Annotated in this window: 45 protein-coding genes (1 of these 45 running past the window's edge); 29 read left to right on the forward strand and 16 right to left on the reverse strand. The window is 46.5% G+C overall.

All coding sequences use genetic code 11. From position 1 onward, the window contains the following. Together LRY47_RS02270 and LRY47_RS02275 are read right to left on the reverse strand one after the other, a co-directional pair. A partial coding sequence (locus LRY47_RS02270; RefSeq protein WP_295222198.1) for a carbon starvation CstA family protein occupies positions 1–1,270 on the reverse strand: 1,270 nt, incomplete at its 3' end. Between the two features lie 122 nt (positions 1,271–1,392). Continuing rightward, the gene (locus LRY47_RS02275) at positions 1,393–4,728 is read right to left on the reverse strand and encodes an AAA family ATPase (RefSeq protein WP_295222200.1); all 3,336 of its coding nucleotides are present in this window, start codon (positions 4,726–4,728) and stop codon (positions 1,393–1,395) included. 112 nt (positions 4,729–4,840) lie between these two features. Here LRY47_RS02275 and LRY47_RS02280 point away from each other — a divergent pair, with 112 nt between their 5' ends. Continuing rightward, positions 4,841–5,674, forward strand: coding sequence for a PAS domain-containing protein (locus tag LRY47_RS02280; protein ID WP_295222203.1), 834 nt, complete (start codon positions 4,841–4,843; stop codon positions 5,672–5,674). Further along, the gene (locus LRY47_RS02285; RefSeq protein ID WP_295222207.1) at positions 5,675–7,105 is read left to right on the forward strand and encodes a FapA family protein; all 1,431 of its coding nucleotides are present in this window, start codon (positions 5,675–5,677) and stop codon (positions 7,103–7,105) included. It begins immediately after the preceding gene. On the opposite strand, the gene LRY47_RS02290 is transcribed toward LRY47_RS02285, so the two are convergent. Beyond that, a complete protein-coding gene (locus LRY47_RS02290; RefSeq protein ID WP_295222210.1) occupies positions 7,102–8,115 on the reverse strand; it encodes a Fic family protein in 1,014 nt (337 codons plus the stop codon). The two genes, LRY47_RS02285 and LRY47_RS02290, sit on opposite strands and share 4 nt — an antisense overlap. A 116-nt stretch (positions 8,116–8,231) precedes the next feature. Then, complete coding sequence (gene mazG / locus LRY47_RS02295; RefSeq protein WP_295222212.1) at positions 8,232–9,008, reverse strand: nucleoside triphosphate pyrophosphohydrolase; 777 nt, start codon at positions 9,006–9,008, stop codon at positions 8,232–8,234. A gap of 94 nt (positions 9,009–9,102) precedes the next feature. Here mazG and LRY47_RS02300 point away from each other — a divergent pair, with 94 nt between their 5' ends. The 3 genes from LRY47_RS02300 (at position 9,103) to LRY47_RS02310 (ending at position 13,702) form a co-directional block, all read left to right on the forward strand. After that, entirely contained in the window at positions 9,103–11,394 is a 2,292-nt protein-coding gene (locus LRY47_RS02300; protein WP_295222214.1) for a methyl-accepting chemotaxis protein, read from the forward strand. Positions 11,395–11,465: 71 nt separating this feature from the next. Further along, positions 11,466–12,368 carry a tyrosine recombinase XerC gene (locus LRY47_RS02305; protein ID WP_295222215.1) on the forward strand — a complete coding sequence of 301 codons (903 nt, stop codon included), beginning with the start codon at positions 11,466–11,468 and terminating at the stop codon, positions 12,366–12,368. Between the two features lie 353 nt (positions 12,369–12,721). Next, positions 12,722–13,702 (forward strand): hypothetical protein, encoded by a 981-nt coding sequence (locus LRY47_RS02310; protein ID WP_295222217.1) that lies wholly within the window; start codon positions 12,722–12,724, stop codon positions 13,700–13,702. Between the two features lie 4 nt (positions 13,703–13,706). On the opposite strand, the gene LRY47_RS02315 is transcribed toward LRY47_RS02310, so the two are convergent. Beyond that, complete coding sequence (locus tag LRY47_RS02315) at positions 13,707–14,591, reverse strand: HAMP domain-containing sensor histidine kinase (protein WP_295222219.1); 885 nt, start codon at positions 14,589–14,591, stop codon at positions 13,707–13,709. Between the two features lie 323 nt (positions 14,592–14,914). On the opposite strand from LRY47_RS02315, the gene LRY47_RS02320 reads away from it, so the two are divergent. After that, positions 14,915–15,268 (forward strand): helix-turn-helix transcriptional regulator, encoded by a 354-nt coding sequence (locus tag LRY47_RS02320; protein ID WP_295222221.1) that lies wholly within the window; start codon positions 14,915–14,917, stop codon positions 15,266–15,268. A gap of 14 nt (positions 15,269–15,282) precedes the next feature. Here LRY47_RS02320 and LRY47_RS02325 read toward each other — a convergent pair whose 3' ends face one another. Together LRY47_RS02325 and pckA are read right to left on the reverse strand one after the other, a co-directional pair. Next, on the reverse strand, positions 15,283–15,909 hold the full coding sequence (locus tag LRY47_RS02325) for a carbonic anhydrase (RefSeq protein WP_295222224.1): 627 nt from the start codon (positions 15,907–15,909) through the stop codon (positions 15,283–15,285). Positions 15,910–15,963: 54 nt separating this feature from the next. Continuing rightward, positions 15,964–17,553 (reverse strand): phosphoenolpyruvate carboxykinase (ATP), encoded by a 1,590-nt coding sequence (gene pckA, locus LRY47_RS02330; protein ID WP_295222227.1) that lies wholly within the window; start codon positions 17,551–17,553, stop codon positions 15,964–15,966. Positions 17,554–17,867: 314 nt separating this feature from the next. Here pckA and LRY47_RS02335 point away from each other — a divergent pair, with 314 nt between their 5' ends. From LRY47_RS02335 to LRY47_RS02365, 7 genes are all read left to right on the forward strand, one after another. Further along, the gene (locus LRY47_RS02335) at positions 17,868–18,164 is read left to right on the forward strand and encodes an HNH endonuclease (protein WP_366043091.1); all 297 of its coding nucleotides are present in this window, start codon (positions 17,868–17,870) and stop codon (positions 18,162–18,164) included. A gap of 1 nt (position 18,165) precedes the next feature. Next, positions 18,166–20,793, forward strand: coding sequence for an alanine--tRNA ligase (gene alaS / locus LRY47_RS02340; RefSeq protein WP_295222231.1), 2,628 nt, complete (start codon positions 18,166–18,168; stop codon positions 20,791–20,793). Next, positions 20,786–21,349 (forward strand): CoA pyrophosphatase, encoded by a 564-nt coding sequence (locus LRY47_RS02345; protein ID WP_295222233.1) that lies wholly within the window; start codon positions 20,786–20,788, stop codon positions 21,347–21,349. Before alaS ends, LRY47_RS02345 begins: the two co-directional genes overlap by 8 nt. Before the next feature lie 61 nt (positions 21,350–21,410). Next, complete coding sequence (locus LRY47_RS02350; RefSeq protein ID WP_295222234.1) at positions 21,411–21,878, forward strand: chemotaxis protein CheX; 468 nt, start codon at positions 21,411–21,413, stop codon at positions 21,876–21,878. 63 nt (positions 21,879–21,941) lie between these two features. Beyond that, positions 21,942–26,654, forward strand: coding sequence for an NAD-glutamate dehydrogenase domain-containing protein (locus LRY47_RS02355; RefSeq protein WP_295222235.1), 4,713 nt, complete (start codon positions 21,942–21,944; stop codon positions 26,652–26,654). Positions 26,655–26,716: 62 nt separating this feature from the next. Then, on the forward strand, positions 26,717–27,961 hold the full coding sequence (locus LRY47_RS02360; protein ID WP_295222237.1) for a pitrilysin family protein: 1,245 nt from the start codon (positions 26,717–26,719) through the stop codon (positions 27,959–27,961). Next, positions 27,958–30,594, forward strand: a complete 2,637-nt coding sequence (locus tag LRY47_RS02365; RefSeq protein WP_295222239.1) for a tetratricopeptide repeat protein — start codon at positions 27,958–27,960, stop codon at positions 30,592–30,594. Before LRY47_RS02360 ends, LRY47_RS02365 begins: the two co-directional genes overlap by 4 nt. Before the next feature lie 224 nt (positions 30,595–30,818). On the opposite strand, the gene LRY47_RS02370 is transcribed toward LRY47_RS02365, so the two are convergent. Continuing rightward, a complete protein-coding gene (locus LRY47_RS02370) occupies positions 30,819–31,205 on the reverse strand; it encodes a class II SORL domain-containing protein (RefSeq protein ID WP_295222241.1) in 387 nt (128 codons plus the stop codon). Between the two features lie 119 nt (positions 31,206–31,324). Next, positions 31,325–34,681 carry a homocysteine S-methyltransferase family protein gene (locus LRY47_RS02375; RefSeq protein ID WP_295222244.1) on the reverse strand — a complete coding sequence of 1,119 codons (3,357 nt, stop codon included), beginning with the start codon at positions 34,679–34,681 and terminating at the stop codon, positions 31,325–31,327. 151 nt (positions 34,682–34,832) lie between these two features. On the opposite strand from LRY47_RS02375, the gene LRY47_RS02380 reads away from it, so the two are divergent. After that, positions 34,833–35,849 carry a sulfotransferase gene (locus LRY47_RS02380; RefSeq protein ID WP_295222247.1) on the forward strand — a complete coding sequence of 339 codons (1,017 nt, stop codon included), beginning with the start codon at positions 34,833–34,835 and terminating at the stop codon, positions 35,847–35,849. Between the two features lie 105 nt (positions 35,850–35,954). Here LRY47_RS02380 and LRY47_RS02385 read toward each other — a convergent pair whose 3' ends face one another. Next, complete coding sequence (locus LRY47_RS02385; RefSeq protein WP_295222248.1) at positions 35,955–37,775, reverse strand: M3 family metallopeptidase; 1,821 nt, start codon at positions 37,773–37,775, stop codon at positions 35,955–35,957. Positions 37,776–37,949: 174 nt separating this feature from the next. On the opposite strand from LRY47_RS02385, the gene LRY47_RS02390 reads away from it, so the two are divergent. Beyond that, positions 37,950–38,126: a uracil-DNA glycosylase gene (locus LRY47_RS02390; protein WP_295222251.1), complete on the forward strand. Its 177-nt coding sequence runs from the start codon at positions 37,950–37,952 to the stop codon at positions 38,124–38,126. On the opposite strand, the gene LRY47_RS02395 is transcribed toward LRY47_RS02390, so the two are convergent. Genes LRY47_RS02395 through LRY47_RS02405 form a run of 3 tightly spaced genes read right to left on the reverse strand, consistent with a single transcriptional unit; the run spans position 38,113 to position 41,318 of the window. Further along, positions 38,113–38,778: a Crp/Fnr family transcriptional regulator gene (locus LRY47_RS02395; protein WP_295222252.1), complete on the reverse strand. Its 666-nt coding sequence runs from the start codon at positions 38,776–38,778 to the stop codon at positions 38,113–38,115. The two genes, LRY47_RS02390 and LRY47_RS02395, sit on opposite strands and share 14 nt — an antisense overlap. 57 nt (positions 38,779–38,835) lie before the next feature. Further along, on the reverse strand, positions 38,836–39,894 hold the full coding sequence (gene ispG, locus LRY47_RS02400; protein ID WP_295222254.1) for a flavodoxin-dependent (E)-4-hydroxy-3-methylbut-2-enyl-diphosphate synthase: 1,059 nt from the start codon (positions 39,892–39,894) through the stop codon (positions 38,836–38,838). Then, on the reverse strand, positions 39,891–41,318 hold the full coding sequence (locus tag LRY47_RS02405) for a phosphomannomutase/phosphoglucomutase (RefSeq protein ID WP_295222255.1): 1,428 nt from the start codon (positions 41,316–41,318) through the stop codon (positions 39,891–39,893). The genes ispG and LRY47_RS02405 overlap by 4 nt, the downstream gene beginning before the upstream one ends. 104 nt (positions 41,319–41,422) lie before the next feature. Here LRY47_RS02405 and LRY47_RS02410 point away from each other — a divergent pair, with 104 nt between their 5' ends. After that, positions 41,423–42,169, forward strand: coding sequence for an ATP-binding protein (locus LRY47_RS02410; protein WP_295222256.1), 747 nt, complete (start codon positions 41,423–41,425; stop codon positions 42,167–42,169). Beyond that, positions 42,169–42,978 (forward strand): MBL fold metallo-hydrolase, encoded by an 810-nt coding sequence (locus LRY47_RS02415; protein ID WP_295222258.1) that lies wholly within the window; start codon positions 42,169–42,171, stop codon positions 42,976–42,978. Before LRY47_RS02410 ends, LRY47_RS02415 begins: the two co-directional genes overlap by 1 nt. Before the next feature lie 284 nt (positions 42,979–43,262). Here the strand turns inward: LRY47_RS02415 and LRY47_RS02420 are convergent, their stop codons facing one another. Beyond that, on the reverse strand, positions 43,263–43,757 hold the full coding sequence (locus LRY47_RS02420; protein WP_295222260.1) for a DUF2269 family protein: 495 nt from the start codon (positions 43,755–43,757) through the stop codon (positions 43,263–43,265). 114 nt (positions 43,758–43,871) lie between these two features. On the opposite strand from LRY47_RS02420, the gene LRY47_RS02425 reads away from it, so the two are divergent. Then, positions 43,872–44,279 (forward strand): helix-turn-helix domain-containing protein, encoded by a 408-nt coding sequence (locus LRY47_RS02425; protein ID WP_295222262.1) that lies wholly within the window; start codon positions 43,872–43,874, stop codon positions 44,277–44,279. Here the strand turns inward: LRY47_RS02425 and LRY47_RS02430 are convergent. Further along, the gene (locus LRY47_RS02430; RefSeq protein ID WP_295222264.1) at positions 44,276–45,466 is read right to left on the reverse strand and encodes a GGDEF domain-containing protein; all 1,191 of its coding nucleotides are present in this window, start codon (positions 45,464–45,466) and stop codon (positions 44,276–44,278) included. The genes LRY47_RS02425 and LRY47_RS02430 overlap by 4 nt on opposite strands. 238 nt (positions 45,467–45,704) lie before the next feature. On the opposite strand from LRY47_RS02430, the gene LRY47_RS02435 reads away from it, so the two are divergent. From LRY47_RS02435 to LRY47_RS02475, 9 genes are all read left to right on the forward strand, one after another. Beyond that, on the forward strand, positions 45,705–46,127 hold the full coding sequence (locus LRY47_RS02435; RefSeq protein ID WP_295222266.1) for an ATP synthase F0 subunit B: 423 nt from the start codon (positions 45,705–45,707) through the stop codon (positions 46,125–46,127). 18 nt (positions 46,128–46,145) lie between these two features. Next, positions 46,146–46,718, forward strand: a complete 573-nt coding sequence (locus LRY47_RS02440) for an ATP synthase F0 subunit B (protein WP_295222268.1) — start codon at positions 46,146–46,148, stop codon at positions 46,716–46,718. Beyond that, positions 46,715–47,251 carry an ATP synthase F1 subunit delta gene (gene atpH / locus LRY47_RS02445; RefSeq protein ID WP_295222270.1) on the forward strand — a complete coding sequence of 179 codons (537 nt, stop codon included), beginning with the start codon at positions 46,715–46,717 and terminating at the stop codon, positions 47,249–47,251. Before LRY47_RS02440 ends, atpH begins: the two co-directional genes overlap by 4 nt. 21 nt (positions 47,252–47,272) lie before the next feature. Further along, positions 47,273–48,781 carry a F0F1 ATP synthase subunit alpha gene (gene atpA / locus LRY47_RS02450; protein WP_295222272.1) on the forward strand — a complete coding sequence of 503 codons (1,509 nt, stop codon included), beginning with the start codon at positions 47,273–47,275 and terminating at the stop codon, positions 48,779–48,781. Between the two features lie 10 nt (positions 48,782–48,791). Next, entirely contained in the window at positions 48,792–49,655 is an 864-nt protein-coding gene (gene atpG, locus LRY47_RS02455; protein ID WP_295222274.1) for an ATP synthase F1 subunit gamma, read from the forward strand. A gap of 31 nt (positions 49,656–49,686) precedes the next feature. Then, positions 49,687–51,093, forward strand: a complete 1,407-nt coding sequence (gene atpD / locus LRY47_RS02460) for a F0F1 ATP synthase subunit beta (RefSeq protein WP_295222276.1) — start codon at positions 49,687–49,689, stop codon at positions 51,091–51,093. Continuing rightward, positions 51,093–51,518, forward strand: a complete 426-nt coding sequence (locus LRY47_RS02465) for a F0F1 ATP synthase subunit epsilon (RefSeq protein WP_295222277.1) — start codon at positions 51,093–51,095, stop codon at positions 51,516–51,518. Before atpD ends, LRY47_RS02465 begins: the two co-directional genes overlap by 1 nt. A 247-nt stretch (positions 51,519–51,765) precedes the next feature. After that, the gene (locus tag LRY47_RS02470; RefSeq protein ID WP_295222279.1) at positions 51,766–52,818 is read left to right on the forward strand and encodes a glycosyltransferase family 4 protein; all 1,053 of its coding nucleotides are present in this window, start codon (positions 51,766–51,768) and stop codon (positions 52,816–52,818) included. Beyond that, positions 52,815–53,423, forward strand: coding sequence for a LysE family translocator (locus tag LRY47_RS02475; protein ID WP_295222281.1), 609 nt, complete (start codon positions 52,815–52,817; stop codon positions 53,421–53,423). Before LRY47_RS02470 ends, LRY47_RS02475 begins: the two co-directional genes overlap by 4 nt. On the opposite strand, the gene LRY47_RS02480 is transcribed toward LRY47_RS02475, so the two are convergent. Next, the gene (locus LRY47_RS02480; protein WP_295222282.1) at positions 53,420–55,693 is read right to left on the reverse strand and encodes a methyl-accepting chemotaxis protein; all 2,274 of its coding nucleotides are present in this window, start codon (positions 55,691–55,693) and stop codon (positions 53,420–53,422) included. The two genes, LRY47_RS02475 and LRY47_RS02480, sit on opposite strands and share 4 nt — an antisense overlap. 108 nt (positions 55,694–55,801) lie before the next feature. Between LRY47_RS02480 and LRY47_RS02485 the strand changes: the two genes are divergently transcribed. Both LRY47_RS02485 and LRY47_RS02490 read left to right on the forward strand, forming a co-directional pair. Continuing rightward, positions 55,802–56,518, forward strand: coding sequence for a methyltransferase (locus tag LRY47_RS02485; RefSeq protein WP_295222284.1), 717 nt, complete (start codon positions 55,802–55,804; stop codon positions 56,516–56,518). Next, positions 56,515–57,671 carry the 5' portion of a methyltransferase gene (locus LRY47_RS02490; protein WP_295222286.1) on the forward strand. It continues 7 nt past the right edge of the window, so the window shows 1,157 of its 1,164 coding nt (coding positions 1–1,157); it begins with the start codon at positions 56,515–56,517; its stop codon lies off the right edge, out of view. The genes LRY47_RS02485 and LRY47_RS02490 overlap by 4 nt, the downstream gene beginning before the upstream one ends.

Consider the following 57,671-nt stretch of genomic DNA (forward strand, 5'->3'; position numbering starts at 1 on the left):
TTTTTGTTCGGCTGTAAACTGCCGCCTCGTTCTGCTCATCTGAACCTCCGATTTCTATTAGTATTTCATATCTATATTTACTTAGAAATACTTTTCTGCTGTCTGAAATCTTGGGTCCACTATATCTCCAGATGATGTCAAACTCTGTAAGAGAGATAAGAAAGCCGACGATGAACAGAGGAATCGCGATGACAAGCCTTTTCAGGTATGCTTTCTGTTCCATGTTCAGCATCTCGGCGATTATAAGACGTGCGCTTCTGAACGCAGTGTCGCCTGATGTGATGGGGAGCAGAACAACGCCGAGGATAGCGAGAATACCGCCGAATCCGCCGAGCAGAGTTGTTGAAACCTGATTGACGACGTATGCGGGACCGCCCTGTGCAAGAGCCGCGTTAAGTTCTGCGGAGCCGTGATAAAAGGTCATGCCGAGTGTCGCCCAGATAAGAGCTATAGCGCCTTCACCTATCATTGCGCCGTAGAAAACGGCTTTGCCACGCTTTTCGCTTTTAAGACATCTCGCCATCATGGGCGACTGTGTGGCGTGGAAACCGCTGAGTGCGCCGCAGGCAATTGTGATGAACATCAGAGGCCACATGGGCAGGTCAGTTGGGTGTACGTTCATTATTGTGCGCTGGGGATAGAATTCGTGTCCCTGAGCAATGAGCGCGATCGTAAGCCCCACAGCCATGAACAGCAGAACCGCGCCGAAAACGGGGTAAATTTTGCCGATTATCTGGTTGATGGGCAGGATTGTCGCAAGGAAGTAATACGCGAATATGATACCCACGAGAACAGGAACTGAGAGGTGGGTCATGTTTGTGAGCAGTTTTGCGGGTCCGAGAACGAAAACTATACCCACGAGAAGAAGAAGGATAACAGAGAACCATCTCATGAACTGTTTAAAGAAGTTGCCGAGGTTCTGACCTACGACATCGGGTACGCTGGCTCCGTTATAACGGATGGAGAGCATACCGGAGAAATAGTCGTGGACAGCGCCTGCGAAGATAGAGCCGATAACTATCCAGAGCAGAGCTGCAGGACCGTACAGAGCGCCGAGAATGGGTCCGAATATGGGTCCAAGACCTGCGATGTTAAGAAGCTGAATGAGCCAGATCTTCCATGTGGGCATCTCCACATAGTCCACGCCGTCGTATTTTGTTGAAGCGGGCGTGGGTCTGTTTTCATCGGAACCGAATATTTTGTCAACGATGGTGCCGTAGGTGACATAGCCTACGACAAGCAGAGCAAGACATGCAAAAAATATTAACATGGGAATAACCTCCGTTAAGATTTTCAATAATATTGCATGTCTTTTGCATATTGAACTGCCGGAATAGCGAACGGTTGTATAAATGTCTTAACGGTGGAATATCGGATTAAACGGTTATACTGTTAAAGTATGATGGAGAGTATTCTGGAAACACCAGGCTCCTGCATGGTAACGCCGTATATGGAATCAGCCTCCGCCATGGTCTTCTGGTTGTGGGTGATAATAACGAACTGTGTGTCCGCAGAGAGTGTATGCACCATACGCAGGAAACGGTCTATGTTGTTTTCGTCCAGCGGCGCGTCTATCTCGTCGAGGAAACAGAAGGGAGTCGGACGGTAGAGGAACAGCGCGAAAAGGAGCGTACACGCACCCATCGCTTTTTCGCCCCCTGACATAAGGTTCATGTTTTGAAGTCTTTTGCCGGGGGGTTGTATGAAAATTTCAACTCCGCTGTTCAGAACATCGTCGGGAGTGGTCAGCGTCAGTTCGCAGGTTCCCTGCCCGAAAAGTATTGCGAAGACGCGTTCAAAGTTTTTCTTAACGCCTTCAAAGGTTTCTCTGAATATCTGAGTTGTATTCTCGTCCATTTCACGGATAAGGTTATGGATGCTCGCCACAGCTTCCTCAAGGTCATTCTTCTGGTTGGTCAAAAATTCATTGCGTTCCTGAATCTCGTTATATTCGGCTTCTGCGGTCATGTTGAGGGGACCGAGTTCGTCTATCTCGCGTTCTATGCCCGAAAGGTCGGCTTTTGCCTTCGCCGGCTGAAAATCCTCCATGTCCATCTCAAAATCTTTGACGTTCATCTGGAATTTTTCTTCAAAAGCTTCGCGCAGGTTTGATATATCGGACTCGAAGCGTTCCTTCTTCTTTTCCGCGTCGAAAATATCGTCCTCTATTCCGCGTATCTCAAGGTTGTATTTGTCTATCTGTTTTCCGGTCTCTTCCTGTTGTTTTTCTGTTTCGGCTATTTCTGTGTCGAGACGGAATTTTTCCTCGTTGAGCAGATGGCGTTTTTTAATTATCTCGTGAAACTCGCCGCGCTTTGCTTCAAGTCTGTCTTTCAGGTTCACTATGTCCGATGTAAGAAGCTGCGACAGCCTGTTTTTGGCTGCTGTGAGCTTTATGCCGGATTCGGAGATGTCTTTGTCTATGAAACCGAGTTCGCGCACGAAACCGTTTATGCTCTCCTGCACGCCGCGCAGTTCAACTTTATATGCTGAGTGTTCATCCCGCACGTCCTCGTACATGGCGTCGATATCTTCCAGTTTGCTGTTGAGTTCCTCTTTGCGCTGTTCGGCTTCCGCCATTTGTGCGGAGAACTCTTTGTTCTGGTTGGTGTAAAGCTCTATCTTCTCTTCGCAGCGCTTTATTTCGCTGCCGATGTTGGCTATCTCGCTGTCTATTATGGAAGCGCGCTTCGTCATGCGCTCGTGTTTCTGCTTTATGTCGGCGATACTGCGTTCTTTGTCTTTTATATCAAGAGTGGCTGTCTGCTTCATCTGCTGGATCTCTTCCAGCTTGTCGGATATGGTCTCAAGGCTGTCGGATACGTCGGGTATCTGCTCGGAAATGCCTTCAAGAGCGGTTTCTGCATCCTCAAGTTCTTCGCCGCATTGCTTTATCTCAGCCTGAAGCTTTACGACGGCTTCTCTTTTGTCGTCCGCGCCTGGTTTTCTGTATATAAGCCCGTTGGCTATGACCGCGCCGTATTCTTTAACGGATTGTTCCGCCGAGTTCAGAAGCTCCTGAACGTCTGTGTCGAAAACGAAGCGGACAGTGTGTTTTACCGATGCGACGCCCTCCATCACCTCGTTTTTTCGGGAAGAGGGGAAAACCACCAGATCGCCGTATTCGCGCACCAGTGCCGGACTGAGTTTTTCCAGCAGCAGGTATCCGCCGAACTTCTCCATCAGGGCTGAGTTATCCTGTCCTGATGTTTCGGATTTAAGCCGCGTGTTCAGCATATTGAGCTTGGATTTAGCGGAATTTATCTCAAGTTTCTTTTCATTTGCCTTGTTTTCAAGGATGTTCAGTTCGTCTTTCAGTTCTGAATATTTGTCCTTATAAGTGTCGAGCGTGTCGTCAAGCGCTTCTATTTCGGTTTGCAGGCGTTTTATCTCCTGCTCGGTGACGATGATGTTGTTTTCAGTGAACTGGGTGTCGCGTATGCTCTCCTCTTTTTCCTGAATCAGCTTTTCTCTGTCCTTTTCATATCGGGTGAGCATGGTTTCGTTCTGAAAGACGGCATTTCTGGCTTCTGAGGCTCTGTGCGCTGTTTTCAGATACTCGTCGTCTGCGGTGAACAGTTCCTCTTTTATATCTTCGCGCATAGTTTCGTAATCGCTGATGCGCTCTTCAATTTCGTCTATCTTCTCCTGCATGGAGGCAATCTTCTCTGTCTGGTTCGCTTTGGATTCCAGAATATCAGCTCTGCGGTCTGTGAGTTCCGAGAGTTTCTTTTGCAGGAACTCTATGTCGCTGTGCAGTGTATCTTTGCTTTTTTCAGCCGCCTCTATCTCGTTTTCAAGCAGCCTGATGTCAGCTTCCGCCCTTCCTGATTCCGCTTCTGCCTTTATGATTGCGTCATTTTTTTCATTAAAGCTTCTGCGCAGTTCCGCTGCCTTCTGGCGCATTTCGGTTTCTGCCGCAGTAAGCTTTGTGAACCGCTCCGTGTGACCGGCGAGGTTTATTTTAAGAGTGTTTATAGTGTTAAGAACTTCGGAAAGTTCCTCGAATGTTTTTTTATGTCTGTGGTAGATGATGGATTTTTGCAGTGACGACTGACGCTTTGCAAGGTCGCGGTATCTGCGCACCTTTTCTGCCTGCAGTGTCAGAGTTTCAAGCTGTCCGCGTATCTCCGCAAGGATATCGGTGACGCGGCTGAGGTTGTCTTTTGTCTGGTTCAGTCTGCGTTCGGCGTCCTTTTTCCCCTCTTTAAAGCGCATAACACCTGCCGTTTCTTCAAAGAACGCTCTCAGTTCTTCCGGGTTTGACTGGATTATCTTATCGACTTTACCCTGTTCAATGATTGAGATGGATTTTGTGCCGAGACCGGAATCGTAAAAAATCTCGCGTATATCTTTCAGACGGCATTTTTTGCCGTTTATGAGGTAATCTCTTTCTCCGGTGCGGTAGTGCTTTCTGGTGACGGTTATTTCGCTGAACGAACCCCATTTGGACGTGAGGCTTTCCGGCAGTTCCGACAGAGTGAGCGACACCTCGGCAAAGCCGGATGCCTTTCTGTGCTGTGAACCTGCGAAAATAACGTCGTCCATGTCGGCTCCGCGAAGTTCCTTCGCGCTCTGTTCGCCGAATATCCAGCGTATTGCGTCCAGTATGTTGCTTTTGCCGGATCCGTTGGGACCTATGACACAGGTTATGCCGCCGGGGAACTCTATGACGGTCTTGTCAACGAAAGATTTAAAGCCCTGAACCGTAAGAGATTTGAATTTCATTTAATATTGTTATTTCAAATCAGGCAAAAAACAAGTGAAATTGATTTTACAGATGCCGTATGTCTGTTAAAGTTATATTATAACTTATAACAGACTGAAAAGGTAAAATACAATGAATGATGTTAAGGCAATGATTGAACGTCTGAAAAAAGAACTTGATCTACTTGGCGACAACCCGCAGCAGGAAGATGTCAGCGCTGTGATAACTGAGATATTAGGTTGCAGAGGATGTGACATTTCATGCTTTATGACCGACAGCGATGTTTTTCAAACCATGCTGGATACCATACCGGTTCCCGTTTATTATAAAAATACCACCGGCAGGTACCTTGCCTGCAATAAAGCTCTCTGTGAGGCGTACGGTTTTGCAAGAACGGATATCGTCGGCAAGACGGCTTATGATTTTTTCCCGAAAGATGTTGCAGATTCGTTCGCTGTCGGCGACAAGGCGCTGATACATGACGCTTCCGAAGAGCGTCTTGAACATCGCGGTCGTTTCCCCGGAATGGAAGACAGTTTTCATATCATCCATAAAAGAGCATTCAAACGAAACGGAAATGTTGAAGGAATCATCGGTGTTATTCTGGATATGACAGAGATAAAAAAAGTTGAGGACACCGCATGGGCATCTGAGGCGTTCTTCAAAACTCTTTTTGAAACGGCACCAATGCCGATTGTGATTATAAACGGCTTTAACATGATAATGGATATGAATTCCTCTGCGGCACAGATGTTTGATCCCGTGGCGACTGTCCCCGGACAGGAGATATCGTCTCTGTTCAGATACCATTCGGATTTTGAAAAGGTGATGTCTGCGGATGGCGGAGCCATCAGGGTGGAGATTCTGGGCAGTGCCGGTGTTGAAGAAGTGGTGGCGATGGTAAGTTCAAACGTTCTTAACGGCGAAATTTGTTACGCCTTTGCATTTATAAGGACGGATATCTAAATGAAACAGTCCGATAATTCAAACAGAGGACAGATATTTGAAGAGTTTGTTTATAAACAGAAACCTGAAATAGAAGTATCCCCTGACAAAATGACCGCAACGGTGAAAATCCCCGAAAACCCGCTTTATGCAGACGTATTCGGACTGCTGGCGGACGCGGGCATATATGCGGGCATAGATACCGCCGCAGTGCGCGAGGTGAACAGTCTTCTTCTGCGCGGCGGCAGGATGGAGCGTTCATATACTGTTGCCAGAGGCAGACAGCCCTCAAACGGACAAAACGGCGAACTTATCCTTCGCTCATCCAGACCGCAGGATGTAATACTTTCTTCCGACGAACTTGTCAGTGTAGATTACAGAATATACAAACAGAAACAGCTTGCCCTGGCGGAGAAGGAACAGCCTATTGCAATGATAATCAACCCCACAATGGGGCGCGAAGGCTCCGACATTTTCGGCAGACCTATCCCTGCTAAAGACGGTGAAGAGGTGCAGCTTGAACTGGGTAAGAACGTTTATGTCAGCGGGAAAAAAGTAATAAGCCTTATTGACGGTCTTGTGGAATACGGCAAAGTAAAAGGTCAGATACATCTTGATGTAAGTGAGGTGTATGTTGTTAAAGAGGATGTGGATTTTTCAACCGGAAACATAGATTTCCCCGGCTCTGTCATCGTTAAAGGCAGTATCAAGGCAGGCTTTGAGGTGAGGGCAAAGAACGAAGTTGTTGCCACTACCATCAGGGGACGTGTTGTTGCCGGCGGAGGTGTTACCGCGCGGCAGGGGATTATTGGCGGGCAGGAAGCAGCAGATATCTATGCGGAAGGTTCTGTATACGCAAAATTTGTTCATAAGGCAAAAATAATCACCAACGAAGGCGTTTATATCAAAAAATCCATCATGAGTTCTGAAATTTACGCGGAAAAAGAGGTTATTGTAGATGGTGTTCCGGGAAGTATAATCGGAGGAAAAGTTTTTTCAGTTGAAGGAATTTCGGCGAGGATATACGGTTCTGAAGCATACATAAAGACCGATGTTGCCATATTCACATCAGTCAAAGATGTGATGGATATGAAAAGAATGATGGCGCAGCGGTATGAAACATCGAAAATGCTTACCAAGCTTGAAACCTATCTTGGCAACAATAAGGAAATACTTATGCGTCAGGGGGAAGACAAGCGGGTCATGATAGATAAACTGCTGATAAAAAGGGAGCAGATGAGAAAAGAGGTAGCTTTTTTTGACAGCATGATAAAAGAGGTTCAGGCGAAGCTGGTGCTAAAGAATGATAGCCGTATCTTTGTGGGCAGGCATGCTTATCCGGAGGTCAAGTTCATGATAGGAGGACGTTTTGCCCTGACCAAGGATAAAACAACAAAAGGATACTACTATTTTGATACCAAATCGGAGGAGGTTGAGTTCGGATACGGTTAAATGCTCAGAAATTTTGAGTTAAAAGCATACCCGTCGGCAGATTCACTTAACAGACCCATATCGATGAATTTTTTAATATCCCTTGCGGCTGTTGTGCGGCTGACCTTGCCGTAATAGTTTGTGAACGGCTTTTTCAGAAGCATATCCTCATAGCGGAACACGTTTCCTGTTCTGTAAAGCATCAGAAGAAAATCGTGCTGGCGTTTTATGAGTTCCTTTTCATCCAGAAGAACAGCGAGATATTTTTCCACGCTGTTGTGGCGTATGGTGGCAAGACTTGTACGGATTCCGTCTTTCATCATCATGATCAGTCTGCGCGCGGTGAAGTCTGCAAAGCCTGATATGTCGGAAGTTCTGTAAAATTCAGAAACATTTTTAAGATATTCTTCCCTGTTGCTGGCGAACACTTCCTGCATAAGGTACGGCAAATCGTTCAGCCCCAGCTTTCTCATTAAGAAAATACTTGTGATAGCAGCTGTTTTGCCGTTGGCAGTTGAAAACGGCTGGATCTTTTTCAGATGCAGATGAAGAAGAAGTCCTTTCAGGAATGGGCTGACCTTCGCGGTCTCATCACATGTTAGCCATTCTGTCAGGTGTTTCATAAGAAAATTGATATCCAGTGCCGAGGCTGGCGGAGTCCATCCGGTTTCGCCGTCTTCACAATGTGCCGCCGTCTTTCTGTAGGTTCCTGCATCCGCAACGTTCATGCTGCGTGTAAGCTCCGCATGAACCGACGCTGCAAATTCCGGCGTAAGTGGGTCGGTGAGACTGTTTTCGGCATGTTTCAGCGCGTAGAAGACGTTGATAGTGCTTACAGACTGCATGTCTTGTGTGAAATTGCTGCGGTCGTGGGTTATTATACGGCAGACCTGATCGAATGTGACGTCGCTGTCGTCCATGCTGATCAGACTGTAGACTGATCTTGCCGTAAGATTGTCCGTGAGATATGAAAAGGCGCCCGGGCGCGAGGGTATGTTGAGCAGCATCTCAATGGAAGATACCACGGGCATTACTTCTGCCGAAAGCCCGGAATTGAAGAAATAACTGCTTGAATGGAATGTTTTGACTGTTCGCACCGCTCACCATATTGATTAAAATTTAATCAATACTATTACGGGTCAGCGGATTATTCAAGTCCTTTCGCCTGAATCCACAGATTTTCCATTTCATCAAGTGCTGCTTCCTCACATGAACGTCCGTTCTTTTTGAGCTCTTTCTCTATATGTTTGAAACGTTTGATAAATCTATCGTTTGCTTTTCTGAGGGCTTCGTCAGGATTCACTTTGCAGAAACGGGACATATTTATGATTGAAAAGAGAACATCGCCTATTTCGTGTTCCATCTTTTCTCTGTCGCCCTCATCGAAAGCCTCTTTAAACTCGTCAATCTCTTCGTCCAGCTTTGCCATGCAGTCTTCGGGTTTTTCCCAGTCAAAACCGACCTTGCGCACTTTTTCCTGAATTTTCAGCGCGCGCATGACTGACGGGTATGCGGCGGGAATATCGCTGAGTATTGATTCAGCCTGTTTTGCTTTTTTCTCTTCCTTTTTGATCTCGTCCCAGTTTGCTATGACTTCGTCCGAGTCAGAAACGGATAGCGTTCCGAAAACGTGCGGGTGTCTGCGCACCAGTTTTGCGGAGACCTCGGAAAGAACCTCGTCAATGTTAAAGCGTTTTTCATCCTCTGCCATAACGCTGTGAAACACAGTGTGAAACAATACATCGCCCAGTTCTTCGCGTATGTTTGGGATATCTTTTCTGTCAAGGGCATCCAGAAGCTCAAAAGCTTCTTCTATAAAGAGGTTTTTTATTGAGAAGAGATTTTGCTCTCTGTCCCACGGACAGCCGTTTTCGCTGCGTAACGTTTTGACAATGTTTACCAGTTTTTCAAATTCTTCACTCATTTAATTGATTTCCTATCCGATAAATTATACAATATTACGTTGATTCAAACATAAAAGTTACGGGGAGTTATTTAACTCAATTTTGAGGTGAAGTATGCGCTTTATTAAATTAAGTATCAAGCAGTATGTTTCAATAGGGGTGTACATAGGGATACTGCTTATAACGGTGATACTTTCAGGATACGACTATCTTTCGCTCCGCGGAACTATGATAAAAGATGCCGCATCCGATATGTCCTCCATGTCTGATATTATTAACGAAAGGCTCAATGAAAAGCTGGGTGATATCTCCCTGACCGTCAAGTCCATTGCCGATGATCAGGAAACAGCCGGTATGCTTGCCGCAGGAGACCGCGAAGGGCTTATCGGAAAATATAAGAAATATTACGAGTCAGTTAAAGATTCAGGCGTTGTTCAGTTTCAGTTCCACACGCCTCCTGCAACCAGCTTCCTTCGTCTGCACAAGATAGATAAGTTCGGTGACGATCTTTCTGCGTTCAGAGGAACCGTTATTCAGGCGAATAAAACGCTTAAACCTGTTATCGGTCTTGAGGTGGGAAAGGGCGGTCCCGGACTTCGCTCTGTTTTTCCCGTAGTGTATCAGGGACAGCACGTCGGTTCTGTTGAATTCGGAGGTTCCATTGACCCCCTTGTGGACTATATGAGCAAATCATTTGATGTATCATTTGCCGTTGGCATAAAAGAGGACGTCATAGCTAAATCCGAAGGAATGGACAGGCAGTCTTCTGATGTTGATAAAGACGGAATAAGGTATTACAGGAACAACCTTGAACATGCAGAAGAATTCGTAAACGCATATAAAGGCGACGGCATCTCTGAAATAGACGGACACAGTATTTATATCTACAACTTTGCACTTAAAGACTATAAAGGCGACGACATCGGAAATATCCTGTTCTTTAAGGATATGACCCCTCAGCTTAAAAGCGCTCTGCTTGCAGCAATCAAAAAGTTCATAATCGGTTTTGTTATGGCATCCATATTTGCCGTAATACTGTACTACACTCTGCAATACTATCTGAAACTCATAGACAAGCTGGGACAGATCGCCGACGCTGTTACAACCGGCAACGGCGACCTTTCAAGACGTCTGCCCGTTAAGAAAGAGGGCAACGAGCTTGAGACAGTTTCATTTAAAATGAACAATTTCCTCGGCACTCTTGATAAAAACCTGACAAAGACCATACATACTCTGGGCGACCTGCTCTCAGGCGTTATGCCCATTTACTACGCTTTGGTGGACGTGCGCAAAGCGGCGAACCAGAACGTTGACCTCTCCGCAACCGTAGCGGCGGCTGGAGAGGAGATGAGCGTTACAGTTGAGGAGATATCACGCAACACAGCCGAAGTGGCGGAAAAGGGCGAAAGAACCCTTGTGATGGCACAGGAAGGCTCCGCCATAGTTCAGGAAGCAACCGAGAAAGCGGAACACGTTAAGGAAGTTGTTGCGTCGCTGGCAACAGACATCAGCTCGCTGACTGAAAATGCCACTACAATCGGTTCGGTTGTTAACGTTATTAACGACATATCGGAACAGACAAACATGCTGGCTCTTAACGCCGCCATCGAAGCGGCAAGAGCTGGTGAAGCGGGCAGAGGTTTCGCAGTTGTTGCGGACGAGGTTCGCAAACTGGCGGAAAAGACACTTGCCTCCACAAACGAGATAGAGAAGATTGTCAAAGTGATTCAGGAGAACGTTAAGAAAGCAAACGGAAACGCAAAACTTGTTGAAGAGAACATCATTGAGCAGGTTCAGGCAACTGAAAAAGCCAACGAACGCTTTAACGAGATACTCCACTCCGTTATGGATCTGAACGCTCTGCTTCTGAACACATCCACAGCATCCGAAGAGCAGGCGAGTGCCACTGCGGACGTTGCAGGCAATATTGAAAAAGTTGCTGAATCTTCAAAAGAATCCAGAGACAGGGTCGAAAGCCTTATGGATGAGATCGACACGCTCATGGATGCACTGAGCAATATAGAAAAAGACCTTATTCAATATGAACTTTCCTGCAGTTCGCTCCTGTTTGTCAAAGCGAAAATGGCTCACGTTAAATATCTTAAAAATGTGTATAATTCCTTTATGAAAGGCGTTGCGCCCACCAACCTGAAAGACCATGCAAGCTGCGATTTCGGCAAAATGTATTACAGCAAACAGTCTCAGGCGATTTTCGGCAGCGACCCTGATTATAAGGCTATTGAGAAACCGCATATGGAAGTACATAAGCTTTCCCACCAGATCGCCGACCTTCTGCAGAAGGGCGAACGTGAAAAAGCGCAGGATGTTCTTTATGTCATGCGTCAGAATGTGGAACACCTTATCGGGCTTCTGGATAAAATGTTTGAAAAGGCGAAATGCCTGTAAGATATACGAAGGCGCACTTAACGGTGCGCCTTTTTTCTTGATTTATCTGTAAAACGTGCGATTCTATTGATATGAATATCGACGAAGCATCAGCAATTTATCTTGACTTCATGCAGAACGAGAAGGGCGCCTCCCGCCATACAATCGTGAACTATTCAAAAGACCTTGCAGACCTCTGCACATATCTGGAAGAGGCAGGCATAAACACTGTTGAAGAAGCGGATTTTTTCATGCTCCGCGGGTTTGTCGCCATGCTGTATGAAAAAGGATTCTCCAAGTCCACCGTTGAACGTAAGATAGCCTGTCTGAAATCTTTCTTTAACTTTTTGCAGAAGAAGAACAAATCAGAAGATAACCCCGCGCGGATGCTCAAATTTCCGAAAAAAGAGAAAAAAGCGTTCGACGTGTTCAATATCGACAGCATCATGACTTTGCTTGAATTGCCTGACAAATCAGCTCCTTTCGGACTGCGCGACGCGCTTTTGCTTGAGATGATGTACGGAACCGGTGTGCGCGTCAGCGAGCTTGTTGGGCTTGGCATAAACGATATCGACTTCGGCGGTCTGCGTATCCGTGTCAAAGGAAAGGGCAAAAAGGAGCGCATCGTGCCGCTGGCTGATATGCATATCGAGATGATAAAAGAATATCTGGACAGACGTGCGGACGATTGCGGCGGATATGTCAAAGACGGCGAAGCGCTGTTCATAAATAAGCTGGGAACGCGTCTCACGGACAGGTCGGTCAGACGCATAGTAGAGAAATACCTTCTGCTCGCCGGACTGCCGTTGGACTATTCTCCTCACTCGTTTCGTCACACCTACGCAACGCATCTGCTCGAAGGCGGCGCAGACCTGCGCACCATACAAACCCTTCTTGGACACGAATCTCTGTCTACAACGCAGAAATATACCCACCTTAACCTCTCAGAACTTCTGAAAGTGTATGACAAGACACATCCCAAAGCCAAAAAATAGTGGTTGCTGTTGATATGCATCGCATTACGGCGTCAGCTCTTCCTCGGAACTGCTCACATACAAACAAGTATGCTCGCAGCCCGCTCGGAGCATCTTCCTTGTACTGCTCGCATCTGAACAGCAACCGTTGTCGTTGATATGCATCGCATTACGGCGTCAGCTTTTTAATTTTTCGGGTCATGTACTTCTATGTACATTCCCCTTCAAAATCAAAAACCTTCCTTGTACTGCTCGCATCTGAACAGCAACCGTAGCTGTTGATGAACGTCGTCATTTTTCAACTCCATCTTATCTACACAAAAACTTCTTAATTTTTCCTTAATATGTACGAATATATTGAACAGAGGTTATATATGGAAGATTTTCGTATAACAATGCCGGATATGGAATTTGGTCAGTACAATACCGCTTCATTTCGTGGGGTCAGTCTGTCGAGTCTTCATCAGCAGAATTCTGAAATGGATAAAACTGACATTTCGTCTATAGCTGAAAGGCTCAAGTTTCAGGCTGAAGCCATGCTCGAATCAAGTGTAGAAGATTCAGGTAAACCGATCGTAAACGGCATTGATGCTGACTATATAAATACAATTATTGAACTTGGAAAGGCAATGCCGAAGGGTGATGTGGACATCGACGATCTCTCGTGGGGATTAATAGTTAAAATGGGCATGGAAATGGGCATTGAGGATGCGGATGTTCTGAAAGAGCTGAAAATTTCGGATGTTGACACCTATTTCTACGAAGCTGTTTATAAAGAAGCGGCAATTAACGCAGGCATGAGTCGTTTTGATGAAAACGGTCAGGCTGTGGCATACAATAGGGCGTCTGATATCTGGAAAGATATGTTTCTGACAGACGACGAAGGCAACTTCTTAAAAGATGAAAATGGCAAACCCGTTAGGAATGAAAATTTCGTCCAATACCGTATCCAGACCAAAGGTGCAAAAGTTACCGGTTACAGCACGGATGCACCGGTATGGAATTTTAAAAATTATGAAGGGAAACTCACAGGTCTGCAAGGAGGCTTTTTACAAAACCTGCTTCTTGCTGTAGACAGCGAAGACCCGTACATGTACCGATACGTTCGCGAACAGGTGACAAGCAGAATGCCGACATGGTCAGCGGAGACAACTGCTAAGATGAGTGAAAGTGAAAAAACAGATTTCTATATCAGACAGCTTACATATTCATACAAACTGCTTAAGTCGTCAATGATCAGCTCTATGACGATAAAACAGCAGCTCGATGAACTGAAAGCCATGTATTCAGATGGGAAATGGGAAAAGGTCAAACCGGGCGGCGGTATGACAGGTTATCTTATCGGCAGCAGGTAGTCAGTCAGTCGCTGCTGCAAAGAGCGTCGCTGTGGTCGTTTTCTAAGAGGATAGTAAACTCCACTCCGTCGGAACAGTTATGGAATTCAAGCTGTCCGTGCAGAAAATTCGTCATGACCGTTTTTGCTGTATAAAGCCCCAGTCCGGTTCCGTTTCCTGTGTTTTTCGTGGTGAAATAGGGCATGAATATCTTGTCTTTTATTTTTTCGTCAATGGGTTCGCCGTTATTTTTTATACAGATGGAGATCAGGCTTGGGCTGACCACAACACTGACATTTATAAATCCTTTTGAGATTACTTTCTTTTTGAGTGCTTCGCAGACGGCTTCTTTCGCATTATCTATTATGTTTGTGAATACATGGTTAAATTTCATGACGTCAATCATGTTTGAAGCTAAATCGTACGAGCATGCTGGGTAAGTTTCAAATGAATCGAAAATTTCAGTTTTGTTTTGGCATGTGCAGCTGAAGTGAAGGTCTGTATTGTTGAACTCAATTTCAGGCTGGTATAATTTCAGAAGATCAAATATATGATGAACAATGTTTTTTCTTGTTTCAACCCTTTCGCAGTTCAGAGATGAGATGAACTTGTCAATAACTGCTGACATGTCCTGAATTGTTCCCATTGCTCTTTTTCCAAACTCTTTGATATCACCGTTGCTCAATTTGTTCAAATCGTGAAGTTCGCACAGGTCCTGCACCGAAAGAGCAAGAACGTTCAACGGCTGACGCCAGTGGTGTGATATGGTCGTCAGCAGCTTATTTACGTCGTTTTCGCGTTCTTTGAGAAATAGATTGTATTCTTTGCAGCATCCATCGTCAGAATTTGCCTTGGATTCAGTGGAAAATGATATTTTTTCCGCTGAATCACATACAACGGAGTGTTTCATGACTTCCCCCTCATTCTCTGCAGCAAATCTATTGAGCTCATGTGTGGATGACGATGGTATTTTAACTATAAAATAACTGTAATCAGCCATATGTCACCTTATAACTGTACAATAAGACCAGCAATCTGGTACCATGGAATCGTCGTGACCATGCAGGAGGCATTGTTGAGTTATGTAAAGATACCAATATATTACATGATTTCATTTATGACATTAATCACACGGTCTGAATATAATTGTATATTATATAGTCAAGATTCGTCAACAATATTATTTCGGTATATTCTATTCATTTGTGTTTATACTTAGAATATTGTCTAGTTATGTGTAATAAAAATCATCATTTAGTTGAAATTGGAAAGCGTATTAAAGACGCCAGAAAAGCGAAAGGCTGGTCGCAGGAAACACTTGCGGAACATGTCAATATTCATGCTACTTATATGTCACAAATTGAAACAGGAAAGGTGAACCTTACTGTTAATATACTGAAATCCATTGCGGACAATCTTGAGATATCCATGAAGGATCTGGTTTCCGAATACCATGATGAAAACGAACTTCCTGAGTTCCTGAGAGAGGTAAGGGCTGGATATTTCAAGGCAAAAGAGACCGAGCGCGGTTCATATATTAAAGCCGTGCGCGGAATAATCTATGCCTTCACATCCAGACGCAAATAATCCCGCACTGCCTGTTATTCCTTTATAAGTTCAAATTCCTGTGTTTCCTTGTTATAGTTATAAACCTCACCTGTGGCTATCACATAATACCAGCCGTAAATATTAAGTTTTCCTGCTTTATATCTGTCGGCGATAAGCGGATATGAAAGGATGTTTTTCATCTGTTCAACGATATTTACCTGCTCTGTTATCCACTCCCGCTCTTCTTCGGTGGCGCCGGGGTAGTTTTCCTCCACCTGTTTGCGTATGTCGCCAGCCTGTTCCAGCCAGTGTTCAACGTTCGGGATATCTTTGAAGTATTCTTCGTCTTTGAACAGTGCATGGCAGCCCCCGCAGTTGGAGTGTCCGCATATTACTATATTTTCAACGCCGAGGGTCATTACTGCAAATTCGATTGCGGCAGTGGTCGCGGCATATTCTTTTGATATACGGTATTTAGGTACGATGTTTGCGATGTTGCGCACGACGAAAAGTTCGCCGGGCATCGCTTTTGTGATAAGTTCCGGGACAACTCTGGAATCTGAACAGCCGATAAACAGGGTATGCGGTTTTTGTCCATGTCCGAGGTTACGGAAGAATTCTTTATGTTTTTCAAAGCTGCGTTCGCGGAAGCGCACAGCTCCTTTAAAAAGATTGTCCATGCGGTCTCCTGAAAAAAAGGGTCTGTACCTTTTGGCACAGACCCTGACAAATTATCAGATAACGGGTCCGCCCGCAATGATTTCTGCGGAAGTGACCGCTTCGTATTTCTTAAAGTTTTCTTTGAAGCCGCTTGCGAGAGCTTTAAGTTTTTCCATGTATTCGTCTTTGTCCTTCCAGCTTTCGATGGGTTGAAGAACGTCTGTGGGGATATCGCCAAGTGTTTTGGGGATACCGAATCCGAATACTGGATCAGCCATGAATTCAGATTTGTTGATTTCGCCTGAAAGGATGGCTTTTATGATTTTACGGGTATATTTGATTTCAAATCTTTTGCCTACTCCGTAGGGTCCGCCTGTGAGACCGGTGTTTACAAGGTAGCAGCTTGCGCCGTGTTTAACTATCTTGTCGCCGAGCAGCTTGGCGTAAACGGAGGGGTGCCATACCATAAAGGGTTCGCCGAAACATGTGGAGAACACTGCTTTGGGTTCTGTAACGCCTTTTTCGGTACCCGCAACTCTGGCTGTGTAGCCGGAGATGAAGTGGTACATTGCCTGGGGAACAGTCAGTTTGGATACGGGAGGAAGAACACCGAAAGCATCGTATGTAAGGAAGATAACCACATTGGGGTGTCCGCCTTTTCCTGATTCAACAATGTTGGGGAGTGAATCTATGGGATAAGACGCTCTTGTGTTCTCTGTATATTTTTCATCGTCAAGGTCGATTTTTCTGTTTTCGTCCATCACAACGTTTTCAAGGATGGTTCCGAATTTCTGCGTACAAGCGTAGATATCGGGTTCCTGAACGGGAGAAAGCTTGATGACCTTTGCGTAGCATCCGCCTTCAATGTTGAAAACGCCTTCGTCGCTCCAGCCGTGTTCGTCGTCACCGATAAGGTGTCTTTCGGGGTCAGTGGAAAGGGTTGTTTTTCCTGTTCCTGACAGACCGAAGAAAAGAGCTGTGTCGCCGCCTTCGCCGATGTTGGCGGAGCAGTGCATGGACATGATGCCTTTTTTGGGAAGGACATAGTTCATAACTGTGAAGATGGATTTTTTGATTTCGCCGGCATAGCTTGTTCCGCCGATGATAACCAGTTTCTTTTTAAAGTTGAGCAGTATGAAAGCTTCGCTGTTTGTTCCGTCTTCTTCCGGGTCAGCGTGGAAACCGGGGCAGCCGATAACAGTGAAGTCAGCTGCGAAATCCTGAAGATTGCGCTCGTCGTTCTCAGAGATGAACATGTTGCGCGCGAAAAGGTTCTGCCATGCGGAGTCGTTTATAACGCGGACTTTAAGTCTGCTGTTTTCATCAGCTCCGGCATAACATTCCTGAACGTAGATGTCTCTGCCCTGCATGTATGCTTTAAGCTTTCCGAAAAGTCTTTCAAATTTTTCTTCAGAGATGGCAACGTTACCTTTTCCCCAGTTAACGTCAGCCTTTGTGGTTTCTTCTTCAACGATGAATTTGTCGTTGGGGGAGCGGCCTGTGCATCTGCCTGTGAGGCATACCACAGCGCCTTTATCAGCGATTTTTCCTTCGCCGTTTTTAACAATTTCTTCATACAGTTCTGCGGCTGTCAGGTTTCTTTTTATTTCACCGAGGTTGGTGAAGCAGTATCCGTCGAGCACACATATTTCTGCTTTACTCACATTGTCCTCCTGATGGGATGAAAATAGTATGGGGTTTTGCAAACGCGGCATTCTACACGATTGTCAGAAGGTGTTCAAGCTATATTTGACATTTTTTTTTATGTGGTTTTTTTGCACCAAAGTGCTTCATTATTAGTGATTTAAGTTCCAAATACGCTTATTTGGTTTTTCAATATCAATAAATGGTGACAGTAAGTTTCCTAATAAGAGAGTGCTTTACGGTGAAATTTGTCCGAAATGGTTTTTATGCTGTTTTGTGATTTTTTCATCAATTCTTGCATTTCGCTGAACACATCTATATAATCCCTGCTGAAATGGAAATGTTCTTCATTCCTGCCGACGACAGGCACATAAAAAAAGAGAAAGAGAAGGCGAGAGAACTGCGCCGCACGCAATGGTGGAAAAACAAAGTTGCGGAAGGCGTATGTTATTATTGCGGCGAAAAATTTCCGCCTGCTGAGCTTACAATGGACCACATTGTGCCTGTGGCTCGCGGCGGTATGTCCACCAAAGGGAATGTCGTTCCCGCATGCAAAGAATGTAACAACAAGAAAAAATATCTATTACCCATAGAGTGGGAAGAGTACCTTAATACTCTCAAACGGAGTTGATATGACTGGTCATGAGATACGAAAAAAGTTTCTGGAATATTTTAAGCAGCACGGACACGTTGTGGTCGGTTCATCGTCACTTGTGCCAGCGGACGACCCCACGCTGCTTTTCACAAACGCTGGAATGAACCAGTTCAAGGATACATTCCTCGGACGTGAAACCAGAAGCTATACCAGAGCCGCCACATGCCAGAAGGTTGTGCGGGCGGGCGGAAAACACAACGACCTTGAAAACGTGGGCGTAACCTCACGTCACCATACATTTTTTGAAATGCTCGGAAACTTCTCTTTCGGCGATTACTTCAAAGAGGATGCAATAAAATTCGGATGGGAGTTCCTTACCAAAGAGATGGGACTGCCCGCCGACAAGATGTTTGTCTCTGTATATAATGATGACGACGAAGCGTTCGCCATCTGGCGCGACGTTATCGGTCTCGATGAAAAAGACATCGAACGCCGCGGCGAAAAGGATAACTTCTGGTCAATGGGCGACACGGGACCCTGCGGTCCCTGTTCGGAGATACACATTGATCAGGGCGAAGGCACCGGCTGCGGACGACCCGAATGTGACCGCAACTGCGACTGCGACAGACACCTTGAGCTGTGGAACCTCGTTTTTATGCAGTTCGACCGCTCCGCAGACGGCAAACTGACACCTCTTCCCAAGCCCAGCATCGACACCGGAATGGGACTTGAGCGTGTTACATCCGTTGTTCAGGGTGTAACAAGCAACTACGAAACCGATCTTTTCAAACCCATACTTGAATATATCTCGGAACTTGCAGGGCATAAATACGGCACAGATACTAAAAAGGATATCTCTGTCAGGGTCATAGCCGACCACAGCCGTTCCACCACTTTCCTTGTTGGTGACGGTGTGCTTCCGGCAAACGACGGACGCGGTTACGTTCTTCGCCGTATAATGCGCCGCGCTATGCGTCACGGTAAAATGCTCGGATTCGAGGGGACGTTCTTCTATAAGGTATGCGAATTCGTAGTGGACTTCATGAAAGGTCACTACATTGAACTTGCAGACAAAAAGCCTTTTATATCTAAGGTTGTCACAAACGAAGAGCAATCTTTCAGCAGAACTCTTGGAATAGGGCTTAAAATAATAGACGAACTTCTCGAAAAGCATAAAGAATACAAGGTCATCAGCGGCGAGGACATCTTCCGTCTGTACGACACATACGGTTTCCCCGTCGACCTGCTCACAGATATTGCCGAGGATGCGGGATACGCACTCGACACGGCAGGATTTGAGCAGGAGATGCAGGCACAGCAGGAACGCGCTAAAAAATCATGGGCGGGAAGCGGCGAAAACAGAGTTGCGGATATCTATATCCAGCTTGCAAGCCGTCTGCATACCGAGTTCACAGGCTATGACAGCCTGAAAGAATCCACTACCGTTCTTTCTATAATTAAGGACGGAGCTGAGGTCAGCAAGACCGAAGGCGAGTGCGACATAGTGCTTGCGAAATCACCCTTCTATGCAGAGGGCGGCGGTCAGACTGGCGACTGCGGATATATCAAAACGGATTCCGCAGTATTCAAAGTGACTAAAACGTCAAAATACGGCGACGGCATGATAGCAATGCACGGTGTTGCTGAACTCGGCGCTATCATAAAAGGTGAAAACGTTACTGCGGAGGTTGACAGACCCTCCAGAAAGGCGACTGAAAAGAACCACACTGCGACCCACCTTCTTCACAAGGCTTTGCAGGAAGTTCTCGGAGATCACGTCCGTCAGGCAGGCTCAATGGTCACGCCGGACAGACTGCGCTTTGACTTTAACCACTATGCACCCGTTTCCCACGAGGAGATTGAGCGCATAGAGGAGAGAGTGAACGCTGTCATTCAGGAAAACGACGAAGTATCAAAAACATATATGAGCAGGGACGAAGCTGTTCATGCCGGTGCGATGGCGCTTTTCGGCGAGAAATACGGCGAAAGGGTGCGCGTTGTCCGTGTTGAGGATTTCAGCATGGAACTTTGCGGCGGATGCCACGTTGACAGAACGGGTGACATCGGCTTCTTTAAGATTGCAAGCGAAGCTTCAGTGGCTTCCGGCGTGCGCAGGATAGAGGCTGTTACGGGAATGAACGCGGTCTCATACGCTCAGAAAACCGACAGCACAGTCAAAGAAGCTGCAAAACTGCTGAAAGCGGCTCCCGACAACGTACTTTCCAGAATAGAAGAGACAATGGACGCTCTGAAAGAGCGCGAGCGCGAGCTTAAAAAACTTGGCGACAAGATAGCTTCCGCTCAGTCAGAGGAACTTCTTGATAATATCATCGACGTTAAAGGCGTGAAACTGCTTGCAGTCACACTTGAGAACGCCGACACAGAGGCGCTGCGCAAGTTCGTGGACACAGCCCGCGACCGTATGAAAAGCGGCGTTGTAGTGGTAGGTTCTGTGAACGATGGAAAAGTGATGTTCGCATGCGGCGTCACAAAAGATACAATGGACAGGGTTAAGGCGGGCGACGTTGTCCGCGAAGTGGCTAAGATTGCTGAAGGTTCAGGCGGCGGAAGACCCGACATGGCGATGGCGGGCGGAAAAAATCCGGCGAAGCTGGGCGAGGCGATTGCCGCTGTACCTGCTGTCGTGGAAAAGCTGATTGGCTGAAATTTGCGAAATATCAGAAATTCAAAAAAAGATATCATCATATAAACGCAGAACTCTGGCGGCGACACCCCGTGTTGCCGCTGTTCTGCTTCTTCTGGTGCCGGAAGGCACACAGTACAATGTAATTCTGACAAAACGGATGCGCAGTCTGGAACACCACGGCGGAGAGGTTTCTTTTCCCGGCGGAAGTGTGGAAAACGGCGAAAGCCTGTGCAGTGCTGCACTGCGTGAAACCTGCGAAGAGATAGGTATCTGCGGTGAATCGGTAAAACTGCTCGGCGCGCTGGACGACGAGATGTCCCGCTGGGGACACAGGGTAACGCCCTTCGTAGGTGTCGGAGGCGGCACGGATTTCAGGATACAGCAGACAGAGGTTGACAGGATATACAACGTACCGCTGACACATTTTGCTTTCAGACAGACCTACTGGACGGAAAAATGGTTTCGCGGACGGGAATCCCGCACTGTTCACTTTTTCCGCTGGCAGAACGATATAGTTTGGGGGCTTACGGCTCTTATACTTGATAAATTTGTACATATTTTATCACAAGAATAATGTTGGCAAAGAGATTGATTCGGTCTATTATGTTAAATACAGCGGAACACGGGAGGAAAGTGTGAAAGCAGAATACATAAATCCCTTCATAGCATGTACCATCAACGTATTTGAAACCATGACAGGACTTAAGCCGGTCAAGGGCGACCTATACATTAAATCTGATGAGAACCTGCATTATGACGTTTCCGCCGTTATCGGTATTGTCGGCGACGTAGTGGGATATGTTTCGGTCAGTATGCCCGAGGCGCTGGCAACGAAGGTTGCATCCATCTTCCTGATGGAAGAGAAAGAAGAGGTGGACACGGACGTAGGCGACGCCATCGGCGAGCTTATCAACATGATAGCCGGCAGTACGAAAAAAATGTTCACCGATAAAGGTCACAGATTCAGCATTTCCGTTCCGAACGTTGTTGTGGGCAAGGGTCACACTATACAAAGACCTGCGCACATCATCTGCGTCGGTGTCAAATTTAAACTGGAAAATACCACTTTTGTCATTGAGATAGCACTTAAAGACAAAAACTGATATCATTCAGTACCAAATTATTTCTTTTAAAAGGGTTGACTGCGCAGAAAACAGGAGGAATCCATGATCAATCCGTCTTTATTCAACTGCGTAACAAGAACAGATTTTGGTCAGAACCGCTTATCAATGCTGACAAAAAGACACGAAAACATTTTTTCAAAGTACAAAAACGACAACATCCTCTTTTACAATTTTGCCGGACTGATGATAAACCATATGCCGGCTAATTTCCTCAGTTTCCTCTCCGACGAAGACCTCGACGGTTTTTTTCTTTATCTTTTTAAGATTTTCGACGGACGGAAAAAGAAAAAACTTTCCGTTGTAGCAGAGGCTCTTGAGACAAAGCCATTTTTCGTGGGAAATTTCAGTCTCGTTTCGATAATAACCGACGACAGACCCTTCCTTTACGACAGTGTCTGGGCATATTTTCAGGAGAACGAGACCAAAGAACTTTTTATACTCCATCCTATTTTCAGCACAGAAAGGGACAAACAGGGCAATCTGACAAAAGTTTCCGAGACTGCCATCGGCTCTAAGAACGAGTCGTTCTTTCTGATATTCCTTGAGCATATGGAAGTGCCGCAGCTTAAGAACATAACGAAGAATCTCTCGTCCGTTTATGAGTGTGTGATGGCGGCTGTGGACGATTTCCACCGCATGACGGAGCTTATGCACAACCTCGCCAGCGAACTGCGCGAGAGCGAACCGGAGGTTTCAAGGTTCATACACTGGCTTTTACAGGATAATTTCATCTGGCAGGGCGCCAGGGTTATAAACATAAAGACCGAAGACGCGTCTATGACGAACACTGATATCGGTATATGCACTCTGTCGGCAGAACAGCCCGATGCGAAAGCTCTTTTGTCTGTCATTGAAGGTGGAAAGCTGAACTATGTGGACGGGCATCCCGTTGTGGTTGACATCTCACTTGAAAGATCGAAGGTGAAGACACGCGGATATCTGAACAGGCTGATGTTTGTTGACAGACACGAGAAGTTCGTGCGTGTGGTCGAGGTGTTCGGAAAGTTCACATACAAAGGGCGCAGATGCCCTCCTCATGAGATACCCATCGTACGCGACAAGATAAAACAGGCTCTTGACCATTTCAATTTCGTTCACGGTTCCCACGATTACAAATGGGTTCGCTCCCTCATCGACGATTTCCCTAAGATAGAGCTTTTCAATTTCAACACCAGACTTACCATAGAGACCCTTGAGCTTATCCTCACCATGCAGGGTTCGGAACAGATACGTATATGTTACAGGGATTTCAGACCTCTGAACAATTTATTCTTTTTCATCGCTCTGCCTTTTGAAAAATATTCGACGGAACTTGTCGCAGATCTGCGTGAGTTTCTGGCGGAATTTTTCGATGCGGAGCTTCTGGACACAAGCGTGCGAGAAGACGAGCATAAACGCTATTACATGCATTTCCATCTGTTTCTGCGCGATACGGAAACCCTCATAAAGATTGACGACAACCTGCTTAAGAACAGAATACTCTCCATGCTGCGAACATGGGATGCCAACCTCTACGACCTTCTGCACGACAGGCTGGATTCGCCGGATATAGACAGGGTCTACGCCAGATACGTCAGTGCGTTCAATGATGTCTACAGATCGCGAAACAGTCCGGAGGCGGGCTTCGCGGATATTATGTCACTTGAGAGGCTGGAAGGCGTCAAGGCACGCATCTATGCCGAGAATGGACGGGCGATTCTAAAGATATATGCGCAGTCAAGGTTCCTTCTGACCCAGCTCATGCCGGTTCTGGACAACATCGGGCTTAAGGTTTACGAGGAGGACACTTTCAGGCTTCAGCTTGAGGACGGCGAGCGCTACATAAACGCGGTGTATCTTGCGGATATCGAATATCCGGAAGAGTTCTGCGATATGTATAAGGAAAATGTGCCTCAGCTTATGGTTCATGTGTTAAGCGGCACGGCGGAGAACGACAGGCTGAACGGGCTTGCCGTCACGTCTTCACTGAAATACCGCCAGATAGCGGTTCTGCGTGCGCTTCGCAACTTTATCAGACAGATTGATACCAGCTTCACGCTGATAACCCTTACAAACGCTTTTACAAACAATCCCGACATTGCCGGACTTATCGTGCGGCTGTTCGAGGCGAAATTTGATCCTTCGGTAAAAAAGGCGGACATTGACGGCATCATACAGATGATAATGCCCATGATAGACAGGGTTGTTTCCGCAGCGGAGGACAAGGCTCTGAGGGACTGTGTTCAGGTTCTGGGCGGCATGGTGCGCACGAACTATTATTGTGCGCCGGAACGTCCGTATATTTCGTTCAAGGTCAGAAGCCGCGAACTGGATATCATACCCGAACCGCGTCCGCTGTTCGAGATTTTCGTACACTCTGCACAGATGGACGGAATACATCTGCGCGGCGGAAAGGTTGCCCGCGGCGGTCTGCGTTTTTCCGACAGACCGGATGATTACCGCACGGAGATTCTGGGACTGGTCAAGACCCAGATGGTTAAGAACGCTGTAATCGTCCCCGTCGGGTCGAAGGGCGGCTTTATCGTCAAGACCAGATACAAAGATAAAACTCAGGATAAAGATAACGTAATTGCTCAATATAAAAACTATATACGCGCTCTGCTGGATGTTACGGACAACATAAAAAACGGCAAGGTCGTTCATCCCGACAATGTTAAGATATATGACGAGAAAGACCCGTATCTCGTTGTTGCGGCAGATAAAGGAACGGCTGCGTTCAGCGATATCGCGAACTCCGTTTCGGTTGAGCGCGGATTCTGGCTGGGCGACGCTTTCGCGTCGGGCGGCAGTGTCGGCTATGACCACAAAAAAGTGGGTATCACAGCCAAGGGCGCATGGGAATGTGTAAAACGTCACTTCCGCGAGACGGGCAAGGACATACAGAAAGAGGAATTCACCGTATTCGGTATAGGTGATATGGGCGGCGACGTGTTTGGTAACGGTATGCTTCTGTCAAAGAAGATACTTTTACAGGCGGCGTTCAATCATATGCATATCTTCCTCGACCCCGCACCTGATGCGGAGAAGAGTTTTGCCGAACGCAAAAGACTGTTCGCCGTAGGACCTGCGGGTTCGTGGGCGGACTATGACAGAACGATAATTTCAGAAGGCGGCGGCATCTTTGAACGCTCCGCCAAAAAGATAGAGCTTTCACAGCAGGTGCGCGCGATGCTGGACACCGATAAGCAGTACCTTTCAGGCGAAGAGCTTATCGGATTTATCCTGCGGATGCGTGCGGAACTGATGTGGAACGGCGGCATAGGCACCTATGTCAGAGCCACTTCCGAGACCAACGCGCAGGTCGGCGACCCTGCGAACGATTCGGTGAGGATAACATCACACGAGCTCCGCGCGGTAGTTGTCGGCGAGGGCGGAAACCTCGGGTTCACGCAGAAGGCGCGCATTGAGTATGCAGAAAACGGCGGAAAGATAAACACCGATGCGCTGGACAACTCCGCAGGCGTGGATATGTCCGACCACGAGGTAAACCTCAAAATAATGTTCTCCAAACTGATGAAAGACGGGGACATGAAGGATTTTGCCGAGCGCAACAGATACATCAAAAAGCTCACCTCACAGGTTGAGGCGCTGGTTCTGCGGGACAACTACCTGCAATCGGGCTGTATCAGCATGGCACAGCGCGGGTACGAATCCAGCCCTGTTATTTACAGGGAGTTCGCCAAACACTTAAGAGATAGGAAGCTTCTGGATTTCAACATTGAGAAGATAGAGTTTGTCGATGGCGACAAAGCTCCCACAAGACCGGAACTGTGCGTTCTGCTCGCCTATTCAAAAATATTCCTTTACGGCGAGATAGAGCAGGGGCTTGACGTTAACGACGAGCTGGTAAAACGCGAATATATGAGCTATTACCCGGCGGACATGCAGGCGCAGTACGGCGAAAAGCTGTACGACCATATTCTGCGCCGTGAGATAGCCGCGACAGTTATCATAAACAGGCTCATAAACCGCACGGGTCCCGTGTTCTTCTATGAACTGTACAAGAACAACAATATAGATTTCAGCCGCCTTGTAAATGCGTACATGCTGGCGGAGGACGCTCTTGAGCTTAAGAGCATCCGCCTTGAGCTTGAATCTTTTGACGGCAAAGCGGAAACCGAATCTGTTTATACTGCCATGAGCGAACTTGAAAAGACGATGAAGGTTGCAACCGTCTGGATAGCCGACGAAGCCAGAGCGCAGAGAGTCAGGGAGCGCAGAGAAGAATTCGGCGAGATAGTGAGGCTTATCCCAAGACATCTTTCCGCAGGACTGAAAGAGAACCACGACGCAATGTGTGCGGAACTGATTGAAGGCGGCATACCCTCGTCACTCGCAAAACGCATTGCGGCGGTTCGCTATGCAAAGGCGGCGTTCGATATTTTCGACATCCATGTGAAGACCGGGCGAGCCGTAAGAGATATACTTTCCGCATATTACGAAGCGGATTCAGTTTTTTCAATTACGGAACTGACAAGCGGAATAAAATCGGTTAAGATACGAACCGAATGGGAGCGGGTGAACATGGAAAGCCTTGTGAACCGCCTCAAACAGATACAGAAAATGACAGCCGTTTTTCTCTGTGACAAGGGAAGGGCGGGGCTGAACGGGCTTAAAGCTTCCGAAAGGACGTTCTTTGAGAACTATAATGCATTTCTGATGTCTGTGAGAAGCAGGGACATAGACAGCCTTGTTCCGTACAACGTTGTTGCGGATATGTTCTCACGCCTTGCGGAGAAGTTCGGAGAAAACTGATGATAAACAAAAAACTGATTTGTACGATTATACTTTTTATATTCTGTTTCGGAGGTTATGCTTTGGCGAATGAAACAGCAAAGCTGGATAATAACTTAACGCTTATTTACAAGTACATCCCGGGGGTTAAGGTCGTTTCGGTGCAGACATGGATGAGAACCGGATCTGTTAACGAAACTGCCGAAGAGAGCGGGATTTCACATTTTCTTGAGCATATGGTGTTCAAAGGAACGAAAAAATATAAACCGGGTGAGATAGACACAGTTGTCGAGGGCAAGGGCGGTGTTATGAATGCCGCCACCAGCAAGGATTATACCTTCTATTACATCAACATCCCCTCATATAACGCGGAAGTAGCTTTTGACACCATAAGCGAAATGGTGTTCCGCGCATCGTTCATTCCCGACGAGATAGAAAAGGAAAAACCTGTCGTGGTTCAGGAAATAAAGATGGGCAAAGATCGTCCCACATCCGGTATGTGGGAGGAGTTTTCAAAGGTAATGTTTCAGGACACTCCCTATGAAAGGGAGATAATCGGAACGGAAGACACCGTAAATTCCTTTACCCATGATATGCTTTTGGATTACTACAACAGATACTATCACCCCGACAATATGACCCTCGTTGTTGTCGGTGATATCTCATATGACGAAGTGCTGAAACTCGCAAAAAAATACTACAGCGATAAGCGCAGTGTCAAAGCGGGCAAAAGATATGACAAGGACGGGCTTACAAAGATAGCCAAGCCTGTTGAGCTGTCAGTTAAAAAGGATATCAATCAGGAATACGGAATCTTAGCTTATCCCGCAGAGGGCATATCCCGGATAGATATATTTGCGATGGAGGTTCTGGGCGAGATACTTTCCGGCGGCGAATTCTCTGTTCTGAACCAGAAATTCAGATATGACAACGATCTGGCTAACAGCATAAATGGCGGTTATTACGGTTTGAAACACAGAGGCACCTTCCTTTTCACATACAACTGTCAGATAGGGAAGGGCGACGCTGTTAAAGCTGAAATAATTAAAACTGTCAAAGATATAGATAAGTATATCACCGAAGAGAATATTGAAAAGGCAAAGAACAGACTGAAAAGCCAGACTATGTTCCAGCGGGAGAAAACGTCAAGCGAGGCAAACGACATCGGATATTCATATACAGTGGAAAAACCTTCATATTATGATAATTTTGTTGAAAATATTAATAAAACAGATAAGCTTAGTATTGAGAAAGCCATTAAAACTATTTTTAAGTCGGAGTATGTTTGGGTCAGAACCATGCCCGACGGAAGAAGTGAGCAGCCATGAATATTTCCGACCTAATACCTGTCAAACGGGGCGGGTTTCCGGAAACCGTGTGCGAGGCACTGGAATCCGGTTTATCAGACAGTTACCGTATATTTAACCTCTACGGACACAAGGGAACCGGCAGAACTTATTTCGCCGATTTTCTTAAAAACGAACTTAATCATGAAACCTATCTGGTCATGTATATGGACGCGCAGAAGAGTTGCGCCTGCTATCCTGAGCAGGGGCTTATAGAACTCAGAGACTGCGTTGCCGGAGAAACTGCGGATTTTTTCGCGGTATTCGACATATCCGTACTCGTGCGCAGTGAGAAGATAAACGGAAAGCTGAAGACAGAAGCGGAGTGCTTTTTTCAGAACAACTCTCCCATGATGTCAGAGGTGATCTCTAAGGCTCCTTCAAAGTATAACTTCACAAGAAGCATGTATGACGAAGTAGGTAAAAGCTTTTCCGATGAATGGTTTAACAATGAGGTTCGCCCGAACGTCATAAACATGTTCAAAGAGGCGAACCACATGAACTGGCAGATATGTCTGGACTGTTTTGCGGCTTGCCTTAAAAAGATAAAAGAAAAAGCGGGGCTTCTCCCCGTGATCATCATAGACAATGCAGAAAACCTTTACCCCGCCTTCGACGGCGGAATGAGCTGGGTTACCAAGCTTGTTGAAAAGGCGGACTGTTCAACTATCATCTATATCTCCGAAGAACCGCTTCCGCAGGAGCGCTACGGTTATATTTCGCAGGAAATTCAGGCAGAACCTTTCACGCGCATGGAATCAGACGAATTCTGTAAAAAGAACGGACTGGAAAGGGAATCCATGTCGGAACTCATATTTGAGAATACCGACGGACACCCGGCGCTGACAGCTTTCAGTCTTGAAACGTATAAGCTGATAAAGACCAACGAAGGACACGAACCGGGACCGGAGGTTTTTGAAAGCGATCCGCAGAGCATCGTTCACATGAATCTCAGCAGTCTGAAAACCGATGAGTCAACCATGGCAAAGCTTTTAGGCTGTTGCCGCCTCTTCGATGAAGGACTTTTCAAGGCCGTTGCAGGCGAATTCACATCGGTGGCTGACAAACATGATCTGTTCAGTGCTTTCATCTCCCGCAGTTTTGTTAGCAGTATTGGCGGCGGGTTTTACTGTCTCCATCCTCTCTTCTCCATGCACAGCCACTCGGTTCTGGATTCAGACCTGATAGAGAACGTCAACTACTCAATCTACCGCTATCACATCGGTGCGGCTGAGAGCAATTGCGATTATAAAGATTTGACATATCACATAAAAGAATCTGTTTATCACGCCATGAACGTTATGGAGATCGACGGTTTTGTCGAATGGTTTTCGTCCCTTGAAAAGAAATTTTTCAGTGTCGAGTTTTTTAACTTCTGGCTTGATATGCTGGAAATGGCGAAACAGCACATAGCCGGCATCCTTGGGGATACGCACCCGCAGATAGCCGTTTATTTTGATAAGCTGGCGTTCATGTATCTGAAATCCGGCAGGCAGCTTTCCGCCGAAAAGGTACTTCAGGAAAGACTCTCTGCAGCAGAGGAAAAATCCGGCAAAAACTCTGCCGATGTAGTACCTTACATGAATAAGCTTGCAAACTTCTACATAGACACCGGCGACTTTTCAGCCGCTGAAGCCATAATGAAGAAAGGACTTGAGATCCGCGAGAAGTTCCACGGCAAAAAAAGCCCTGATTATGCGGACAGTATGCTGAAACTGGGCAAGCTGTACCATATTGCCGGAGACAGGGAAAACGCCCTGAAGAACCTGAACGAAGCGGAAGAAATATACGATAAAACTATGGATGTCAAAGACATTGCACGCCTTGAGGCGGACGAGGTCATGGCATCAATTTACAGCGCTGCAGGGCAGATAGCCAAAGCCGCGCTGATATACCATAAGCTGACGACTGTCAGAAATGAAAAGATGGGACCAACGAGCAAAGAGGCAGTGAAGAGCCTTGGCGACTATGCCCAGATTGTTTTCAAAAACGGCAACTCCCGCAAGGCAGTCAAACTTTATGAAGACCTTATAACCAAGACCAAAAAGATATACGGCGAAAACAGCCGCATGGCAGCCGCCGTCGCAAACGACCTTGCCGTTGCATACCAGAAGGTCAAAGACTATGAAAAATCCGAGAGTATGCACACGGAAGCTCTGAACATCAAACACAGCATATACGGCGCAAACCACCCCAGCACCGCAGTTTCATATACGAACTTCGGTCAGCTTAAATATGCCATGGGCGATCTGCGCAACGCGGAACCTTACTATTTCAAAGCTCTCCAGATATACGAAACAGTGTTCGGCACGCACCACGAAAAAACAGCCGTGGGGCTTAACAACATGGGGTTCATAACATCCCGTATGGGGCAGTTCGAGCGTGCGCAGGAATACTATGAAAAGGCGCTTGAAATCAAAAAAGAGATAGGCGGCGAAAGGAGTATCTCCGCAGCCGCAGCAATGAATAACCTCGGTGAATTGCTCTACAGAATTGGTAAGAAAGAGGAAGCAAAAGAGTTCCTTTCAAGCGCATATGAGATTTATAAAGAGATAATGGGCGAGGAACACGAATACACCAAGCTGGTGGCAAAGAACCTAGCCGCCGTAAGCTAATTGCTGCTTATATGCAGCACATTACTGTGTCAGGTTTTCCTCGGAACTGCTCACATAGTTGTTCGTATGCTCGCAGGCCCTCTCCTGCAAAATCTTCCTTGTACTGTTTGCATCTAAACAGCAAGTCTGAAACCAGTCTTCTTTCCAGACTATGAATGCATTTATTAACAACAAAAAACCCGCTCGGCTGAGCGGGTTTTATTATTTGCGGTTTTAAGCAGTTATCAGAACTTAACGTCTGTTTCGCTTTCCCAGAGACCGTGGATATTGCAGTATGATGTTGCAATAAGTTTGCCGGGCTGGGTAAGTTTCAGCTTGAAAGTTGAGCAGGGGTCAGCGTGTGCGGGTCCCTGATTTGCGCCTGCAACAGCTTCACCGTGCGCCATGTATTCAAACCTTGCAACGTTGATAAGGTTGCCTGTTTCCGGTTTGAAGTAAACTGATATCCAGTTGATAAAGTGCTCTGTTGTGTTGGGGTGGGCGATCTCCTTACCCACGGAAACTTCAACTGTGAAAGCTTCGCCTGAAACTATTTTTTCGGGCAGAACAATAACAGGAACGTGCTTTTCTGATTTGTAATCTGCTGATTTAACAAGTTCTCCGATAGCCATTTCGTCCTCCTGATTGCTTTTGTTTGATCTGATACTTAGTGTATAACACAAGTTTCATATTAAATCAAACTAAAAAAGTCTGATTCAAAATATTTTTTGCTAAAAATTATCTATAAGCTCTAAACGGTGAAATACTCCGCAGATGCATTATGTATAATTATAGCACATGTTGAGTATTCCGGTACCATTTCATAATTTTCTGTAAGTTTGACGTCAATATCTTTGAATCCCAGAAAGCCGTCAAGCTGGGCGTTCTGCGCAAGATCGGGACATGCGGGGTAGCCGAAGCTATATCTGCGCCCCTGATATTTAAGCGAGATCACGCCGTGTGCTGATTTCGCATCCTGCCCGTCTATGCCAAGCTCCGCGCGTATCTGTTTGTGGAAATATTCTGCCAGTGCCTCGGTCAGTTCCGTGAAGAACCCGTGATACTGGTAGTATTCCTTATATTCGTGTGAGTTGAAAAGCTCTTTACAGAGGTGTTCAGCCTTCTGTCCTGCTGTGACGATGTGGAAAGCGACCACATCCTTCTTACCGGAAGTTACCGGAAGGAAATAGTCGGACAGGCATACGCCGTTCTCTATGTTTTGTCTGGGGAACTCGAAAACGGAGAGTATTTCGTCCGTATCACCTTTGTAAACTATGAGTTTTTCACCGTCGCTGTTACAGTTATAGAACCCGCAGATTGCTGAAAGTTCAGCAAGTTTTTCAGCTTTGACCCTTGCGACAGTCTTTTCATATTCGGGATAAACAGTCTCTTTCAGCATAGCGGAATATTCATCCTCCGCCATGTTTTTGCGGCTGTAGCCCCATCTGTGGTTGAAGAGCGCAAGTTTGTTCATATACTCAAGCACTGTGTCTATGTCGATGTTCTTAAACACTTTTGTGCCGATGAAAGGAGCCTGCGGAATATTATCGGTTATTTCAGGTTTTTTAATTTTAACAGCTTTCGGCTTTGCTTCTTTCATGGGTTTGTTGGGAGCTTTTGCGTCGCTTTCGCCACCGCCCAGTACCTTGAGTGCGTCAAAGGCATCGCGGCAGTAATGCACATGTCCGGGCATGATGGGTTTGCAGTCCTGCTCAACGAATTTTTCCGTGAGTGCCGCGCCGCCAAGAAGCACCTTTGTGTGGACGTTCTGGCGCATCAGTTCCTCTATGTTCTCTCGCATTATGTTTGTGGATTTAACCAGCAGACCGCTCATGCCGATGGCGTCCGCCTTGACCTCGATGGCTTTCTTTATCATTTCTTCAACAGGCACTTTTATGCCGAGGTTGTGGACGGTAAATCCGTTGTTTGACAATATGATATCCACAAGGTTCTTGCCTATGTCGTGTACGTCGCCCTTAACGGTTGCCAGAACAATTGTTCCGCGTGACTGTGCGTCGCTGCGTTCCATATAGGGTTCAAGCAGACTGACTGCCGCTTTCATCACCTCTGCGGATTGCAGAACGAAAGGCAGAAGCATTTTGCCCGCGCCGAACAGTTCGCCCACTTCCTGCATGGCAGGAAGCATCAGGTCGTTTATCATGTCGATTGGCTTCATGGTCTGGCGCAGTTCGTCAAGAACGGGTTCCAGCCCTGCTTTTTTACCTTTCATTATGTGCTGTTTAAGTGTCTGGTCGGCGGGGAGATTCTGTTTCTCCTCCTGTTTTTCCACGCCCTCTTTGGAGGCGAAATATTCTATGAATGTGTTGAGCGCGCCCTCTTCACCGTTAAGAAGTGCTTTGCAGTGCTTAACGTCCTCCGCGTCTATCATTGATTCGGGGATGACCTTTGACGCGTGTACGATAGCCATGTCCAGTCCAGCCGTAACAGCTTCGTGGAGGAAAACAGAGTTCAGCAGGGGACGGCTTGCCGCAGATAGTCCGAATGATATGTTTGAAAGTCCGAGAACGGTCTTTGTGCCTTTCAGTTCCGCTTTGATGCGTCGTATGGCATTCAGCGTCTCTATTGCCGCCGTAGTGAGGGTTGCGTCGCCGCTGCCTATGGAAAATGTCAGCGGGTCGAATATAAGGTCTTCCGGTTTCAGCCCGTACTGCTCCGTATATACTTTATAAATCCTTTCCGCTATGGCGAATTTCCTGTCGGCAGTCATTGCCATGCCCTCTTCGTCGATGGTGAGCGCTATGACCGCGGACGGGTGCCTTTTGACAATATTGAGTATGCGGTGGAGTTTCTCACCGCCGTCCTCGAAGTTTATAGAGTTTATAACGGGCTTGCCCGCATAGTATTTCAGTGCCGTTTCAACGACGTCAGGCTCGGTTGAATCCACAACCACGGGAGCTGTGAGGGTTTTGTTCAGAAGCAGCATGAACTGCCTCATATCCTCTTTTTCGTTCCTTCCGGCATAGGCAACACAGATGTCTGTGAAATGCGCGCCCGTGTCCTCCTGTTCCTTCGCAACGGAGAGCATGCCCTCAAGGTCGTCTTTCAGCAGGAGTTCGCGGAAAGCCTTGCTGCCGTTTGCGTTTGCCCGCTCGCCTATGAGAGCGGGGGCAGGGGACTGCACTATTGATGTCGAGAAGTAAAGACTGGCACATTCGCCCGCATATTCACCCGCGAGGGGGGCTTTGGGCTTGTTGCGGTCGGCAACGGGGCGAAGCGCCTTTATGTGTTCGGGTGTCGTTCCGCAGCATCCGCCGAGAACTGCAACCGGATATTCTTTTATCAGTCCTTCCATTATCTCTGCCATGCGTTCGGGTGTCATGGAATAGACCATCTTTCCGCCTTTGTTTTCCGGCAGTCCGGCGTTTGGCAGACAGGATATTCTTCCTGCGAAATGTTTTGAAAGCGTTGCAACGGGATTGTGCATCAGGTCGGGACCTGTCGCGCAGTTAAGCCCCAGAGAGAATACGGGATAATCCCTGATGAGCGTTGCAACGGCTGTCAGGTCGCTTCCCATAAGCATGGTTCCGTTCTGCTCTACAGTCACGGAGACCATCACGGGAGCATTTGAGCCGTTGGCTTCTCTGGTTTCAATAACGGCATTCAACGCCGCCTTTATCTGTAAAAGATCCTGACACGTTTCTATTATGAACAGGTCGACACCGCCTTCCAGAAGTGCCTGAGCCTGTTTTCTGTACATTTCAAAAAGCTCGTCATAGGTTATCTGCCCAAGACTGGGAAGTCTCGTCCCTGGACCTATAGAACCTGCTACAAACCTGCCGTATTTGTCGGCTGCCTGTCGGGCTATCTGCGCGCCTTTGAGGTTCAGCTCGTATGTCATCTCCTCAAGTCCGTATTCGGACATAACAAGCTCTGTTCCGCCGAACGTGTTAGTCTCTATCACGTCTGCACCCGCCTCAAGGTACTGTTCGTGTATCTCGCGGATGATATCCGGCGCGGCAGCGTTCAGCCATTCACTGCACCCCTGTTTTCCCTGCCAGATATCGTCGGTTATTTCGTATTTCTGTATGGACGTACCCATTGCGCCGTCAAATAAGATTATTCTGTTGTCTGCGTATTCTCTGAACATCGGATTCTCCTATATGCCTATAGGTTTTATCCGAAAGAAGCCACTGTGTAAAGGGCGGATGCTGTTTTTTTGTGCAGTTTCCAATAAAATATTGATATTGAAACTGCATAGGGGTAAGATTTTGAACCGAAATATAAAAAGGGAACGGCAAATGCAGGAAAAAAAGAAGATCAGACCCAGAACAATTACAATGACGACATCAATGGAAGTGCCCATCGCAAGAGGCACAGTGGAATATATCGCGGGGATCAATCCGGAAGAGACATGGGCGCCTGTTCTTGGCGAAGATATCGACGAGGACGGACAGAGAGCGCTTGGCAACAAGCATCTTGAGATGATAAGAGAAGCTGAGCAGACTGAAGAATATAAACAGAAGCTCGGCGAATTTATGAAAGAGACAGTGACACTGTTTCAGGCGATTACTAAAGGCGACAAGGAAACTATGAGTCCTTATACCGGCGGTAAAAAGTTCAATTTTGTTCTCGGTATGCCCAGAACAGGCGGAACAACTGTCTATAACGCTCTTTCATCCGCTTACGGCTGGCCATGGGAAAAACTGCTTTTCTCCATGACCCACAACATGATGCCAAACGCACTGTTTGTTCAGCCCAACCCCTATTCAGAGTTTGACATGGGCTGGAGACTTCCGTGGAATTTTAACAACGTGGTTTTTGAGCTTTGCCAGTTCCTTGTCTATGCAAAACGGGAAGCGCCGGACAGCCAGCATGTTTTTATAAAAAGCACACCCCTTTCATACGCAATAAAAATGCTTAACTACCTGTTTGCAGATCAGGCGCAGTATGTCGTGACTGTACGTCACCCCGGCGCCATCGCCCTTACGAAAAACACAGGTGAGGAAGTGAGAAGAGAAGACCATCTGGAAGTTATGTCCATGTGGGCAAACCTTTACTCTTCCATAGTGCGCGAGTGCAGACCCCTCGGCAATATTCTGCTGGTTGAGTACGGTGACAAGATGACTGAGTTTATCAACAGTATTTTCGAGAAGAAGAAATACGGCTCAAGAGCTGAAGAAACCGCCTTTTTCGAGTATGACGAATATGATAAGGATTTCTATAACAGCGACATTGTCCAGAGGTCTTTTGACTACGTCAGAAACTCATGGAAACTTTTCGGAATGGATTTCCCTATCCCTGAGAAATGTATATAAGTTGAGCTGATTTATAAATCAAATGAGACTGCTTCGCCCTTGGCTCGCAGAGACGGAACGCGTCTTCGCGAGGACTGTAAGGACGAAGCGATCTCTTTATCCCGTCTACTTTATTCCGTTGACCCTGAGCAGGCTGTCGTTGTCGGGCTGTCTGCCTGCGAACTGCTCAAAGAGTTCCATCATGTCCATACTTCCGCCGCTGCTGAGAACCGTATCCATGAATTTCTCGCCTGTTTTGCCGTCGAACACCCCGTTATCAACGAAGATGCTGTAAGCGTCGCATGAAAGGCGCTCTGCCCATTTATAGCTGTAATATCCCGCAGCATAACCGCCTGCGAATATGTGACTGAAACCGTGCTGGAATTTATTGTACGCCGGCGGCAGAATTATTGAGGTCTTTTTTCTTATTTCGTCCAGTATCTTCTGCACTTCGTCGGCTGTGTATGCGTCGGCATGGATTGTCATGTCGAATATGCCGAACTCAAGCTGGCGAAGCATCCCAGAAGCCGCCATAAACGTGCGCACTCCGTCCAGCCTGTCTATCATTTCATCAGGCAGAACCTCGCCTGTGCGGTAATGTTTTGCAAACATTTTAAGCACTTCCCTGTTATAAGCGAAAAGTTCAAGGAACTGCGAAGGAAATTCTATTACGTCCCAGTCAACCCCGTTAACGCCGCTGACCTCTGCTTCGTCAACTTTTGAAAACAGATGGTGCAGAGCGTGTCCTGTCTCGTGGAACAGCGTCACAACGTCGCTGTGGCGCAGAAGGGAAGGGTTGTCGGGCGCCGCCTGCGGAAAGTTGCCGCATATCAGACCGGAAGCAAGGACAGTATTGCCGTCCGCATCTTTGTGATGTGTCTGCCATTCGTTCATCCATGCGCCGTCTCTTTTGCCTTTGCGTGCCTCAAGGTCGGTGAACAGCCTTGCGAACACTTTGCCGTCCCTTGACATGTCGTATGCTTTTACGGTTTCGTGCCAGACGGGTACGTCAACCTGTTTGAAACTTACGCCGAAGAGTTTTTTCACGAAGTCGAAAAGACCTTTTACAACGGAATCCTGCTCGAAATACGGGCGGTATTCCTGTTCGTCGTATCCGCATTTGATACGGCGGAGTTTTTCAGAATAAAATCCGGTGTCATAGCTTGCAATATCTTTAAGGTTTGCCAGCTTCTTAAGCTCTTCCATCTCCTTTTTTCCCTGCGCGTATGCTTTTTCGGCAAGGTCAGTGAGAAATTGCAGAACCTCTTCGGGTTTTTTCGCGTTCTTGCGCTCTATGGACAGGTCGGAGAATCTGGAGAACCCCAGTATATTTGCCATCTCCTTGCGGAGTTTCAGAGTTTTTTCGATTATTTCGGCGTTCTGCGGTGCGCGTGTGCAGAATGCGTGATACAGTTTTTCGCGTATTTTGCGGTTGGGACCGTATGCCATATATGCCATATAGCTTGGCAGTTTCAGAGTGAAACACCATCCCTTTTCACATTCAGCCGTCTTCAGGTCGGGTGCCGGTATGCCCTCCACGTCTTTGGGGTCTTCAATGAGGAGTTCAAAGGAATCGGAATCTTTCAGCACGTTCTGAGAAAAGTCGGTGGAAAGATTTGTCAGTTCAAGGTTAATCTCCATGAGCCTTGCTTTCTGCTCATCGGGCAGGTGTACGCCAGAGAGTCTGAAGCCTTTCAGCATTTTTTCAAGCACTTTCACCTGAGCCGGTTTTAACGTTTCTTTTTCAGCTTCAAAAATGTCCAGAACCGCTTCATAGATATCGGTGCGCTGTCCCAGCTCCGTGCCGTATCTGGTTATTTCCGGCATGCAGTAGTTGTATACGTCCTGAGTCTGTTCGGAGTTGTTGACATAGTTGACATGGGACACGGGAGTGATGAACTCATTTATCAGCATGTCGGTCTCCATCATCGGGCGGATGAAGTTCATGTATGTTTTTGCGGAATCCGTAAAAGTTCTTCAATGGTCTGTTTGTTTGTTTTCAGTATATTATCAAGCTCGGTTTTCGCATTTTCGAGCTGATCGGGTCTGTAGTTTTTAAACATAATTTCTCCTCTTGATTTGATAATGGCTTTAGAATACATATAATATCGGGAGGCAGGATTGGAAAGGATAAACTGCCGTAAATGCATACATTTTTATGTGACATGGGATAAACAGTTTCCCTACGGATGTAGGGCGCTGGGGTTTAAAACCCAGACGATGCCGTCTGTTCGGGTGTTTCAGACATCGGGAATGGACTGTTTGCAGTTCAAAGAGAAGAAATTCAATAAAGAATAACGGGTTCCTTGACCAGCATGCTGTCGTCTTTGACTTTTATGGCGCCTTCCAGAGAGAGTATCTTGAGGCATTTCGTCACAGATTCCCTTGATGCGCCTATCATGTTTGAAAGCTCCTGATGGGTGTACTTTCTGATGGTGTAAAATCCGTTCACCGGATCCTGTTCGTCTTTAACGCTGTCCAGCAGAAACTTCATTATACGTTCCTTAACATTCAGAAACGCCAGTGATTCTATGAGTTCGTCGGCTTTTCTTAAGCGTTCGGTAAGAGTTTCCAGAAGATAGAGCGTTACGTTGAAATCTTTTTGCAGAAGCTCGTTAAGGGCTTTTCTGGGGATGAGAACGATTTCTGAAAGTTCGTCAGCGATGAGTGTTCCGGTGCGTCCAAGCCCGTCTATCATGCTCATTTCGCCCACAACACCGCAGGGGAAAATCACCGAAAGGATGATTTCATCTCCGTTGCCGTCAACAAGCACGACGCGGAAACTGCCGGATATCACCACATAAAGGTCTGTTCCTACGTCACCTTTGTGGAACACAACTTCGTCTTTTGCGAACTTTTTTATTTTGCAGAAGCTTGCCAGCCTCTCAAGGTCGTTTTTTTCAGTGGTTTCAAAAATTGCCGCTTTAGCGATCTGTTCAGCAAGATTCACGCCGTCCTCCGGTCAAAGATGAAAGTAATCCATATTTTGTTATAGATCAAAATTGAGCTACCGTACACCATCTTTTTTTATTATATCGAACAATTCGCGTACAAGTTCAGTTTCCGCTACTTTTTTTATAGCTTCGCCTTTTTTAAAAATAATGCCCTGTCCGCGTCCTCCGGCTATGCCGTAGTCAGCATGTTTCGCTTCGCCGGGACCGTTCACCGGGCATCCCATAACGGCGATGCTTATGGTGTCGTTTAAGGCGGCGGCGGTCTCTTCCACCTCTTTCGCCAGCGCCTCAAGCTGTATTTCCGTGCGCCCGCAGGTGGGGCATGAGATTATTTCGGGTCCGCGCCTGCGTATCTCCAGAGCGTTTAAAAGCTGCCATGCGACGCGCACTTCCTGTTCAGGGTCGCCTGTGAGCGAAACCCGCATTGTGTCGCCTATGCCGTTTAAGAGCAGTGCGCCTATCCCAGCGGCTGATTTGACAGTTCCCGCGAAGAAGGTTCCCGCTTCCGTGACTCCTATGTGCAGAGGATAATCCGACTGTTCCGAGAAAAGTTTATACGCCTGAAACGTCAGCGGAACACTGCTCGCTTTCAGGCTGACCTTCATATCGTTAAAGCCCATGTCCTCTATCATGCGTATGTTTCTGAACGCCGATTTGACAAGCGCTTCGGCTGTTATGCCGTGTTCTTTCAGAATATCTTTTTCAAGTGATCCGGCGTTAACGCCAACCCGAATCGCGGAGCCGTTAGCCTTTGCCGCGTCCACAACCGCACGCACCTTTTCCGGCGAGCCGATGTTTCCGGGATTGATGCGTATTGCGTCCGCCCCGTGTTCCATGGAAGCGATGGCAAGTTTATGGTCAAAGTGGATGTCCGCTATTATAGGTATGTTCACAGCGTCGCGTATGGCGCGGAAAGCCTTTGCCGCTGCTTCGTCAACGACAGCGCAGCGCACTATCTCGCATCCTGCCGTTTCAAGCCTTTTTATCTGGGATATGGTGGCTTCCGCATCCCTTGTGTCGGTGTTGGTCATGGACTGCACCGATACCGGTGCGCCGCCGCCAACGGCAACGTTTCCTATATGTATCTGTCTGGTGTTTCTTCTTGTGATCATTTCAGTTTTTCCAGTTCGGAAGTTATTATTGCCATTATTTTTTCAAGCTCCGCTTTATTGACCGCCTCGTAGCGTGTAACAAGCAGAGGCTCCGTGTTGCTTGCCCGCACCAGCGCCCAGCCCTTTTCAAACTGCACCCTGATACCGTCTATATCCGTTATGCTTTTTGTACCGTAAGTACCGTTTTTCAGGTATTCTCCGAAGACTTCGGCAAGTTTTTCAATCAGCGCGAATTTCTTATCGTCAGGATAGGCTTCCCGTATCTCCGGCGTGTTGACATATTCCGGTATCTCCGCCGTCATATCCGCCGAATTGCGGAATCTGCCGCTTTTAAGCCCGTTCACATATGCCCGTAAAAGCCTCAGAGAGGCGTATATCCCGTCGTCAAATCCGAAATAGCCGTCGGAGAAGAAGAAGTGTGAACTCATCTCCCCGCCTATGACCGCGCCTACCTCTTTCATTTTCATTTTTATCATGGAATGACCCGATTTGTACATAACGGGTTCCATCCCTTTCGCCGCTATGAACTCGTAAAGTCCCTGTCCGGCTTTAACGTCCGCGACTATCTTACGCCCTCTGTTTTCGGCTGCTATGTCGTCTGCGAAGATACAGAGCAGTTCGTCTCCCCATATCATTTCGCCGTTACAGTTGAGCGCGCCGAGCCTGTCGGAATCGCCGTCGTAACTTACGCACAGATCAGCTTTTTCTTTCAGCAGAAGTGCTTTTGCTTCTGCCAGATTTTTTTCTACAGTAGGGTCGGGGTGGTGTCCGGGAAAACTGCCGTCCTCCGTGCAGTAAAGCGGAAGCACTTTAACACCCAAATATTCAAAGAGCCGGGGAGCGATTGTGGATGCCGTGCCGCTTCCGCAGTCTATGACAACCTTTATCTCCCTGCCAAGTTTTTCTATGTCCCTTTTCAATACTGCAAAAGATTCCTGAATATATCCGATGTATGCTGTTTTTATGTCAAAATGAGTTTTTTTGCCCTGTCTGTCAGGGTTAGGAAAATTGCCTGCCGCGATGTCTTCATAGATGCGCATTATCTTTTCCGAGTGGTATACGGTGTTCTTCGTTCCGACCTTTAATCCGTTGAACTGCGGCGGGTTGTGGCTGCCTGTCACCATAACGTAGCCATCCGCAGGAGTGCAGTACATTGAGAAATAGGTGAGTGGTGAAGGGCAGATTCCAAGCATTTGGACATCTGCTCCGCCTTCTTTCAGCCCGAGACAAACGGCGTTTGCCAGAGATTCGGATGAAAATCTGACATCTCTGCCTACTGAAATAAGCGGGTGATTTTTACCCGTCTCCTGACGCGTATGTTCCGCAAACACCCGTGCGGCGCTTCTGGCAACAGAATCCGTTAATTTCTCTCCGTAAATTCCCCGTATATCATAGCTTCTGAAAATTTCTTTAATCTGTAACATTATTGACCTGCGGAAAATCTTTGTGGTATAATCTACACATGAAAAAAATAGCATGTTTTATTAATGATAGCAACCTCTTGGAGAGAGTTAAGGAATTTTGCGCATTGGAAAGGTTTCAGGACGAGATAATCTGCGACCCTTCCCAGTTTGTCTATGACGTTGCAACAGTGCTTTATATCACAGATGATTCCGAAGCTCTCGCACCGGATGGTATTAAAGATATAAAAGTATGCTATGTCGGAGAGGAAAGACCGAAAGATGCGAAAATGTTCTTTATGCCTTCGGATTTTAAATTCATCCATATGCGTCTTCTGGTGGATGCGGTTATCCACAACGGATGTTTTGAACCCAGCATCGCTTCCGTTCTGCCGGAATTTCTGCATCAGTCTTTCAGGATAAAGAACGACATTTTTAACGTTGAGCGCATAGTTTATGCTCTTACAAAGGACTTTGTGTATTTCCTTAATTTTCAGTCGCTTGAAAAGGTGCGGGTGGGGCTTGCGGAGATGCTTACAAACGCCATCGAGCATGGCAATCTCGGCATCACGGGCGAAGAGAAGATGCATGCCACAGAGAACGGTACCTATTACGACCTTGTCAGCACCAGAATGAACGATTTCTACTACATGTCCAGACATGCCACTTTCACATATTATGTTGACGCGCTGGGATTGAAAATGAGCCTTGAGGACGAAGGCGAAGGATTCAACGTTAACAGCCTTCCTGACCCCACAGATCCAGAAAGCCTGTTGAAACTCCACGGGCGCGGGATACTCATCACCAGAATGTACTTTGACGAAGTGAAATATAACGACAAAGGGAATCTTGTTTCCCTTTCAAAGAGGTTCTGATGCTCTATCTTCTCGGCACCAGAGGCACACTGCCTGTTTCAGGACAGAAGTTCGTGAAATACGGGGGAAATACCACCTGTCTCATGGCTCCGGTGGACGAGAAGACCTGTCTGATATTTGATGGCGGCACAGGAATCATGAGCCTTAATAAATACGATAATTTCGAGGAATTTCACATATTCCTGTCACATCTGCATTGGGATCATATTGTTGGTGTTCCAATCTTTCAGGCATTTTATAACTCCAAAAAAAAGATTAACATCTATCTTGAGAATAAAGAGACATTGCACTCCACTGATATTCTGGATGTGCTGTTCAATCCGCCTTTTTTTCCGGTTCCGAAGTCAAAACTGAGAGCCGATATAAAGCTGAACCTCATTGAAGGGGGCGACCAGTTCAAATTCGGCAATATTCAGGTTCATTCAGCAGACGGCAACCATCCCGACGGTGCGCTTATGTATAAGATAGTGTTTCCATCTAAGAGTATACTTTATACATCAGACTATGAACACGGAACGACTGTAGACGATTTTCTCATAGAGTTCGCGTACGGCTGTGATTATATGATTTACGATACAACCTACTTTCCGGAAGAGTATGCAGGTGTAAACGGGCAGTCCGGTAAGGTCGGCTGGGGACATTCAACATATCTTCAGGGTATCGAGTTTGCCAAGAAAGCTAACGTGAAAAATCTGGTCATGGCGCACCATAATCCTGATTACGACGATATTATGCTGGACGAAATGCAGATATTGGCGAGACGATTGTTTCCGAATTCGGTAGCCGCTTACGACGGCATGATCCTCTGAAATTGCTGTTGATATGCTTCGCATAACCGCGTCAGTTTACTTTCACTCGCAACACATACTCCGTATGTATGCTTTTGCTCGTTTTAAGTAAGCCTTCCTTGTTCTGCTCGCATCTGAACAGCAATTATTGCCTTTTATAACACTTCGCATTTCTTCGTTGTCCTCAGAAAAATCTGCCTCACATACTCTTTGTATGCTCGTTGATTTTTCATCGTCCGCCTTGAACTGCTCGGTTCTAAAAAGCAATTAAGTGTAACATTTCCTTTAAGTTTCTATTTTTTTCCTCATTTCTTTTTCCATGGCTTAAATACTGAAACGTAAATAGTGAATATTATTATCCCATTCTGAATCGAACCGAATATCAGGTTCATTCTCTGATTATAGAGGTAAGCGGGGTCGGAAAGGGCAGCTAATCCCATGTTACCTGAAATATGCAACATATTCTTTTCCCAAACACCGAGGTAAAAAGTTCCGAAAAGGATGGCCGAGATGGTGACAACCCATTTGAAAGTCAGCCAGCGATGTTTGAAGAAGCCCCAGTTGGTGAACATGGAATAGATAAAACCTGTTATCAGACAGCCTATAGCTCCGAAAATAACTACTATATAGCTGTCAATAAAATGAAGGCTTCTGTTTATGCCGTAAAGCTCGCCTCCGTCAGTAACCCCCTGTTTCATGAAATACATAAGGCACATTGTGAATCCGCCGACAGCCCAGCATGCCGCTGTAAAAATATGTATCGTTTTTAAAGCTTTTTGTCCGTTTGTGCTGAGTTTCATTTTTTATCCTCTTATTGGCAATTGACAATATATTGTCATAATGACATTATACTGTCAATTAAAAATTGAGGTGAAAGAGTGGAGCATACGGAAGCCGGATTAAAATACACCGACTTGATATTGGCGGTTTTCAGACTGAACGGACAGCTTGTGCTTGAGGGTGACAGGCTCGCAAAAGAGGACGGGCTTACCAGTGCGAAATGGCATGTTATGGGTGCGCTGATATATTTCGGCGAGCAGAATATCACCGTTTCCCGCATCGCTTCCAGAATGGGATTGAGAAGGCAGGGGGTTCAGAGAATCGTCAATGAGTTATGCGAAATGGGGCTGGTTGTCTTTAAGGATAACCCCTACCATAAAAAGGCAAAGCAGATCGTTCCCACAGAAGAAGGTTTAAAAAGATTTAATTCTGTTATGCAAAAGCAGATTCCTTGGGCAAACGAACACGGCGGAAGTTTGGGGTCAGACGAGCTTGAAACCGCTCTCAGAGTGATAAGAACGATTTCCGCCAGATTGCCTTAATTGCTTACTATCCTGTTACGCCCTGACTGTTTAGCAGTATAAAGCCTTTCGTCGGCAAGTTTGATGGCTGATTCCGCAGTGTCATCAGGCTTGAACTGGGCGATACCGAAGCTTGCCGTTACGTTGAAAGAGCAGTCTTTCAGACTGAAATTCGTAGCTTCAAGTTTCTTGCGTATCATCTCAGAAACGTGGGTGGCGTTTCTTGCGTCCGCGTTTACAAGCAATATCATAAACTCCTCTCCGCCGTAGCGGAAAGCGAAGTCTGTTCTTCTTATGTTCTCTTTAATAAGCTGCGACATATGCTTAAGCACCTGATCGCCCACCTGATGTCCGTAAGTGTCGTTGATTGATTTGAATTTATCAATGTCCGCCATTACAATGCTGAAAGGGGTTCCCATTCTTTTGAATCGCTCTATCTCTTCTGTCAGCTTCATATCCATATATTTACGGTTGTAAAGCCCTGTCATGTGATCCTGTATTGACTCGTTTTTATACCTGTTCAGGTCGGACTGGAGCTGATTAACCTGATTTTTGTACTGTTCCAGTTCATTGTTAACGTTTGAATACTCTGTTGCGATTGTTCCGAGATGATCTCTTTTTGTGGTTGTTTTCTGGTCAAAGGTGTTGACGAATGACGAGAAAGAATCCAGCATTTTGGATTTAAGGTATTCAATTGAATCTTCGCTTTTAAGGATTCTGTGCATATCCTGTGCTTCGTTAAGAAGCTTTTTGTCCATGGCGAGGTCTTTTTCAACAAATTCGATATTATGACCGAGACTGCTTGTAAGGTCGGCCTGCAAATTTACGAATTTTGAGAAAACATCATCTATGAAGGCGCTGAATTTGTGCTGGCGTTTTTCGAGCGAGAGCAGGTGGTCGGAAACCGTGCGCAAAAGGGCATCCATGGTTTCATCATGGGTTCTTTTCGGGTCGAAAACCATGTCTTCGACAGTTTTAAGTCCCTGATCTGAAACAAAGCCGCGCAGAGGGGTGACGTATTTTAAAACGTCGGATTTGTCTCCACCGGTCATGACTGTATGAACCAGATTTCTGAATTCATTGCTTTCCGACAGGTAATTTGAAATACTTGAGGATGATACTTTTGATTTTTCCGTAGCCATTTTTTTCAGAACAGCTGTCACAATTTGCCCTAATTGAGACGCTATATAAGCCGATTTGTCCGCCATTTCTCCGCCCTTATAATTCGTTTTTTGTATTATTTGACAAAACCGACAGTGATGCAACTACAAAATTATGTAATTTTTAACTATATTGCTCACATGTTTCTCTGCTTGATTTTTCATATGTAAAAGGGCAAAGTATCTGTTGACTTATACAGCAAGTTTTGATAAAAAATCTCTGACTTGTACACTGTATACAGAATACCGTTTTATAAATTCTGACCTACCGGAGGGGATTGCGTCCATGCTTTACATCGATTACACTTTAGCCATCCAAATTGTTCAGTTTCTTGTGATCATCTTCATCGGAAAGAAAATGATACTCGATCCCGTCATGGGAACTGTGAATTCCCGCGATTCCAAAATCGAAGGTATGAAGCAGGAGGCAGAAGGCCTCAAAGCAAAAGTTGAGCAATATAAAGCCGACTACACCGAAAAAATGGTTCAGATGCGCGCAGAGCTTGCTGACCATCACAAAAAACTTAAAGACGCCGCTTCAAAAGAGGCCGCAGAAAAGATCGCCGCTGTTAAAGCGGATGTCGATGCGAAGATCCTCTCAGCCCGTACTGAGATCCAGTCTGAATCTGCAAAAGCAAAAGCTGAAATGGATTCTATGATAAAAGAGATCTCAGACCTTATCGCAGACAGAATAATGCTTTCCGCATAATACCTTTAGGGGGATATAGTGAAAAAGGTTCTTACAGCACTATCGCTTGGACTTGTGTCCTTTGCAGCTTTCGCAGCCGAACACGGCGGCGAACATGCACCGGACATGCACGCTCTCTGGAAAAACTTCGGTTTCAGAGTTCTCGTGTTCGTCCTTCTTGTTGTTATCCTTGTTAAACTCGCTAAAAAACCTCTTCTTGATTTCCTCGACAAGAGAACCGCTGACATCGAAAAAGCTATCAAAGATGCTCAGGATGCCACTGCAAATGCAAAAGCGGAGCTTGCCGAATATGAGATTAAGATGAAAGGTTTTGAAAAAGATCTTGAAACAATGAAAGAAAACTCTATGAAAGCAGCAGAAGCAGAAAAAGCAATGATTCTGGAAGACGCTGCAAAACAGGCAGACAAGCTTAAGTCATTTGCTGAGAGTCTCATTGATTCAGAGCTTAAAAGAGCCAAGGTTCAGCTTAAGAAAGATGCCGTTATGGCTGCAATCGCAGCTGCAGAGGCGAAGATCGGTAAAGAGCTTGATGCCGACAGACAGAAAAAGATTCTTGATGATTACATCAGGAAAATCGAGGTGGCAGGGTGAAAGAGAATATAGTTGCCGCACGCTACGCCGAAGCTCTTTTTCAGGAGGCTCAGGCAGAGAACAAACTGGATCAGGTCATTGCTCAGCTTGCTGATGTTTCGCTGGCGTACGAGCAGTCAGAAGATTTCAAAATGCTCATCAAAAGCCCGCTCATCTCAAAAGATGAAAAACTGGCTGTTGTTGACGTTCTGAAATCCAAAGGAATGATCGACGAGTTTCTTTACAAATTCCTTAAACTTCTCGTCAGCAAGAACAGACTTAACCTGCTTGAGCTGATCTCCACTGAAGTTAAGGCAATGGACAGAAAAGCTAAGGGCGAAGCAGAAGCTGTTGTTACAGTTGCTGTTGCTATGGATGAAAAATCCAAAGGCACTCTTAAAGCCGTTCTGGACAAGATTACAGGTAAGAAAATTACCATTTTGGAAAAAGTTGACAATTCTATCCTTGGCGGCGTTGTCGCACAGGTGGATAGCAGTCTTTATGACGCAAGCGTCAGAGGACAGCTTAATAAGATTAAAGAACAGTTGGTATAAATAATTTAAGGAGATTGGCTAATGCAGATCAAAGCCGAAGAGATAAGCCAGATCATTCGTGATCAGATTAAAAACTTCGACCAGAAAGTTGAGATGCAGGAAGTCGGTACTATCATCACTGCCGGTGACGGTATCGCTAAAGTATATGGTCTCGACAATGCTATGGCGGGAGAGCTTATTGAGCTTCCCGGCGGAGTTTACGGCGTTGTGTTCAACCTTGAACAGGACAACGTCGGTCTCGTTATTATGGGTGAATATGCCCACATCCGTGAAGGAGATACCGTTAAAAGAACAGGCAGAATCGCATCTGTTCCCGTTGGCGAAGCTCTCATAGGACGTGTGGTTAACGCCCTTGGACAACCCATCGACGGCAAAGGCGCCATCGATACAAAAGAATTTGACGTTATCGAGAAAATCGCTCCCGGTATCATCAAAAGAAAACCCGTACACGAACCCGTTCAGACAGGTATAAAAGCTATCGATGCTATGATCCCGATCGGTCGCGGTCAGAGAGAGCTTATCATCGGTGACCGTCAGACAGGTAAAACAGCTATCGCTATCGACACCATCATAAACCAGAAAGGTCAGAACATGATCTGCGTTTATGTGGCTGTCGGTCAGAAAAGATCAACTGTTGCAAGAGTTGTGGATACTCTGGAGAAACACGGCGCAATGGACTACACTATCGTAGTTTCAGCTTCCGCTTCAGACCCCGCATCAATGCAGTATATCGCTCCCCTCGCAGGAACAACAATGGGCGAATACTTCCGCGACAGAGGCAAACACGCACTGGTTATCTATGATGACCTTTCTAAACAGGCTACGGCTTACAGACAGATGGCTCTGCTTCTGAGACGTCCTCCCGGCCGTGAAGCTTTCCCCGGCGACGTTTTCTATCTTCACTCACGTCTGCTTGAAAGAGCGGCAAAACTGTCCGATGCAGAGGGCGCAGGTTCTCTTACCGCGCTTCCCATCATCGAAACACAGGCGAGTGACGTTTCCGCATATATCCCCACAAACGTTATCTCCATTACCGATGGTCAGATATTCCTTGAGACAGACCTTTTCTACTCAGGTATCCGTCCCGCGGTTAACGTTGGTATCTCAGTTTCAAGGGTTGGCGGTTCAGCGCAGATCAAAGCTATGAAACAGGTTGCAGGACGTCTGAGACTCGACCTCGCACAGTTCCGTGAACTTGCGGCGTTCGCTCAGTTCGGTTCCGACCTTGATGCAGCGACTCAGGCACAGCTTAACAGAGGTGCTAAACTGGTTGAGATCCTTAAACAGGGTCAGTACAAACCTTTCAACGTTGCAGAGCAGATTGCAATCATCTTCGCTGGTGTTAACGGTCTCCTTGATGATGTTGCTACCTCAGCACTTGCTAAATTTGAGGCAGAGTATCTCTCATACCTTAAAAGCAGCAAACCCGAAATTCTTGAGGAAATCAACACTAAGAAGGCTCTCTCCGACGAACTTACAGCTAAAATGAAAGCTGCTGTTGCGGAGTTCAAAAAAGTCTTCACAGCATAAGGAGCTGTAAATGCCGGGTGTAATGGACATAAAACGGAAAATCAAATCCGTTAAGAACACGCAGAAGATCACAAAGGCTATGAAAATGGTCTCCGCCGCCCGTATGAGAAAGGCGGAAGAGGCTATGACAAACGCCAGAGCTTATGCGAATAAGATTTATGAGCTTGTCGGCGGAATCGCTGACAGAGTGGAGGCCGACAGCCATCCTCTTCTGGTTGCCAGAAAAGAGGTTAAGAACGTTTGCCTCGCCATTATAACCAGCGACAAGGGTCTTTGCGGTGCGTTCAACTCAAACGTGGTAAAAAAGACGCTTGCGTTTGCAAGGGAAAACCAGGACAAGAACATCAAACTCATCTGCATCGGAAAGAAATCATATGATTTCCTCGGCAAAAAAGAGTTTGAGGTACTTGAAAAATACGTTTCCTTCGGCGGCAAGATAACTTACGACGAAGCGAACGAAATCGGCGACAAACTGGTAGCTTACTTTCTGAGCGAAGACGTGGACGAAGTTCATATCGTACACAACGAGTTCAAATCGACAGCTTTTCAGGTTGCGAAGGTTACAAAGGTTCTCCCCCTCGTTCTGGAAAAGCAGGAGGCAGTTGCGGATACGACAGATTATATCTACGAACCGCAGGCCGAAGCTCTTCTGAAAGAGATAATGCCCAGATACATCAACTTCACCGTATTCTTCTCAATTCTTGAGTCGATTGCGGGCGAACACGGCTCAAGGATGGTTGCTATGGACAACGCCGCAAGAAACGCAGGCGAAGTTATCACAAAACTGACGCTCACCTTCAACAAGGCTCGTCAGTCTGCAATCACCAACGAGATTCTGGACATTGTGAACGGTGCTGAAGCACTCAACGGATAATAGAAAATTACAATAAACTGGAGATCAGGAAATGGCTGAAAACAAAGGCAAAATTGTTCAGGTTATCGGCCCTGTCGTGGACGTTAAGTTCGAGACAGGCCATCTTCCCGAAATCTACAACGCCCTTGAAATCCAGGGTGACGGCCGCACAATCATTTGTGAGGTTGAGCAGCACCTTGGAGAGAACATCGTACGTTCAGTTGCGATGACCTCTACAGACGGCCTTGTCAGAGGATCGGATGCCATCGACACGGGTAAGCCCATATCAGCTCCCGTAGGCGACAAAGTTCTTAGACGTATCATCAACGTTACAGGAGACCCTGTTGACGAACAAGGTCCTATCGAGTGCAAAGAGCGCTGGCCTATCCACAGACCCGCTCCTCTGCTTGAGGATCAGGATACAGGATATGAGATACTTGAAACAGGTATCAAAGTTATCGACCTGCTCGAACCCTACACAAAAGGCGGTAAAACCGGTCTTTTCGGCGGTGCGGGCGTTGGTAAAACGGTTATCATCATGGAACTTATCAACAACATCGCGAAACAGCACGGTGGTTACTCCGTATTCGCCGGCGTTGGTGAGCGTACCAGAGAGGGTAACGACCTTTACCTTGAAATGTCCGAATCGGGCGTTTTGGATAAAGTTGCCCTGGTGTATGGTCAGATGAACGAGCCCCCCGGCGCGCGTATGAGAGTTGCGCTTACAGGTCTTACCATTGCGGAATACTTCCGTGATGTTGAAGGTCAGGACGTGCTTCTGTTCGTTGACAACATCTTCCGTTTCTCTCAGGCAGGTTCCGAGGTTTCGGCTCTGCTTGGTCGTATGCCCTCTGCGGTTGGTTACCAGCCTACACTGGGTACAGAGATGGGTGAGCTTCAGGAAAGGATTACATCTACATCAAAAGGTTCTATTACTTCCGTACAGGCTGTATACGTTCCTGCGGATGACCTTACCGACCCCGCTCCCGCTACGACATTTGCGCACCTTGACGCGACAACAGTTCTTTCACGTCAGATCGCAGAACTTGGTATCTACCCTGCAGTTGACCCGCTGGATTCAACATCACGTATTCTTGACCCCAACATCGTTGGTCAGGAACACTATGATATCGCCCGCGGTGTTCAGGCTGTACTTCAGAGATATAAAGAGCTTCAGGACATCATCGCCATCCTTGGTATGGAAGAGCTTTCTGAAACTGATAAAAATACCGTTGCAAGAGCTAGAAAGATTCAAAGATTCCTTTCTCAGCCCTTCCACGTTGCAGAGCAGTTCACAGGTACACCCGGTAAGTATGTGCCTCTGAAAGAAACTGTAAAAGCTTTCAAAGCTCTGCTCGCAGGCGAAGTTGACCACCTGCCCGAACAGGCATTCTATATGGTCGGCGGACTTGACGAGGTTTATGCAGCGGCTGAAAAACTTAAAGCAGGCAGCAAATAATGGCAGAGACTGTAAGGCTTGAACTTGTTACTCCGGTGAGACAAATTCTCTCCGAGGATGTAGACGAAGTGATAGCACCCGGCGTAGAGGGCGACCTTGGTGTTCTGCCCGACCACGCACCTCTCCTTACTGCTTTGAGAGTTGGCGAGCTTGCCTACAGAATTAAAGGCAAACTCGAATACGTTGCGATAGTCGGCGGCGGATTCCTTGAAGTGAACAACAACAGGGTTATCGTGCTTGCAGACGACGCCGAACTCGGTCATGAAATTGACCTTGAAGAGGCTGTTCAGCGAAAACTTAAAGCGGAAGCAGCACTTGAACGTGAGCGTAAAGCTGACGAAAAAACATTCAAGGCTGTGGAGATTGAGCTTATGAAAGAGCTCATCAGAGTGCAGATCGCTGAGAAGTATAAGGGAGCCAAGTAAGACTTCTTTAACAACTAAATCGAAGGGCAGCTTAACGGCTGCCCTTTTTGCTTTTAGCGTTTATATGCGGAGCATTACGGCGTCAGCTTTATAATCTCTCGGGTCATGTACTTATATGTACACTCCCCTTCGTGATTAAAAATCTTCCTTGTACTGCTTGCATATAAACGCTAAATTTAGATGCTGATGCGGTCTCCGCGAGGAACGGCAGCGACGCGGCAGTCTATTCTTATTATAGGTGCGCTACATGAACATCTGTTTCATCAACTTTAACAAACGCTGGGGCGGAGTAAAAACCTGGACGATAGACTACGGCAGCCAGCTGGTTAAGCGCGGGCATAAGGTCGTTGCTGTTGTGCGTCCGGACACACCGTTCGTTCAGAAATGCATCGACGCAGGTTTTGAAACTCACGTTATGCGACCCGGTATGAAATATAACCCTGTGACTATAGCAAAGATATTCTCAATCCTCAAAAGCAGAAAAGTTGACGCGGCTGTGGTCAATATCTCAAAAGATGTCAATATAGGCGCTGTTGCATGTAAGCTGGCAGGCGTTCCGGTGTATCACCGTGTGGGGTTGCCTCAGGATTATAAAAACACCTCTGAAGAAAAAAGACTGCACGGGTTCATAAAAGGAATCATCGTTCCAAGTCAGGGACTCAAAGAAGATATATCAAAACTGCCTTGGATGCGGGCTGATATAATAAGCGTCCTTTTCAACAGTAAGGACAGAGAAAAATTCAAACCGAAGATGCCTTCTGATAAGATTGACATAACCATCGGCGTTTCAAGCCAGTTATCTGTGACAAAAGGACACATATACCTTCTGGATGCCGCAAGGATGCTTGCTGATGACGGTGTGAAGTTTAAACTGCTCATAGCCGGAACTGGCAGTAATGAAGCACAGCTTAAAGAGTATGTCGCAATTCAGGAACTTAACGAATTTGTTGAGTTCTGCGGATTCCAGACCGATGTTCCAGCATTTTTGCAAAGCCTTGATGTATTCGCTCTGCCCAGTCTTGAGGAGAATTTTCCCAACACCCTGCTGGAAGCTATGTTCACTGGGCTTCCCTGTGTTGCCTTCAATGCGGGTGCTGTTAAGGAGCTTACGGGTGATGCATGCATAATCCTTGACAAAGGCGATTCAAAGGGGCTTTATGATGCAATAAGGCTCTTTGCGGAACATTTAGATATGAGAAAAAAATACGGTCAGGCGGCACGGAAAAGGTGTCTTGATCTGTTTGACATAGAAAAGAATACGGAAAAACTTGAAAAGATTCTCAGCGGAGAAGTGATATGACCATACAGACATCAATAGCCTTTGTTCTTGCAATGTCATTGTTTGTTGCAAGCCCCGGTCCCGGCGCACTGGGTGTTGTGGCGGAGAGTATGCGCAACGGGCTGAAAAGCGCGGCGTATTTTATTTTGGGGATGATCGCAGGCGATATGGTTTATCTCGTGTTTGCTATCTTCGGTCTTGCCGCAGTCGCATCTGTCATGGGCGAAGCGTTCATGTATATCCGCATAGCGGGCGGCGTATATCTTCTTTATCTGGGTATAAAACTGCTCTTCTCAAAGGAGCAGAAAACACAGAAACCCGCACTTCCTAGCGGAAAGGGCAGGTTTTTCGGCGGTTTTTTCATAACAATAACAAATCCCAAAGTCATAATCTTCTATTGCGGTTTTCTGCCCAACTTCATGGATCTGACGAAGCTGTCTCTTGGGGATGCAATGATAACTGCTGTTCTGGTGGCGTTCGTAATAAGCTGTGTTATGGGTATCTATGCATATGCGGCGCACAGAACAGGCAGGTTCATCAGCGGAAAGGGCGGACGGAATCTGAACCGTGCCGCGGGTGCAGCCCTCATCGGCACTGGTTCGTTCCTTATCTTTAAAAGACCTTAAACTTTGAATCTGTTTACAACATCGTGGAGGCTCGCAGCTTCCTGTTCCTGATCGGAGATGGTGTTCGACACGTTCGACAGCGCGGCGTTGCTCTCTTCGATACTTGCTGATATGCTTTGCACGTCGCTGTTCACGGAATCTATTGTGGTCATTTGTTCCGAAACTGAGTTGTTTATAAATGTGTTAGCTTCTTTAATATCCGTAACGGAGCTGACTATGGTATCAAAAACGCTTCTGGTCTGCTCCATCATATGAACCCCTTCGTTGACAGACGTTTCCGCTGAATCCATATTTTTCGTTGCAGACTTTGTTTCAGACTGAAATTCCATGATAATTGAATGTATTTCGCCTGTTGCCGATTGTGTGCGCTCTGCCAGTTTGCGTACTTCGTCTGCTACAACTGCGAAGCCCCGTCCGGCTTCTCCTGCTCTTGCCGCCTCGATGGCTGCGTTAAGGGCAAGCAGATTGGTCTGGTCTGCTATGTCATTAATAACGTTTACTATGTCCGAAATCTTTGTGGATGATTCCGAAAGATTATGTATAGTTTCGCCGAGTTCAGTTGTTTTCTGCTTAATGTCGCCTATCTTGCCGACAGTTTTGTCTATCATGCCTTTTCCGTTGTTGGTGATGTTGGCGGCGTTTTCCGCTTTTTGCATTGCGGACTGACAGTTATTCATTATCTCTGCCGTAGTGGCGTTTAGTTCATCCATTGCGGATGCAACGGACGATATGCTTTGTGCCTGTTCCGCAAATGTGCCGCTGAGCTGTTCGGTTGTGGTGGCGAGGTCTGTTGTGCCTTTTGATACAGTGGCGGAAGAATTCTGTACGTCTCGGACGATATTCCCCACGTTTTCAATGAATTTATTGAAATAGCCCGACAGGTCGCCTATCTCGTCGTTTGCCGTGATGGGGATGCGCTGGGTAAGGTCGCCGTCGCCTGTGGCGATGTCTTTGGTTACTTTAGTAAGTCCCCGTATCTTGTCAACAACGAACTTTTTAATGAAAATGAGGGCTACTGAAGTGAAAATGACTATAAGGACTAATGCCGTGATGATTATCATATTTCGGAGCTTATAGGCTCCTGCGAGAGCTTCGTCTCTGTCCATTTTTACGATGAGTTCCATATCCGCACCGAAAAATTTTACCGGCAGATAGGAAGCCATTACAGTTTTCCCGCTGGCAGATTTGGCTGTTACAGAACCTGTTTCACCGTTGACGGCTTTTTTCCCGTAATCGGTATCCACCTTCATGACGGAGACGGTGGTTCCTGCTTTTTTTATTTCAGGAAAATCCATGGTTTCGGCAAATCTGCTGTTGCTGCGCATATACCCGTCTTTTCCTATGAGATATGATTCGCCTGTTTTGCCCAGCCCAGCCTCTTCGTATGCTCCGCCGAAGTTGGTTATATCTGTGATATTGGCAGGATCGAGCTGAAATACTATGTAGCCTATCTTTTCGTCTTCAACCCTTACGGTTGTTCCGACAAAAGCGGATGGAGTGTTCCAGCTTGGCAGGTAGGGTGCGAAATCGGAAAAATATACTTTGTCTCCCTCTTCGTTTTCCATGGATGCGAAGAGTTTTCCGAGACCCGTGTCTTTTATGTATCCTTCTTTAAGGTTGAGCCCCAGATCCATCTCTTTGCTGACTGAGTAGAGAACGTTTCCTTCGTTATCTATGAGATAGATGTCTTTCAGGTGGAGCTTTTCCATTATACTTCTGAACTGGTGGTGGTACTGGGCGTGGGTTGTGCAGTAGGAACAGATATGTTTTGCCCTGTCCAGTTTCATCCTGTTGTTTACGTCGTTGGGGTTTTCGTATATCATTATCTGCTGAACAAGTTTTCCGCTGTACGAAGGCGGAAGATACGCCGACGGAGCCTGTTTCTGCTGTGAGTTCAGTATGCTGAAGTTTATCTTTTCCAGATAGTCCTTTTCGTACATTGAAGAAAGCATAGAATCCAGCTTCGATTCTTCGGTATTGAGAAACTGCGGAAGTTTTGCGAAGCCGTCGGTGAAATCTTCAACGGCAACAAGTGTTCCCTCCTGCGAAGCGATGACCTGCAGAGATGCGGAGACGTTTGACGAAAACTCTTCGATGGCAAGTTTCTGCGAACGGCTGATGGAATCAAGCTTTTGTGTTGTGGCTTCTGTCAGACTGTTTATACTGCTGTTGACTGAGACAAGAGTGACAATAAGACCGAGCATTATAAAGCCGGAAAGAGTTATGAATGATAATTTTAAGCTGATGGATATGCGTTTTTCTTTCTTCATGGTCAAACCCGTATTGTGATATATTTATAAATCAATATGTTTAAACTTTGCGATTATGTTACTGTGCAAAAATAATGTCAATAATAATTATAGAACGGTAATTCCAAAATGCAGAAAACTATAGACCCGATAATAAAAAGCGATATTAGAATATGCCAGCCGGAGAACGGTTTCCGATTCGGAGTGGATTCGGTGTATCTTGCATGGTTTGCTCAATTATCTGGTAATAAAAGAATTGTTGATATAGGCTCAGGCAGCGGCGTTATTACGGCACTGCTTGTGAAGCTTAAAGGAATTAAACAATGCGATGCTGTTGAAATGCAGCCTGTTATGTTTAACTGTCTGGATGAAACTGTGGGGCTTTGTGAAATTCAAAACAACGTTAAACAAATGAATATCGACATAAGGTCATACAGACCGGATTTCCAGTACGATGGCGCAGTGTGCAACCCTCCATATCGCGACCCGTCATCCGGAAGGGTTCCGACTGATGAAACAGAACTGAATGCCCGATTTACAACCACTTTGACAGCGGATGATATTTTTTCTTTCTGCCGCAGTTTTCTGAAGTTCGGCGCAGGACTGTTTTTAAGCTATGATGCTGATATGATGCCCGTGCTTTTTGAATCGGCGAATAAGTTCGGGTTTGAGGCGAAAAGGCTGATGCCTGTCTGTCCGGATATAAACGTTAAACCGAAAGTGATACTCATGGAATTCCGCAAGGGCGGAAAAAGGGAGCTTTCATTTGAGGCGCCGCTTTACCAGAAGATAAACGGCGTACCTTCGCCGATGCACGAAAATATTTTTTCAGGAGAATGGATTTGAAATACGAAACTTACATAAAAGATACTGCATACGGCGGCTATGGTGTGGGAACCATGCCCGACGGTCGGGTTGTGTTTATTCCGCATACCGTTGAGGGCGATACTGTGAGCTACCGCGTAGCGGAAGATAAAAAGAATTTCACATACGGAGAGCTTGCGGAAGTGATTACTGCATCGGATAAACGGGGCGAGCGCTATTGCCCGCATCTGGGCATATGCGGCGGCTGTACGTTCGGACATATAGCGGCTGAACATCAGACGGAGATAAAGAAGAATTTTGTGCTGGGACAGCTTAAAAGAGCTGGTATTGCTCACACTGAACCGGAAGTGCTGTCAGCTGATTTCAGGGAATTCAGAAATCGGGCAACTTTCCGCATAAGAGACGGGAGAATAGGTTTTTTTAAGTTCAAATCCAACGATTTTCTGCCTGTGAATGACTGTCCCGTCATAAAAAGAAGCATAGTTGAAAAAGCGCAGGCTCTTGCTTCAAAAATAAGCGGAAGCCACACTCTTTATGTCACAGAGAACGAAGAGGGGATGGCGCTTGGTAAAACATATGCTTCAGTGAACGGGTTATGCGGCTTTTCAGGTCTGGAAACTGAAGATGGCGTAAGCGGATTGAAAACCATCCTGTTCGGGACTAAATACGGCACTTTTCATGCAGGATTCAGCACTTTTTTGCAGGGGAACAGGTATCTTTCCGGCTATTTGCAGGATTTCGTTTACGAGAACTCCGCAGGGAAAAACGCACTGGAATTATACTGCGGTTCCGGATTTCTGACGCTGGCGCTTGCCATGAAATGTGAGCGTGTGACGGCGGCGGAGATAGCGAAGGAATCCATTGCACTCGCAAGACGCGCGGAACTTAAGAACGTGAACTGGATGGCTGTTTCCAGTGAAACTCTGATTGGACGACTGAGGGAAAAGTATGACATGGTTGTTGTTGACCCGCCCAGAACAGGGCTTGATAAAAGTGTTACGGATTTTATAAAAAACAGCGGTGCGAAAAAGGTAGTCTATATCTCATGCAGCCCCGACACCCTTGCGCGCGACATAAAAAGACTTTCAGAAAAATACCGTGTGGCAAAGCTCACCGTGGCGGACATGTTTCCCGGTTCATACCATGTGGAGAGTGCTGTATTGCTGGAACTGTA

It is taken from the genome of Seleniivibrio sp. (assembly GCF_021209385.1).
GTDB lineage: Bacteria > Chrysiogenota > Deferribacteres > Deferribacterales > Geovibrionaceae > Seleniivibrio.

Excerpts from the sequence above, each read along its gene's own strand:
- LRY47_RS02275 (WP_295222200.1), bottom strand. The coding sequence starts at position 4,728 with ATGAAATTCAAATCTCTTACGGTTCAGGGCTTTAAATCTTTCGTTGAC.
- LRY47_RS02280 (WP_295222203.1), top strand. The coding sequence starts at position 4,841 with ATGAATGATGTTAAGGCAATGATTGAACGTCTGAAAAAAGAACTTGAT.
- LRY47_RS02285 (WP_295222207.1), top strand. The coding sequence starts at position 5,675 with ATGAAACAGTCCGATAATTCAAACAGAGGACAGATATTTGAAGAGTTT.
- LRY47_RS02290 (WP_295222210.1), bottom strand. The coding sequence starts at position 8,115 with ATGCCCGTGGTATCTTCCATTGAGATGCTGCTCAACATACCCTCGCGC.
- mazG (WP_295222212.1), bottom strand. The coding sequence starts at position 9,008 with ATGAGTGAAGAATTTGAAAAACTGGTAAACATTGTCAAAACGTTACGC.
- LRY47_RS02300 (WP_295222214.1), top strand. The coding sequence starts at position 9,103 with ATGCGCTTTATTAAATTAAGTATCAAGCAGTATGTTTCAATAGGGGTG.
- LRY47_RS02305 (WP_295222215.1), top strand. The coding sequence starts at position 11,466 with ATGAATATCGACGAAGCATCAGCAATTTATCTTGACTTCATGCAGAAC.
- LRY47_RS02310 (WP_295222217.1), top strand. The coding sequence starts at position 12,722 with ATGGAAGATTTTCGTATAACAATGCCGGATATGGAATTTGGTCAGTAC.
- LRY47_RS02315 (WP_295222219.1), bottom strand. The coding sequence starts at position 14,591 with ATGAAACACTCCGTTGTATGTGATTCAGCGGAAAAAATATCATTTTCC.
- LRY47_RS02320 (WP_295222221.1), top strand. The coding sequence starts at position 14,915 with ATGTGTAATAAAAATCATCATTTAGTTGAAATTGGAAAGCGTATTAAA.
- LRY47_RS02325 (WP_295222224.1), bottom strand. The coding sequence starts at position 15,909 with ATGGACAATCTTTTTAAAGGAGCTGTGCGCTTCCGCGAACGCAGCTTT.
- LRY47_RS02335 (WP_366043091.1), top strand. The coding sequence starts at position 17,868 with ATGGAAATGTTCTTCATTCCTGCCGACGACAGGCACATAAAAAAAGAG.
- alaS (WP_295222231.1), top strand. The coding sequence starts at position 18,166 with ATGACTGGTCATGAGATACGAAAAAAGTTTCTGGAATATTTTAAGCAG.
- LRY47_RS02355 (WP_295222235.1), top strand. The coding sequence starts at position 21,942 with ATGATCAATCCGTCTTTATTCAACTGCGTAACAAGAACAGATTTTGGT.
- LRY47_RS02365 (WP_295222239.1), top strand. The coding sequence starts at position 27,958 with ATGAATATTTCCGACCTAATACCTGTCAAACGGGGCGGGTTTCCGGAA.
- LRY47_RS02370 (WP_295222241.1), bottom strand. The coding sequence starts at position 31,205 with ATGGCTATCGGAGAACTTGTTAAATCAGCAGATTACAAATCAGAAAAG.
- LRY47_RS02375 (WP_295222244.1), bottom strand. The coding sequence starts at position 34,681 with ATGTTCAGAGAATACGCAGACAACAGAATAATCTTATTTGACGGCGCA.
- LRY47_RS02380 (WP_295222247.1), top strand. The coding sequence starts at position 34,833 with ATGCAGGAAAAAAAGAAGATCAGACCCAGAACAATTACAATGACGACA.
- LRY47_RS02385 (WP_295222248.1), bottom strand. The coding sequence starts at position 37,775 with ATGAACTTCATCCGCCCGATGATGGAGACCGACATGCTGATAAATGAG.
- ispG (WP_295222254.1), bottom strand. The coding sequence starts at position 39,894 with ATGATCACAAGAAGAAACACCAGACAGATACATATAGGAAACGTTGCC.
- LRY47_RS02405 (WP_295222255.1), bottom strand. The coding sequence starts at position 41,318 with ATGTTACAGATTAAAGAAATTTTCAGAAGCTATGATATACGGGGAATT.
- LRY47_RS02415 (WP_295222258.1), top strand. The coding sequence starts at position 42,169 with ATGCTCTATCTTCTCGGCACCAGAGGCACACTGCCTGTTTCAGGACAG.
- LRY47_RS02420 (WP_295222260.1), bottom strand. The coding sequence starts at position 43,757 with ATGAAACTCAGCACAAACGGACAAAAAGCTTTAAAAACGATACATATT.
- LRY47_RS02430 (WP_295222264.1), bottom strand. The coding sequence starts at position 45,466 with ATGGCGGACAAATCGGCTTATATAGCGTCTCAATTAGGGCAAATTGTG.
- LRY47_RS02435 (WP_295222266.1), top strand. The coding sequence starts at position 45,705 with ATGCTTTACATCGATTACACTTTAGCCATCCAAATTGTTCAGTTTCTT.
- atpA (WP_295222272.1), top strand. The coding sequence starts at position 47,273 with ATGCAGATCAAAGCCGAAGAGATAAGCCAGATCATTCGTGATCAGATT.
- atpG (WP_295222274.1), top strand. The coding sequence starts at position 48,792 with ATGCCGGGTGTAATGGACATAAAACGGAAAATCAAATCCGTTAAGAAC.
- atpD (WP_295222276.1), top strand. The coding sequence starts at position 49,687 with ATGGCTGAAAACAAAGGCAAAATTGTTCAGGTTATCGGCCCTGTCGTG.
- LRY47_RS02465 (WP_295222277.1), top strand. The coding sequence starts at position 51,093 with ATGGCAGAGACTGTAAGGCTTGAACTTGTTACTCCGGTGAGACAAATT.
- LRY47_RS02470 (WP_295222279.1), top strand. The coding sequence starts at position 51,766 with ATGAACATCTGTTTCATCAACTTTAACAAACGCTGGGGCGGAGTAAAA.
- LRY47_RS02475 (WP_295222281.1), top strand. The coding sequence starts at position 52,815 with ATGACCATACAGACATCAATAGCCTTTGTTCTTGCAATGTCATTGTTT.
- LRY47_RS02480 (WP_295222282.1), bottom strand. The coding sequence starts at position 55,693 with ATGAAGAAAGAAAAACGCATATCCATCAGCTTAAAATTATCATTCATA.
- LRY47_RS02485 (WP_295222284.1), top strand. The coding sequence starts at position 55,802 with ATGCAGAAAACTATAGACCCGATAATAAAAAGCGATATTAGAATATGC.